This is a genomic window from Aequorivita sp. 609, from assembly GCF_014212065.1.
Lineage (GTDB): Bacteria > Bacteroidota > Bacteroidia > Flavobacteriales > Flavobacteriaceae > Aequorivita > Aequorivita sinensis.
On the sequence record NZ_JACJVM010000002.1, the window covers coordinates 1 to 57,671 of the forward strand.

At 34.7% G+C, this 57,671-nt stretch carries 49 protein-coding genes (1 of these 49 running past the window's edge); 16 read left to right on the forward strand and 33 right to left on the reverse strand.

Features of this window, described 5'->3' with window-relative positions; translation table 11 throughout:
- The first annotated feature begins 122 nt into the window (after positions 1-122).
- The gene (locus H4O20_RS00070; RefSeq protein WP_282032577.1) at positions 123-1,103 is read left to right on the forward strand and encodes an AsmA-like C-terminal region-containing protein; all 981 of its coding nucleotides are present in this window, start codon (positions 123-125) and stop codon (positions 1,101-1,103) included.
- Between the two features lie 39 nt (positions 1,104-1,142).
- On the opposite strand, the gene H4O20_RS00075 is transcribed toward H4O20_RS00070, so the two are convergent.
- Positions 1,143-1,937: a DUF2797 domain-containing protein gene (locus tag H4O20_RS00075; protein WP_139855519.1), complete on the reverse strand. Its 795-nt coding sequence runs from the start codon at positions 1,935-1,937 to the stop codon at positions 1,143-1,145.
- A gap of 122 nt (positions 1,938-2,059) precedes the next feature.
- On the opposite strand from H4O20_RS00075, the gene H4O20_RS00080 reads away from it, so the two are divergent.
- On the forward strand, positions 2,060-3,574 hold the full coding sequence (locus H4O20_RS00080; protein WP_185097890.1) for a GH3 auxin-responsive promoter family protein: 1,515 nt from the start codon (positions 2,060-2,062) through the stop codon (positions 3,572-3,574).
- A 73-nt stretch (positions 3,575-3,647) separates the two neighbouring features.
- Here H4O20_RS00080 and clpX read toward each other — a convergent pair whose 3' ends face one another.
- The 8 genes from clpX to H4O20_RS00120 all read right to left on the reverse strand — a co-directional run bounded on the left by clpX (position 3,648) and on the right by H4O20_RS00120 (position 12,033).
- Positions 3,648-4,880 carry an ATP-dependent Clp protease ATP-binding subunit ClpX gene (clpX, locus tag H4O20_RS00085; protein ID WP_139855521.1) on the reverse strand — a complete coding sequence of 411 codons (1,233 nt, stop codon included), beginning with the start codon at positions 4,878-4,880 and terminating at the stop codon, positions 3,648-3,650.
- A gap of 25 nt (positions 4,881-4,905) precedes the next feature.
- The gene (gene clpP, locus H4O20_RS00090; protein ID WP_185097891.1) at positions 4,906-5,580 is read right to left on the reverse strand and encodes an ATP-dependent Clp endopeptidase proteolytic subunit ClpP; all 675 of its coding nucleotides are present in this window, start codon (positions 5,578-5,580) and stop codon (positions 4,906-4,908) included.
- A 130-nt stretch (positions 5,581-5,710) separates the two neighbouring features.
- Entirely contained in the window at positions 5,711-7,030 is a 1,320-nt protein-coding gene (tig, locus tag H4O20_RS00095; RefSeq protein WP_139855523.1) for a trigger factor, read from the reverse strand.
- A gap of 180 nt (positions 7,031-7,210) precedes the next feature.
- Positions 7,211-7,552 carry a phage holin family protein gene (locus H4O20_RS00100; protein WP_185097892.1) on the reverse strand — a complete coding sequence of 114 codons (342 nt, stop codon included), beginning with the start codon at positions 7,550-7,552 and terminating at the stop codon, positions 7,211-7,213.
- Between the two features lie 97 nt (positions 7,553-7,649).
- Positions 7,650-9,182, reverse strand: coding sequence for a G-D-S-L family lipolytic protein (locus tag H4O20_RS00105; RefSeq protein WP_185097893.1), 1,533 nt, complete (start codon positions 9,180-9,182; stop codon positions 7,650-7,652).
- A gap of 18 nt (positions 9,183-9,200) precedes the next feature.
- Positions 9,201-10,451: an OmpP1/FadL family transporter gene (locus H4O20_RS00110; protein WP_139855526.1), complete on the reverse strand. Its 1,251-nt coding sequence runs from the start codon at positions 10,449-10,451 to the stop codon at positions 9,201-9,203.
- Between the two features lie 91 nt (positions 10,452-10,542).
- Positions 10,543-11,304 carry an alpha/beta fold hydrolase gene (locus H4O20_RS00115; RefSeq protein WP_185097894.1) on the reverse strand — a complete coding sequence of 254 codons (762 nt, stop codon included), beginning with the start codon at positions 11,302-11,304 and terminating at the stop codon, positions 10,543-10,545.
- Positions 11,305-11,319: 15 nt separating this feature from the next.
- Entirely contained in the window at positions 11,320-12,033 is a 714-nt protein-coding gene (locus tag H4O20_RS00120; protein ID WP_185097895.1) for a pyridoxine 5'-phosphate synthase, read from the reverse strand.
- Positions 12,034-12,188: 155 nt separating this feature from the next.
- On the opposite strand from H4O20_RS00120, the gene H4O20_RS00125 reads away from it, so the two are divergent.
- The 8 genes from H4O20_RS00125 (at position 12,189) to murI (ending at position 20,326) form a co-directional block, all read left to right on the forward strand.
- Complete coding sequence (locus H4O20_RS00125; RefSeq protein ID WP_139855529.1) at positions 12,189-12,845, forward strand: CBS domain-containing protein; 657 nt, start codon at positions 12,189-12,191, stop codon at positions 12,843-12,845.
- 65 nt (positions 12,846-12,910) lie between these two features.
- A complete protein-coding gene (locus tag H4O20_RS00130) occupies positions 12,911-13,795 on the forward strand; it encodes an NAD kinase (RefSeq protein ID WP_139855530.1) in 885 nt (294 codons plus the stop codon).
- Positions 13,796-13,894: 99 nt separating this feature from the next.
- Positions 13,895-14,599, forward strand: coding sequence for a DUF6089 family protein (locus H4O20_RS00135; protein WP_139855531.1), 705 nt, complete (start codon positions 13,895-13,897; stop codon positions 14,597-14,599).
- A gap of 7 nt (positions 14,600-14,606) precedes the next feature.
- Positions 14,607-15,347 (forward strand): isoprenyl transferase, encoded by a 741-nt coding sequence (locus H4O20_RS00140; protein WP_139855532.1) that lies wholly within the window; start codon positions 14,607-14,609, stop codon positions 15,345-15,347.
- Between the two features lie 10 nt (positions 15,348-15,357).
- Entirely contained in the window at positions 15,358-17,931 is a 2,574-nt protein-coding gene (gene bamA / locus H4O20_RS00145) for an outer membrane protein assembly factor BamA (RefSeq protein ID WP_260402619.1), read from the forward strand.
- A 42-nt stretch (positions 17,932-17,973) separates the two neighbouring features.
- On the forward strand, positions 17,974-18,810 hold the full coding sequence (locus H4O20_RS00150; RefSeq protein ID WP_139855534.1) for an OmpH family outer membrane protein: 837 nt from the start codon (positions 17,974-17,976) through the stop codon (positions 18,808-18,810).
- A gap of 122 nt (positions 18,811-18,932) precedes the next feature.
- The gene (locus tag H4O20_RS00155; RefSeq protein WP_139855535.1) at positions 18,933-19,442 is read left to right on the forward strand and encodes an OmpH family outer membrane protein; all 510 of its coding nucleotides are present in this window, start codon (positions 18,933-18,935) and stop codon (positions 19,440-19,442) included.
- Positions 19,443-19,534: 92 nt separating this feature from the next.
- Positions 19,535-20,326 (forward strand): glutamate racemase, encoded by a 792-nt coding sequence (gene murI, locus H4O20_RS00160; RefSeq protein ID WP_185097896.1) that lies wholly within the window; start codon positions 19,535-19,537, stop codon positions 20,324-20,326.
- A gap of 4 nt (positions 20,327-20,330) precedes the next feature.
- Here murI and H4O20_RS00165 read toward each other — a convergent pair whose 3' ends face one another.
- From H4O20_RS00165 to H4O20_RS00175, 3 genes are all read right to left on the reverse strand, one after another.
- Positions 20,331-20,840, reverse strand: coding sequence for a gamma carbonic anhydrase family protein (locus H4O20_RS00165; protein ID WP_185097897.1), 510 nt, complete (start codon positions 20,838-20,840; stop codon positions 20,331-20,333).
- A 101-nt stretch (positions 20,841-20,941) separates the two neighbouring features.
- A complete protein-coding gene (locus H4O20_RS00170; protein WP_139855538.1) occupies positions 20,942-21,943 on the reverse strand; it encodes a type IX secretion system membrane protein PorP/SprF in 1,002 nt (333 codons plus the stop codon).
- 91 nt (positions 21,944-22,034) lie between these two features.
- Positions 22,035-28,538: a T9SS type B sorting domain-containing protein gene (locus H4O20_RS00175; protein WP_185097898.1), complete on the reverse strand. Its 6,504-nt coding sequence runs from the start codon at positions 28,536-28,538 to the stop codon at positions 22,035-22,037.
- A 90-nt stretch (positions 28,539-28,628) separates the two neighbouring features.
- Between H4O20_RS00175 and H4O20_RS00180 the strand changes: the two genes are divergently transcribed.
- From H4O20_RS00180 to H4O20_RS00200, 5 genes are all read left to right on the forward strand, one after another.
- On the forward strand, positions 28,629-29,540 hold the full coding sequence (locus H4O20_RS00180) for a NifU family protein (RefSeq protein WP_185097899.1): 912 nt from the start codon (positions 28,629-28,631) through the stop codon (positions 29,538-29,540).
- A 177-nt stretch (positions 29,541-29,717) separates the two neighbouring features.
- Positions 29,718-29,918, forward strand: coding sequence for a dodecin family protein (locus H4O20_RS00185; RefSeq protein ID WP_139855541.1), 201 nt, complete (start codon positions 29,718-29,720; stop codon positions 29,916-29,918).
- 71 nt (positions 29,919-29,989) lie between these two features.
- On the forward strand, positions 29,990-32,095 hold the full coding sequence (locus H4O20_RS00190; RefSeq protein ID WP_185097900.1) for a thioredoxin domain-containing protein: 2,106 nt from the start codon (positions 29,990-29,992) through the stop codon (positions 32,093-32,095).
- A gap of 24 nt (positions 32,096-32,119) precedes the next feature.
- Positions 32,120-32,974, forward strand: a complete 855-nt coding sequence (locus H4O20_RS00195) for a mechanosensitive ion channel family protein (protein ID WP_139855543.1) — start codon at positions 32,120-32,122, stop codon at positions 32,972-32,974.
- A gap of 11 nt (positions 32,975-32,985) precedes the next feature.
- On the forward strand, positions 32,986-33,687 hold the full coding sequence (locus H4O20_RS00200; protein WP_139855544.1) for a hypothetical protein: 702 nt from the start codon (positions 32,986-32,988) through the stop codon (positions 33,685-33,687).
- Between the two features lie 7 nt (positions 33,688-33,694).
- On the opposite strand, the gene tsaB is transcribed toward H4O20_RS00200, so the two are convergent.
- The 15 genes from tsaB to cyoE all read right to left on the reverse strand — a co-directional run bounded on the left by tsaB (position 33,695) and on the right by cyoE (position 47,010).
- Positions 33,695-34,354, reverse strand: coding sequence for a tRNA (adenosine(37)-N6)-threonylcarbamoyltransferase complex dimerization subunit type 1 TsaB (gene tsaB, locus H4O20_RS00205; protein ID WP_139855545.1), 660 nt, complete (start codon positions 34,352-34,354; stop codon positions 33,695-33,697).
- 3 nt (positions 34,355-34,357) lie between these two features.
- Complete coding sequence (locus tag H4O20_RS00210; protein ID WP_185097901.1) at positions 34,358-35,626, reverse strand: efflux RND transporter periplasmic adaptor subunit; 1,269 nt, start codon at positions 35,624-35,626, stop codon at positions 34,358-34,360.
- 2 nt (positions 35,627-35,628) lie between these two features.
- A complete protein-coding gene (locus tag H4O20_RS00215; protein WP_139855547.1) occupies positions 35,629-36,960 on the reverse strand; it encodes a TolC family protein in 1,332 nt (443 codons plus the stop codon).
- A gap of 144 nt (positions 36,961-37,104) precedes the next feature.
- Positions 37,105-38,259: an efflux RND transporter periplasmic adaptor subunit gene (locus H4O20_RS00220; RefSeq protein WP_139855548.1), complete on the reverse strand. Its 1,155-nt coding sequence runs from the start codon at positions 38,257-38,259 to the stop codon at positions 37,105-37,107.
- A 161-nt stretch (positions 38,260-38,420) separates the two neighbouring features.
- Entirely contained in the window at positions 38,421-39,683 is a 1,263-nt protein-coding gene (locus H4O20_RS00225) for an ABC transporter permease (protein ID WP_185098001.1), read from the reverse strand.
- A gap of 1 nt (position 39,684) precedes the next feature.
- Positions 39,685-40,929 carry an ABC transporter permease gene (locus H4O20_RS00230; RefSeq protein ID WP_185097902.1) on the reverse strand — a complete coding sequence of 415 codons (1,245 nt, stop codon included), beginning with the start codon at positions 40,927-40,929 and terminating at the stop codon, positions 39,685-39,687.
- Positions 40,922-41,629, reverse strand: coding sequence for an ABC transporter ATP-binding protein (locus H4O20_RS00235; protein ID WP_139855550.1), 708 nt, complete (start codon positions 41,627-41,629; stop codon positions 40,922-40,924). The genes H4O20_RS00230 and H4O20_RS00235 overlap by 8 nt, the downstream gene beginning before the upstream one ends.
- Before the next feature lie 140 nt (positions 41,630-41,769).
- Positions 41,770-42,003, reverse strand: a complete 234-nt coding sequence (locus H4O20_RS00240) for a hypothetical protein (protein ID WP_139855551.1) — start codon at positions 42,001-42,003, stop codon at positions 41,770-41,772.
- 27 nt (positions 42,004-42,030) lie between these two features.
- Complete coding sequence (locus H4O20_RS00245) at positions 42,031-42,555, reverse strand: DUF420 domain-containing protein (protein ID WP_139855552.1); 525 nt, start codon at positions 42,553-42,555, stop codon at positions 42,031-42,033.
- A 3-nt stretch (positions 42,556-42,558) separates the two neighbouring features.
- Positions 42,559-43,182 (reverse strand): SCO family protein, encoded by a 624-nt coding sequence (locus H4O20_RS00250; RefSeq protein WP_139855553.1) that lies wholly within the window; start codon positions 43,180-43,182, stop codon positions 42,559-42,561.
- A gap of 49 nt (positions 43,183-43,231) precedes the next feature.
- Positions 43,232-43,876, reverse strand: a complete 645-nt coding sequence (locus H4O20_RS00255) for a hypothetical protein (RefSeq protein WP_139855554.1) — start codon at positions 43,874-43,876, stop codon at positions 43,232-43,234.
- 149 nt (positions 43,877-44,025) lie between these two features.
- Entirely contained in the window at positions 44,026-44,409 is a 384-nt protein-coding gene (locus H4O20_RS00260) for a cytochrome C oxidase subunit IV family protein (RefSeq protein WP_139855555.1), read from the reverse strand.
- A gap of 18 nt (positions 44,410-44,427) precedes the next feature.
- Positions 44,428-45,411 carry a cytochrome c oxidase subunit 3 gene (locus tag H4O20_RS00265; RefSeq protein WP_139855556.1) on the reverse strand — a complete coding sequence of 328 codons (984 nt, stop codon included), beginning with the start codon at positions 45,409-45,411 and terminating at the stop codon, positions 44,428-44,430.
- Between the two features lie 46 nt (positions 45,412-45,457).
- Complete coding sequence (locus H4O20_RS00270; RefSeq protein ID WP_139855614.1) at positions 45,458-46,039, reverse strand: cytochrome c oxidase subunit 3; 582 nt, start codon at positions 46,037-46,039, stop codon at positions 45,458-45,460.
- 71 nt (positions 46,040-46,110) lie between these two features.
- Complete coding sequence (gene cyoE / locus H4O20_RS00275) at positions 46,111-47,010, reverse strand: heme o synthase (RefSeq protein WP_139855615.1); 900 nt, start codon at positions 47,008-47,010, stop codon at positions 46,111-46,113.
- A gap of 118 nt (positions 47,011-47,128) precedes the next feature.
- Here cyoE and H4O20_RS00280 point away from each other — a divergent pair, with 118 nt between their 5' ends.
- On the forward strand, positions 47,129-48,112 hold the full coding sequence (locus H4O20_RS00280; RefSeq protein ID WP_139855557.1) for an MBL fold metallo-hydrolase: 984 nt from the start codon (positions 47,129-47,131) through the stop codon (positions 48,110-48,112).
- Between the two features lie 28 nt (positions 48,113-48,140).
- On the opposite strand, the gene H4O20_RS00285 is transcribed toward H4O20_RS00280, so the two are convergent.
- The 6 genes from H4O20_RS00285 to sprA all read right to left on the reverse strand — a co-directional run.
- Entirely contained in the window at positions 48,141-50,231 is a 2,091-nt protein-coding gene (locus H4O20_RS00285) for a gliding motility protein RemB (protein ID WP_185097903.1), read from the reverse strand.
- Between the two features lie 106 nt (positions 50,232-50,337).
- Complete coding sequence (locus tag H4O20_RS00290; RefSeq protein ID WP_139855559.1) at positions 50,338-51,117, reverse strand: energy transducer TonB; 780 nt, start codon at positions 51,115-51,117, stop codon at positions 50,338-50,340.
- Positions 51,118-51,228: 111 nt separating this feature from the next.
- A complete protein-coding gene (locus tag H4O20_RS00295) occupies positions 51,229-51,951 on the reverse strand; it encodes an energy transducer TonB (RefSeq protein ID WP_139855560.1) in 723 nt (240 codons plus the stop codon).
- A 66-nt stretch (positions 51,952-52,017) separates the two neighbouring features.
- Positions 52,018-52,410 (reverse strand): VanZ family protein, encoded by a 393-nt coding sequence (locus H4O20_RS00300; RefSeq protein ID WP_165146208.1) that lies wholly within the window; start codon positions 52,408-52,410, stop codon positions 52,018-52,020.
- A complete protein-coding gene (gcvH, locus tag H4O20_RS00305; RefSeq protein WP_139855562.1) occupies positions 52,400-52,780 on the reverse strand; it encodes a glycine cleavage system protein GcvH in 381 nt (126 codons plus the stop codon). The genes H4O20_RS00300 and gcvH overlap by 11 nt, the downstream gene beginning before the upstream one ends.
- A gap of 18 nt (positions 52,781-52,798) precedes the next feature.
- On the reverse strand, positions 52,799-57,671 hold the 3' portion of the coding sequence (sprA, locus tag H4O20_RS00310; protein WP_139855563.1) for a cell surface protein SprA. The gene runs 2,390 nt beyond the window's last position; only the last 4,873 of its 7,263 coding nucleotides appear in the window; its start codon lies off the right edge, out of view — the gene reads right to left on this strand; its stop codon occupies positions 52,799-52,801.

Below are 57,671 nucleotides of genomic sequence, written 5' to 3' on the forward strand. Positions count from 1 at the left end.
GGATTATCAATGTTGTCGAAGTCTAAAGCTTCACCGTATATAGTAACCTTACTCCGCTCTTTTGTTCTTTCTGATTAATACTTAAAATTAACTTATTTAGTAAAAATCAAACTTAAGAAGTTATATACGATAACTTAGAACTTAAAAACGCTAAAGGTGTAGCCTCCATTAAGAATGAAGCAATTACAATTAGCAATTTCACTTCTGATATTTTTGGTGGAAATATTGCTCTTGATGGTAATGTTTCTACCAAAACTGACGTTCCAACCTTCGCTATGAAACTGGATCTAAGTAAAATTGATATAGAGGAATCATTTGAAAAACTCGAAATGTTTCAATATCTAATGCCAATAGCAAAAGCATTACAAGGAACCCTAAACACCAAATTTGAATTTAATGGTAAGTTAACCTCTGATCTTTCTCCTATACTTTCTAGTCTCGGCGGAACTGCATTAGCTCAAGTATTAACGGCAGAAGTTAATTCCGAAAACACGCCGCTTTTATCAGCGCTTAGTGATAAAATAGCTTTTTTAAACCTTGATAAATTAAATCTACAGAATCTAACAACCAATTTAGTTTTTAAAGATGGAGATATTGTAATTAAGCCGTTTAACTTCGACATTAAAGGAATTGATGTGGCTGTTTCAGGAACCCACGGCTTAGATAAATCGATAGACTACAATGTAACGATGGATGTTCCTGCTAAATATTTAGGTGGTGAAATCACCAAACTCCTTCAAAAACTAGATCCAAAAGAAGCAAACCAAATGAGTGTTGCGCTTCCTATAGGTTTAAAAGGAACATTTAATAAACCCCAAGTTTCATTAAATGCTGAAAACGCTATCAATAAGCTTACTCAAGAACTTATAGCGAAGCAAAAGGATAAACTTATCAACCAAGGAACAGATATTCTTAGTGGTATTCTTGGTGGAGGAACCAAAACTGATTCTACTTCAACAAATAACCAAAAACAAGATACCATTCAACAGAATACGCAGCAGCAAAATACCCAACAACAAAACACCAAGGTTATTAAAGATATTTTGGGTGGGATTTTAGGTGGCAAGAAAAAGAAACAAGACACTATTAAAGCTGGAAATTAATATAAAATCGCAGCTAATAGCATTTCTTTGTTTGGTCAACTAATTTACAGTTATTGAAACCACATATCCTTCGTTACTACGAACATTAAAAACGGTATTATCTTCAAATATGAGGTATTGTCCTTTTATGCCTTTTAAGGTTCCTTCGTAGAATGGAGTTTTGTCAAGGTTAAGCGATTTTGGTTTTTCTGGATATTTAATAACTGGAAACTGTAAATTGGTTTCAGAATTGTTTTCAAGGTAATAATCCATTGCTTGGGCAGGAATATATTGTTTTAACTTCTCACGCCATTCTACTAAATCTTCATCTTTAATATCGTTTTTCAGCATATTACGCCAATTGGTTTTATCGCTTACATGATCTTTTAAAGCAATCTCGGTAATCCCTGCTAAATATCTGTTTGGCACTTCTACAATTTCAATAGCTTCGTGTGCTCCTTGATCTATCCAACGTGTTGGCACTTGTGTTTTACGGGTAACTCCTACTTTAACGCTACTACTGTTTGCCAAATAAACAATATGAGGTTGAAGTTGCACTTTTTTCTCATAATCAAGGTCGCGATCTTCAATTCCTAAATGCGCTGTACTTTTCTCTGGATTAATGATCCAATCTGCAGCTTGGGGTATTTCAAAAAAGCAATCATAACAAAATCCTTGACGGTAAATTTTCTTTTGAAGTTCACAATTTAAACATTGATGGTAGAGGAAATTGATCGAAATCTTCTTGTCCAATAATTGATTCACATTTATAAAGTCGTTTTTAAAAATGAGGTAATACTGAATTGGCGTTCCGATTTCAGTTTGCATTTTTGTAAGTACTCCTTCGTAATTCATTTATTTTATAGTATTTAGGTTGAAAATTTTCCTTGCAAAAGACTTAAAAAACATCTCTTCTAAAAAAGGAAACTCATAATTATAAAATCATTATTTTTATAGCATAAAGATAGCAGAAAATTATGCCAATCCCGATTGTAAACTCCATTGCTTCTTGGTTTCTTAAAAAGAGGTTTCATCAGATAGATCTATTTCTAAAATATCCTATTGAGGTTCAAGAAGAATTGCTTTTCAATTTACTTTACAAAGCGAAAAATACTGAAATTGGACAAGAATATGGTTTTGCTTCTATTAAAACCTATCGAGAATTTGCAGATAGAATTCCCATAACTACCTACGAAGAAAATGAAGTGAGAATTGAGCGTGCTCGAAAAGGCGAAAGCAATATATTTTGGCCTACTCCAATTAAATGGTTCGCAAAATCTAGTGGTACTACCAATGCAAAAAGTAAATTTATTCCCGTTACCCACGATTCGCTTGAAGACTGCCATTATGCAGCCAGCAAAGATTTGTTGTGTATGTACCTCAACAATAATCCAAACGCACAGTTATTCTTAGGGAAAAGTTTACGCCTTGGTGGAAGTAAACAGCTTTATGAAGAAAACGGAACTGTATTTGGTGATTTATCTGCGATACTTATAGATAATATGCCATTTTGGGCAGAGTTCAGCAGTACTCCGAGTAATGAGGTTTCGCTTATGGGCGATTGGGAAACTAAAATGCAGGCCATTGTAAATGAAACTATAAAAGAAAATGTCACAAGCCTCGCAGGAGTACCCTCTTGGATGTTGGTATTATTAAATAACGTAATAGAAACAACAGGCAAAGGAAACTTATTCGAGGTTTGGCCTAATTTAGAAGTGTATTTTCACGGTGGAGTAAACTTCGATCCTTACGTAGATCAATACAATAAATTACTACCTAAAAGTGATTTTAGATATTACGAAATCTATAACGCTTCAGAAGGTTTTTTCGCCATTCAAGATAGAAACGACAGCAAAGAGTTATTGCTAATGCTCGATTACGGAATTTTCTATGAGTTCATTCCTATGGATAATTATGGGACTAGTGATGAAAAAGTTATTCCATTAAGTGAAGTTGAAGAAGGGAAAAATTATGCTGTAATAATCACAACCAATTCTGGACTTTGGCGATATAAAATAGGTGATACTGTTCGCTTTACTTCAACAGAACCTTATAGAATAAAAGTAACAGGCCGCACCAAACACCACATTAACGCCTTTGGGGAAGAGTTGATTATCGAAAACGCCGAAACTGCATTACGCAAGGCTTCTCAACTTACAAACGCTGAAATTGTTGATTATACCGCAGCGCCAGTTTTTATGGATGGTAAAGAAAAGGGTGCTCACGAATGGATTATTGAGTTTAAATCACCGCCTCACGACTTAGAAGTTTTTACAAAACTTCTAGACACAGCTTTACAAGAAGTAAATAGTGATTATGAGGCAAAACGCTATAACAATACCACCTTAAACCCTCCAAAGATTCATTACGGAAGGGAAAATTTATTTTATGATTGGCTGAAAGACAAAAACAAACTTGGAGGGCAGCATAAAGTCCCTCGACTATCCAATACTAGAAATATGCTAGAAGAATTATTAGCACTCAATGAGTAAAAACCTCTTCATTTTTAGCTAACAAAAAAAGCCTCAGGATATCCTGAGGCTTTTTAAAGTAGATTATATTTCTCTATGAAACTGCCTTCAACTTCTTAAGGGTTGACTTATTAAGTTTTTCATCGGCATAATCTCTAGTTACTTTCACTAATTTTTCATCAGTACCTGGCATTTCATACATTGCATCGGTAAGAACTGCTTCACAAAGCGAACGTAGTCCTCTAGCTCCAAGCTTATATTCAATTGCTTGTTCCACGATAAAGTCTAGTGCTTCTTCAGTCACTTCGAAATCTATTCCGTCCATTTCAAACAGTTTTTTGTACTGCTTAATAATAGCGTTTTTAGGTTCCGTAAGAATTGCACGAAGCGTTTCTTTATCCAATGGATTCATATATGTTAAAACAGGAAGACGACCAATAATTTCTGGAATCAACCCAAAGTCTTTCAAATCTTTAGGGATAATATAGCGAAGCATATTATCCTTTTCAATTTCAGTTTCCTTTAGGGTAGCAGTAAAACCAACGGCCTGCATATTCAATCTTTTAGAAATATGACGTTCAATTCCATCAAAAGCTCCTCCGGCTATAAAGAGAATATTTTCGGTGTTTACTTCAATAAACTTTTGATCTGGGTGCTTTCTACCACCTTTAGGCGGAACATTAACTGTAGTACCTTCTAAGAGCTTTAGTAGAGCTTGTTGAACACCTTCACCACTTACATCACGTGTAATCGAAGGGTTATCGCTCTTACGTGCAATTTTATCGATTTCATCAATAAAAACGATACCTTTTTCAGCTTTCTCTAGGTTATAATCTGCAGCTTGAAGCAAACGAGTTAAAATACCTTCAACATCTTCACCTACATATCCAGCTTCAGTTAAAACCGTAGCATCCACAATAGCTAGTGGAACGTTCAACATTTTTGCAATTGTTTTTGCAATTAGAGTTTTCCCTGTTCCTGTTTGCCCAACAATAACGATATTACTTTTCTGAATTTCGATATCGTCATCGCTCTTTGGCTGAAGTAAACGTTTGTAGTGGTTATACACCGCTACAGACATAACTTTCTTTGTGAAATCTTGTCCAATCACATACTCATCTAAGAATGCTTTAATGAGCTTTGGCTTTTTCAGCATAAGGTCTTTAGACAATTCTGAGTTATCAGAATGCAAAGCCTCCTCAACAACAATCCCGTGCGCTTGCTCTATACAACGGTCGCAAATGTGGGCATCCAATCCTGCAATTAGCAGTTTGGTTTCCGACTTTTTACGGCCGCAAAAAGAACATTCTAAATCTTCTTTCGACATAATATTTTTTTTCAAAAATCTTTACTTATTCTCTTGTCAATATTTCATCAATCATACCGTATTCAACAGCTTTATCTGCTTTCATCCAGTAATCACGATCACTATCTTCGTAAACTTTCTCATAAGTTTGACCAGAGTGTTTTGCTATAATTTTATAAAGTTCCTCTTTAAGAGTCACAATTTCGCGAGCAGTAATTTCGATATCACTTGCTTGACCTTGAGCACCACCTAAAGGTTGGTGAATCATAACACGTGAATGCGTTAAACCACTACGCTTTCCTTTTTCACCAGCACATAAAAGTACTGCTGCCATAGAAGCTGCCATTCCTGTGCAAATAGTAGCTACATCTGGTTTAATAAATTGCATAGTATCATAAATTCCAAGTCCCGCATAAACACTTCCTCCTGGAGAGTTTATATAAATTTGAATATCGCGAGAAGCATCTGCACTAGCAAGAAACAATAACTGAGCCTGTACAATATTTGCAACTTGGTCGTTAATTCCGGTACCTAGAAAAATAATACGGTCCATCATTAAACGTGAAAAAACGTCCATTGCCACTGCATTCATTTGGCGTTCTTCAATAATATTTGGTGTCAAGTTTGTTGGATACATACTACTTATAATCTTGTCGTAGTACATATTACTAATACCCTGATCTTTTATAGCAAACTTTCTAAATTCGTCACTGTAATTCATAAATGTTAATTCTTTATTTAGGTAAGAAATTCAACTTAAAGAGCATATTTGGATTCCCGTCTTAATAGGAATTAAAAAGGCGTTAAATTAAAATAATTCAACGCCTAAAGATAACTATTTCTTCGCTAAATTAAGCGTAGGCTTCCTTAATGAATTCGTCGAAGGTAATCTCTTTGACTTTTAATTTTGCATTCTCCTTAAAGAAGTCTAATAATTTAGCTGTGTTTAATTGTTCACTTAAACGCTCAACCTCTTCTCTATTAGAAAGAATACGTGCAGTAATAGATTCAACTTCTTCGTCAGTTGGGTTAGTTTGTCCGAACTGAGCCATTTGAGCTTTAATCATATTTTTTGAATGGTCTTTCAACTCATCAAAAGTTACTTGCAAATTGTTTTCAGCACGAAGTTTACCTTCAATTAACTGATAACGAAGTCCTTTTTCACTTCTTTCGTATTCAGCTTTTGCTTCTTCTTCAGAAAGTCTTTTCTCACCAGTCATTGCGATCCAGCGCTGTAAAAATTCTTTTGGAAGATCAAATTTTGTGTTTTCAATTAAAGATTCTACTACATCATTTAAAAGCTTTTGATCGCTTTGTTGTGCAAACTGCCCTTCAGCATCTTCTTTAATTTTCGCTTTTAATTCATCTTCTGAAGTAACCTTACCTTCACCAAAAAGCTTGTCGAAAAGCTCTTGGTTCAATTCAGCCATTTCACGCTCATTTACTTCTTCAATTTTTAAAGAAACTTCGATATCTAAACCGTGAGCGTCATCGTGATCAACACCCAAATGCTTTTGGTTATCGTGGTCATCAGCAAACATACCTTTAGTTTTTAATGTAACGGTATCGCCAACTTTTGCACCAATAAGAGCATCTAATTGTTTTTTTCCTTTAATATCTTCTGTTGAAAAAGTAGATTTTTTCTCAATTTCTTTTTCAGTTGAAATAAATGTTCCAGTGATTTCATCACCTTTTTCTACTTCATTTTTAGATATTAGTTTTCCGTATTGTTTGCGGATAGTTTTTACTTGATTGTCAAGCATCTTATCGTCTGCAACAATTTTGTAATGAACTATTTCTTTCCCTTTTACATCAACATCAAATTGTGGAGCAAGACCTAATTCAAACTCAAACTTATAGTCTTCAGCATCCCAATCGATTTCTGATTCATTCTTAGGAAGTGGATTACCTAATACATCCAATTTTTCCTCTGTAAGGTATTTTTGAAGTGCATCTTGTAAAACTTTATTCACTTCTTCAACCAAGACAGCTTTACCATATTGCTTTTTAACCATTCCCATTGGGATATGACCTTTTCTAAAGCCAGGTATGTTAGCGGTTTTTCTATAGTTTTTTAAAACCTTTTCTACGTTGTCTGAATAGTCTTCTTTCGAAACCTCTACTGTAAGAACAGCATTCAGCTTATCAATGTCTTTTTTTGTAATGTTCATCTTTTCTCTTCTGAAATTCGGGATGCAAAAGTACGGCTTTTTACAAAACTCAACAAACATTTACAAATTGTTGTTGATTTAAAGTGAAATAACCCACCTTTTCTTGTTTAAGGTTAAGAAAAACAAGGTATCCTAATCAGATCTGAAAAGAGTAAAAAAAATATATTTATAGAGTAGTTATTAATCTTCGGGTAGTAGTGAAAATAAAATTGACTGAAAAACGGAAAGCAATAAACTAAAGAGTAAAGCCCACCAAATAGTAGTTACATCGAAACTATCGACAAAATAACCTGCAAGTAAAATAATAATAGCATTGATTATTAATAGGAATAGGCCAAAAGTGACAATTGTTATAGGAAGAGTTAAGACCACTAAAATTGGCTTTACAATTAATCTTAACAATGCGATAACAATAGCAACAATTACGGCTGAACCATAACCTTCTACAGCTACACCAGGAAGGATTTTTGCCAAAACCACCACGGCTAAAGCAGTAAGCAACAATTTTACAATTAATTTCATAAAAGGTGTTTTTAGTTAATTTAAGCTTTAGTAAATATAATAAAAAAAACCGCTCTCATTTGAGAGCGGTTTTAACCAATTAAATAAATTGATAAATTTAATTATTTGCAAGCGTAATCGTAGGGTAATACCCTATTTGTACCGTTGGTATCGTAGCGTCGTACGTATCGTTTATTGCCTGAATCATCATATTTGCTGTATAAGCATATCCTCTAGCAGTTGGGTGAACACCATCTAAAGAGAAAGCACCTCCAGTTACAAACTGAGAAGTTAATACACCTCCATCATAAGGAATTCCACCATCCGATAATCTTGCTAACGCAGTTTTTGCATCTACAAAAGCAAGTCCTTTTGCACTAGCTAACCCTTGAATTGTAGCATTATATGAATTTGTTGCAGCTGTAATTCTATCTTGTTCAGACTTAGCTAATACAAATTGATCTGCCAATGGAATACTTACTCCTACAACACCTTGTGGGTTGTTTGGATCTGGAGTAGAACCTAATACAGAAGATGCTGTTAAAACAACAAGGTCGTCTGAGTTTACTTGACGTAATTGGCCTAACAAAGCAGCTGTTGGAGCTGGTAAGTTAAATGGAGGCCCTTGTAAAATAGCTGTAATATCTGTTAAATCTTTATCTGTGGTAATTGGAAAGTTTTGTCCTGCAGAGAAGTTTATCATACGCATTGCAGCTTCTTCAGCCGAGATAATCCCCATACCAGCTAAGCCAGGTAATATTTGAGTATTATATCCTGCGAAATTAGCATTTACAGCAGCAGCTGTAGCTGCATCTAATGGAATAGCGTTGGTAGGAACTGTTGTAAAGTAAGGTATAGAAGTTACTTCTGGAATATTTACCAATACTCCTTTTGCTCCACCAGCTGTTAATGCCTCTACTTGTGCGTTGTAAACTGAAGCGAAAACGTTTGGATCTGTTATATCGTTACTACCATATGTAGAAGGATCAATATTTCCTGTTTGATCGACTCCTGAACCTCCAGAAGTTGCGTAGCTTAGAATATCATTATTTCCAATCCAAAGACTAAAAAAAGTAGGGCTTTGAGCAGCCGCATCCTCAATAACTTTCACATTTTCACTACTTGCGAAACGTGCAAAATATGGATTAGCAGTTCCACCTGGCACTCCTGCAACATTTCCATACCCTGGCGTTACCAAGTGAAAACTTTTTGCTCCAGGTACTCCCATATTATTGAAAGGCCCACTTAATTTGTTTGTAATATCTGTAGTTGGAGTTCCATCTAAACGAACTGGAGATGGATTACCATCTGCACCAACAGCTAAAACAAGTCTGTTTTCAGCAATTTGGTTTCCACCTAATAACAATCCACCAATATTATCATTCATTAATGGTTGAGTAAAATCTCCACCGCCAACAAATTCGAATTGCTGTGCCATTATATTTGGGTAACTATTGTTTTGACCAGTAATATATAATGCGCCATCTGCATAACCAGCTGTCAAAGAGTTTCCAACTGCTACAAACTTTGATAAGTTAGCAGAACCACTACTATAAAACCCACCATCGGTTACAGGGCTGTCAAATTCTGGCTCACAGCTTACAAGACCTATTGTCAACGCTGCGAATGTATATTTTAATAAGTTTTTCATCTTTCTGAATTTTTCAAATTATAGTTTATAAGTAACTCCTAGACCAGGAACAAAAGCATTGGTTTTATATGCTCCAGCAAAAGGAACAGCTACACCATTTTCTAAGTAATGATCGTATGAAGCATCAATTTCTTTAAAGTGTGAGAAAAGGAAAGATGCATCAATTTGTAGGTTCTCACCAATATTCACTGTTAACCCTGCAGTAAAGTTGTTACTATCACCACGAGGTGTTTCTGGCGCGAAGTAACCTGGCTGAACCGGAGTTTCATCAAAGTAGTATCCTGCTCTTAGCGTAAACATTTTTGTTGCTTCGTATTGTAATCCAAAACGATAAGCAGAAGAGTTCTTGTAGTTACGTGGGTTATAAGAATCTGGAATTGCTGGATTAGCAAAATCAATATCTAAAGACTCGTATACATTCCAATATGTACGATTGTAATCGAAAGCGAATAACCAGTTTTCTGCAAATTTATAAGACATACCAACCATCAATTCTGCTGGTAGAGGCATTGCAGCATCAATCTTAGTATCTTCAAAAGGAGTTAATGGAGAATTTGGAATATTTTCAAAAGTTGCATCTCCACCTTCTGCTTCTAGAATCATTTCAGAACGGTAAGTTGCACCTATTCTTAAATTATCAGTAAAATTAAAAGTTGTACTCGCTACCCATCCCCAAGCAGTTACACCACTTGCGTCAATTGTTACATTCGAACGATTTCCATCAAGATCGGTAAGTGTACGGTTTAAGTTTCTGTTAAAATTTACAGATCCATTTACATATATTGGTCCACCACCAACACTTAATTTTTCATTTATTTTGAACGAAACTGTTGGCTGAACATATATTGCTTGTAGATCTATATTGTTTACAAGATGAGAACCAACCCAGTCTTTATCATATTCTACAGAACTTCCATAAGGTGTATATACCCCAAGACCAAATGCCAACCAATCTGTTGCTTGATATGATGCATAAAAATAAAACGGCGTTCCTAATAAACTTTTAGTTTGGTCACTCGCTCCTGTAGTTTCATTTTGATAGGATATGTTTGCTAATACCCCGTGTGCACCAGCAGAAATGCTAAGTTTATTTTCTAAATACACTAATGCAGAAGGGTTAAAAAACACAGATTCACTGCTATTTATAACTGCAACACCCGTGTGGCCCATTGCAAGGGACTTATTACCCTGTAGACTTACACGGTACCCGCCCGCATAAGTTACCGCAGTTGCGAGTGCAAATACAGCAAGTACTAATACTTTTTTCATAATTTTTTAATTCTTTAGAGTTAATTTGTGAGGTTATTGGTAAGTTCAAAATGGTTTTTATTATGCATGCATAACAACCGTACTTACAATATTATAAAAAATTCATAACATTATCATAAAATTCTTCAGGATTTTCTGCATGAAGCCAATGACCTGCATTTGAAATAGTCTGAATTCTGGCTTTTGGAAAGTGTTTTTTAATCAAAACTTCATCCATAGGCTCAATGTAACCGCTCTTTTCGCCACTTAAAAACAAGGTTTCACCTTGGTAAATGGAATCTTCAGCAAGTGCAACACCAATAGCTTCAACTTTATCTGTTAATACTGGAAGATTTATACGAAGACCATATTCTTTTTTATCTTTTCGATACAGGTTCTTAAGAAGAAACAGTCTTGTGCCTTCATCTTTAATGTATGTTGCCAATATATCTTCCGCATCACTACGAGATTTAATTTTTGAAAAATCTAATTCTGAAAGAGCTTTTAAAATATCTTGATGATGAGAAGGATAAAATTTTGGACCTATATCTGCAACAATTAGTTTTAAAACCATTTCGGGATAACTTACTGCAAATTGCATAGCAACTTTTCCACCCATTGAATGACCTAATAATATGATTTGCTTCAAATTGTGTTCATCGCAGTATTTCTTTAAATCATCCGCCATTATTTCATAGGAAAATTCATTGTGATGAAAACTTCTACCGTGATTTCGTTGATCAACCAAGTGAACTTCATATCCATCTTCTGCCCATCTAGAACCAAGTGTTTTCCAATTATCGCTCATACCGAGAAAGCCGTGGAGTATCACGAAAGCTTGTCCGGAACCGAGAATTTGAGAATGTAAAATCATGTGAAATTTTATTTATTATTTAAGTCTTTGTAAATATCCGGCAATAACTTTTTCTATCCCATCGTATAGCGCCTCACTTATTAGAGCGTGGCCTATACTCACCTCTAAAAGGTTAGGAATGTTTTCTTTAAAGAATTGAATGTTATCTAATGAAAGATCGTGCCCCGCATTAATTCCCAAGCCTAATTGGCTTGCAAGAACTGCACATTCGGTATACGGCTTTATAGCATCTTTGTTTCCTAGTGCATACTGATCTGCAAATTCTTCAGTGTACAATTCAATTCTGTCTGTTCCCGTTTCGGCTGCCCCTTCAATCATTTTTAATGTGGGATCAACAAAGATTGAGGTGCGAATTCCATTATTCTTAAATTCTGAAATAATTTCTTTTAAATAATCTTTATGTTTAACCGTATCCCATCCAGCATTAGAAGTTATAGCGTCTACCGCATCTGGTACAAGGGTAACTTGGGTAGGTTTAATTTCTAATACCATTTTTGTGAAGTTATCCATAGGATTTCCTTCAATATTATATTCTGTAGTAACTATAGATTTTAAATCGTAAGCATCTTGATACCGAATATGACGTTCATCCGGCCGTGGATGAATAGTGATTCCTTGAGCTCCAAACTTCTGAATATCCTTTGCCATCTTTAATAAGTTTGGCACATTACCACCTCGTGCATTACGAAGAGTAGCTATTTTATTTATATTAACGCTTAACTTTGTCATTGAATAAATTGTTGTTTTGTAATAATAATTAAAACCTATTAAACCCGAAAATAAACTCAATCAGATTCAACAAATGCATTTTTAACAAAAATACAAACCTTAAGGACGGAAAGGAACTTATATTTTAAGTAATTTGCATTTTAAATAAATATCTAATGGAGACCATAAATTATATTATCAACGATATTGAACCATTCGACATTTCAGCTAATATTAAAGACGTGCAAACCGTTTTTAACCAGCTAACTTATTCGCACGTACCTGTTGAAAAAGACGGGGAATTTATAGGTTGTGTATCCGAAAATGACGCATATTGTTTTGATAATACAAAACTCCTTAGCGACTATCAATACGCTTTAGAACCTTTCCACGTGCTGGAAGACACTAATTGGCTTGACGTTTTAGAGGCTTTTGCATTACACAATAGCAATGTAATGCCGGTTTTAGGCATAGACAATAAGTACCTTGGTTATTTCGAATTAGGTGATATAATGAGCCTTTTTAACAATACTCCTTTTTTAAATGAAACAGGGGGCATCATTGTAGTTGAAAAAGGCATTCAAGATTATTCTTTTAGCGAGGCTTGTCAGATAGTAGAATCTAATGGCACTAGAATTTTTGGGATATTTATTTCAAAAATCACAGAAAACACTGTTCAGCTTACAGTAAAAGTTGGTCATACCGCAATGAATAGCATCGTTCAAACTTTTAGACGATACAAATACAACATCATAAGTCAACACGAAGAAGATAAATTTGTGGAAGACTTGAAAGAACGTTCCAAGTATCTAGACAAGTATTTAAACATCTAAAATAATAACCATACCTGAACAAATTTAATTTTTAATACAGCACTCCAATCTTCTAAACCAATTAAATGAAAATAGGAATTTACGGACAGTTTTATCACAAAAATTCAGAAATATACATTCAGATGTTACTGGATGCACTTCAAAAAAAGGCTGCGAAAGTTCTGATAGAGGAAAATTTCCTTGAAATTATTAACCAAAATCAAGAAATCACTAAAAACTTTTCAGAGTGTTCAACCTTTACAAAACTTGATTCTAGTTTCGATCTATTTTTCAGTATTGGAGGTGACGGCACCATTTTGAAAGCGGTGACATTTGTTGGGGATTTAGGTATTCCAATTGTTGGAATCAACACTGGGCGACTAGGTTTTTTGGCGACTATCCAAAAGGAAACCATTACTGAAAGTCTCAATCAAATATTAGAAGGAGAATATATTATTTCTGAACGCAGCCTTCTAACGGTAGAAACTAAACCCGAGAGCGAAGAAGTACCCACACTTAATTTTGCACTAAATGAAGTTGCGGTAAATAGACGCAACACAACTTCAATGATAAAAGTTGAGACCTTGGTAAACGATAAATACCTTACCTCCTATTGGTCTGACGGATTGATTGTTGCTACACCAACCGGATCTACCGGTTACTCCTTAAGTTGTGGAGGTCCCGTTATAGACCCTGATTCAAAAAATATGATTCTAACTCCCATTGCCCCACACAATTTAAATGCAAGGCCTTTAGTAATTGCAGATTCCAACACAGTTACTCTAAAAGTTTATGGACGTGAAGAAACTTTTTTAATGTCTATGGATTCCAGGATTGCTACTTTAAAAAATGAAACGAAGATTATTATAAAAAAAGCTGATTTCACTATTAAACTAGTTCAATTAAACGATGACAGCTTTATTAAAACCCTTCGAAAAAAATTGTTATGGGGCGAAGACAAGAGAAATTAAACAATAAATCAAACTAAAACTTGTTAATCATTTAAGACAATTTGGCTTCAGTCTATTTCAAGCCAAGTTTATTGTTATATTTGCAAACTTTTAAACTATATGAAGCATTTTGCAACTGCATTTTTACTACTCTTAGCTGTGTATAGCGCACAGTCTCAAACCTATGAAGTAGGTGTTATGTTGGGCGGCGCCAACTATATTGGCGATGTTGGTAAAACAAATTATATAAATCCAAATGCAATTGCAGCAGGTGGGATATTTAAATGGAATAGAGGTCCAAGACACTCATTTAGGGGCTCTCTTCTTTATGCTAAAATTAAAGGAGACGATATTGATAGCGGCTATAGCAACAGAGAACAGCGCGGATATTCATTTGAAAATTCAATCAAAGAATTATCGATAGGGTTAGAATTTAACTTTTGGGACTTTGATGTTCACAGTGGTAAAAAAGTTCACACCCCCTATTTATACACTGGTTTTACTTCGTTTTTATATGATTCATCAGGAGCTTTAGATAGGAGAGATGGCAATACAAAAGAGGAAAAAGTACAAACAGGGATAGATTTTGCAATCCCTATGGTAATAGGATACAAAGCAAAGCTATCTCACAGCACAATGATAGGCTTTGAAATTGGAGCTCGTTATACCCTCACAGACAACTTAGACGGAAGTAGTGATTGGAAGAAAGGAGAACCTCGAAGAGCAGGTGATTTTGGAAACATCAATAATGATGATTGGTATGTGTTCAGTGGCATAACGTTTACATTTGCTTTTGGAAGACTACCCTGCTATTGCAATTTTTAAAACAACAATGGATTCTAAAAACAGCATAGACAAAAACAGATTACCAAAACACCTTGCCATTATCATGGACGGGAATGGTCGTTGGGCTAAACAAAAAGGTCTTTTACGTTCCATTGGGCATGAAAACGGATCGAAAGCTGTTCGCGAAATTGTAGAAGGATGTGCAGAAATCGGAATTGACTACTTAACTCTTTACGCCTTTTCTACCGAAAATTGGAAAAGACCTAAAATTGAGGTAGAATTATTGATGAAACTCTTAGTTTCATCCTTAAGAAAAGAAATTAAAACACTTAATGATAACGACATTAAGTTAAATGCTATCGGCAATTTAAATGCATTACCTAAAAAAGCTCATAAAGAACTTTTGGATGTAATTGAAAAAACAAAAGATAATAAAAGGATGACACTTACTCTTGCATTAAGCTATGGTTCAAGAGAAGAAATAACAAAAACAATTAAAGAGATTAGTCTTAAAGTTAAAAATAACCTAATTTCGCCGGACGATATTGACGAAACGGTAATTAATAATCATCTTTACACCCAAAATTTACCAGATGTAGACTTGTTGATCCGCACCAGTGGAGAACAGCGTATCAGTAATTTTCTGCTTTGGCAAATAGCTTATGCCGAATTATATTTTACTGAAACGCTTTGGCCGGATTATACTAAAAACCATCTTTTTGAAGCAATATTAAATTATCAAAACAGAGAAAGAAGATTTGGAAAAACCAGTGAACAACTTAAATAAAAGTTCCCTATTGCATACATACAGAAAATCTTATTGTATTTTTTTATTTACAATACTTTCCGTTTTTACACTACAGGCACAGCAAAAAGAACTTGACAGCGGCATAAAATACACTATTAATGAAATAGTAGTAACAGGCGCTCAAAACTTTAACGAACAAACCGTTATAGCTTTTACAGGCTTAAAAAAAGGGGATCGCATTTATATCCCTGGTGAAAAACTTAGCCAAGTTACTAAGAAACTTTGGGAACAAAACCTTTTTAGCGACATTGCTTTCTATGTGACTAATATCAATGGAGATGAAGTAGATTTAGAGCTATACATTGTAGAGCTACCTAAACTTAACGAAGTTACTATTGAAGGTGACGGAATTCGCAAAGCCAAGAAGAAAGAAATAATTAAGGATAACAACCTTGGCGCTGGCGCTAAAATTACTGAAAACCTTATTTCTACAACCACCAACTACATTACCAATAAGTATAAAAAAGATGGCTTTTTAAATACTGATGTAACTATCACCACCACTCCTGTTAAGGATTCAAGTGGGGTGGAGATTTCTAAAAACATGAAAATCGCGGTAGACAAAGGAAACCGTGTAAAAGTAACCAAAATAAACTTTGAGGGTAATGAGCAGTTTTCAAATGGAAAATTGCGCAGAGCGATGAAAAAAACAAAGCGTAAAAACTTTTTGCGTTTTTGGAAAAGATCTAAATACACCGAAGAAGGTATTGAAGAAGATAAAGAGTCTATCTTAAAGAAATACAAGTCTAATGGTTATCGTGATGCACGTATCGTTAAAGATTCGTTGCGCATCCTAAATGATAAAAATGTTGCATTAGACATCAAACTTGAAGAAGGAGACAAATACTATTTTGGTGATATTGATTTTATAGGAAATAGCGTTTTTACAGATTCTCAATTACGTCAAGTTTTAGGTATTAAGAAAGGAGATGTTTACAATGGCATCCTACTTCAAGAACGTATTGCAGACGACAGCTCTCCTGATGCTGAAGATATGACTAACCTATATCAAAACAACGGTTATCTTGCTGCAAGAATTAACCCTGTAGAAGTTGCTGTAAGAAATGACACCATCGATTTTGAAATAAGAATCATGGAGCGTAACTTATTCTATTTCGACCACGTTACAGTGGTAGGAAACGACCGTACCAATGACCATGTTATCTACAGAGAGCTTAGAACCCGTCCAGGTCAAAAATATAGCAAACGAGATGTAGTACGTACTATTCGCGAACTTGGACAATTAGGATTCTTTGATCCAGAACAACTTTCACCTAATTTCAAAAAAGTAGATGAAAGCAACGGTTTAGTAGACCTTGAATACTCTGTGGTTGAAAAAGGAAGTAGCCAAGTTGAGCTACAAGGTGGTTATGGTGGTGGAGGTTTTGTTGGAACCTTAGGGCTTTCTTTCAACAACTTCTCACTTAGAAACATTTTTAATCTAGACAGCTACAAACCACTTCCAATGGGAGACGGTCAAAAGCTTTCATTAAGAGCACAAGCAAGTAGCTATTACCAAACCTATAGCGTTTCACTTACAGAACCATGGCTTGGTGGTAAAAAACCAGTTCAGTTCTCTGCTTCGTTCTCACATACAATTCAAAACTTCTACGACTATAGAAATAGAAGAGCCGATACAGACAGAAGCTTTACAATTACTGGTGGTTCTCTTGGATTAGCTAAGAAGGTTAAATGGCCAGATGATTATTTTGTGTGGTCTAATGCTCTTAGTTTTCAACATTACAACTTAAATAATTACAATACTGGATTGTTTACATTCGGTGATGGGTACTCAAATAACTTAGCCTATACTATAGGGATAAGCAGAAACAATACCGCTACAAACCCGATATATCCAACTTCTGGATCGGACTTTAGCATTACTGCTAAACTTACCCCTCCATATTCAGCATTTAACAGTGTAGATTACGGTGCTTTAAAAGATGAAAGAGCTAGATTATTGGAAACATTACCAGACGATCCTAACTTTGTAAATGCAAATCAGAGAATTTCTGAAATTGATCAAGAACGTTTTAAGTGGTTAGAATACTATAAAGTTAAATTTAAAGGAACTTGGTACACACGTTTATACGATAAGCTTGTGCTTCGTACAAACACTGAATTAGGATTCTTAGGCGCATACAATCAAAACCGTGGTGTTCCTCCTTTCGAAAGATTCTTTGTTGGTGGTGATGGACTAGGAGCTTATAGCTTGGATGGACGTGAAGTAATTCAAATGAGAGGATATCCAAACCAAGGACTTTCTGACCCTGATGGAAATACGATTTACAATAAATTTTCGTTAGAGGTAAGATATCCTGTAACTTTGGCACAAATGGCGTCGATTTACGTATTAGCTTTTGCTGAAGGTGGAGCTTCATACGATGGCTTTAGAAATTACAATCCATTCGAACTCAAGCGTTCAGCTGGAGCAGGATTACGTATATTTATGCCAGCATTCGGACTCTTAGGTATCGATTTCGGATATGGATTTGATCCAGCGTTAGGAGGCACCGAAAAAAATGGATGGGAGACACATTTTATCATCGGACAACAATTTTAAAAAAACTGGCACGATATTTTCTTAACCTACAACCAAACAACTATGAAGACAAAAAAAATACTCTTTTTTACTATTGCCCTTTTTTGCTTTACCTTCATGGCAGAAGCACAACGAGGTGTTCGTATAGGATATATTGACATGGAATACATTCTAGAGAGTGTTCCAGAATATAAAGAAGCGTCAATTCAATTAGAAGGAAAAGTTCAACGTTGGAAGCAAGACATCGAAAAAAGGCAAAAAGATATCGATCAGATGAAATTGAATCTTGCCAATGAAAGAGTGTTACTAACACAAGAATTAATTGAAGAACGAGAAGAAGAAATAAAAATTAAGGAAGATGAAATGCTTCAGTACCAGCAAGACCGATTTGGCCCTAATGGTGACTTAATGATTCAGCGCAGACAATTAGTTCAGCCAATTCAAGATCAAGTATTCAATATTGTTCAAGAAATTGCAGAAGGTAAGAAATACGACTTTATTTTTGACAAGTCTGCAGATGTAGTAATGTTGTTTGCAGCAAAAAGAAATGACATTAGCGACTTAGTAATCAGAAGCATCGAACGTGCTGGTAGAAGAACGCAAGCTTTAGATAAAAAAGAAAAGCGTGAAATAGAACGCAAAGAAAAACTTTCTTTAGAAGAGGAAGGAGCACTTTCAGAAAGAGAAGAAGAAATTCAAAAGAAACAGGAAGAGCGCGAGGCTATTATCGAGGCTAAGAAAACAGAGCGTGAGCAAATGATGGAAGATCGCAAAAGAGAACGCGATTCTATTAGAGATGCAAAAAGAGCTGAAATGGAAGCTCGCAGACAAAAAATGATTGAAGAAAGAGAACGCAGAAGAGATTCTATATTAAATGCTCGAAAAAATAGAAACAACTAAAACCCTGGAAACAGTGGTGAGGAATAGGAAGTAAATAAATGAGTTGTTAAATCTCACTAAACCTTTAACAGAATAACCAAATCAATTTAATTAAAATAACACTTAAATTTAATACACTTACGATGAAAAAAATGAAAACCTTATTAATGGCAGTTGCACTAATGATAGGAGCTACTAGTTTCGTAAACGCTCAAGTAAAAATTGCTCATATTAATGCACAAGAACTTATTGAGTCAATGCCAGACTATAAAGCTGCTCAAAATCAGTTAGACAAAGTTCAAAAGACTTACGATACTGAAATTAAAGCAATGGTGAAAGAATGGGAAACTAAAATGAAGCAATACGATGCTGAAGCTTCATCAAAAACCGACGAAGAAAACCAAAAGAGATTCCAAGAGGTTCAAGCAATGCAAGAAAACATTCAAGCATACAGACAACAAGCATTACAAGATTTAGATAAGAAAAGAGCTGATACATTTAAGCCAGTTCTTGAAAAAGCTCAATCTACAATCCAAAGAGTTGCTAAATCTCTAGGATACCAATATGTATTGGATTCTACAATGGGAGGTGGTGTAATTCTTGCCGATGGTAAAGACCTTATGGCTGATGTGAAAAAAGAATTAGGAATGTAATTCTTTTTTAGATTATACTTTTTAAAAAAACTGCCCCCAAAAGGGCAGTTTTTTTATGCAATATTTTTAATGGAATTGGCTACTTTTACGATATGGATAAAAACAGTCCAATAGGGATTTTTGATTCTGGAGTGGGTGGCACTTCTATATGGAAAGAAGTAGAAAAGCTACTTCCTTTCGAGCACACCATTTACCTTGCTGATAGCATAAACGCTCCTTATGGCGATAAGTCTGCTGACGACATTATCGCACTCAGTATTAAAAATGTAGATAAGCTACTTAGTTTAAAATGCAAGATTATAATTGTAGCCTGTAATACAGCAACTACAAATGCAATTTCAGTTCTTAGAAATAAATACGATATTCCAATTATCGGAATAGAACCTGCAATAAAACCTGCAGCATTACAAACCAACTCAAAGAGTATTGGCATTCTAGCTACAAAAGGGACGCTTAGCAGCGCACTTTTCAGCAAAACCACCAAAGAGTTCACTAAAGATATTAACGTTGTTGAAATCATAGGAGAAGGACTCGTTACGTTAATTGAAAAAGGAAATTTAGACGGTCCAGAAATGATGGCTCTTTTAAAGAAGCATATTCAACCTATGATTGATGCCAATGTAGATTATTTGGTTTTAGGATGTAGCCACTACCCTTATATTATCCCTCAATTAAAAATGATTTTACCAGACAACGTTAAAATTATTGATTCAGGGGAAGCAGTGGCCAAACAAACAAAAACGATACTACAGAGCTTGGATTTACTTCGTGAAGAAACTTCTGCTCCAACTCTTCAATTCTATACTAATGCCAAAACAAGAACTTTAGAATTTCTATTAGAAGAATATTCTAAAATCATTACTATAGAAAAAAAAGACTTTTAGAAAGTTATTTAAACCAAGAAGAATACATCACGTAATTTTCGGCAATACGTTCAACTTCGCCTTTTGTAAGTTCTGGACTAATATCCTTAATTTTTTTTGCTGGGATTCCAGCGTAAATACTGCCACTTTCAACTACAGTGTTTTTAGAAACAACAGCTCCCGCAGCTATGATGGTATTACTCTCAACAATACAATCGTCCATAACAATACTCCCCATCCCAATTAGCACGTTATCGTGTACCGTACAACCGTGCACGATAGCATTATGACCTATGGAAACATTATTACCAATGGTTGTAGGTGAGGTTTTGTAGGAAGCGTGAATTACTGCTCCATCCTGAACATTTACCCTATTTCCCATTTTAATATAATTCACATCTCCGCGAATAACTGCATTAAACCATACACTACACTCATCACCCATAACTACATCGCCAACTATAGTAGCATTTTCAGCTATAAAACAATTTTCAGGTATTTCAGGATGTTTTCCGTTTACTGATTTTATGATCATAAGAATATATTAAGAAAGTAAATTTCAAATCTATTAATAAAACAAAGCCTAATACAAATTTAAGTATTAGGCCTTATTGTAAAATATAAAAACTGTATCAATTAGTTAATCGCAGGGCAATTACATTCGTACGGCGCTGGTCTTCCACCTAAAAAGTCGAAACCTAAAGTAATTTGATGAAATCCTCCACTTTGATATTTAACATTCCCAGATTGATATGAATAAGTATAAGCAAACATAAAGTTGTTAAAGTCTATCCCTAAAACTGGAGTAAAATATTGAAGTTTTTGATTTTCAATTTTTGTACCATCTAAGTATTCTGCACCGTCTAAAGTTCTTCTGTACGATATCCCTCCCCAAAGTTTTCCAAAATCCATTTTGCGATAGGCTTTCATATTTACATCAACAGTTTTTTCACCTGTACGTTCAGCCCATTGGAATAGAAATGAAGGTTCGTAACTCCAATCGGAATCAAACTTTCCAATTGCGTAAGCCATAGAAGCTAAGTATTTACGCTGGTTGTTCGATTCAAATTCTTCACTGTAAATATTTCTATTTCTAAAAATGATGTTTTTAACAGTAAGGTGACTTGAGAAATTTAAAAAATTATAAGAAAACCCTGCGTCTACATTAAAGTAAGTACTACTCTGAATAATTCCACCAATAACAGGATCGAAGTCGGATAAATCAAAGCTTGTTTCATCCAATCTACCTTGAGTAATTCCCGCACTTAATCCAAAAGATAATTGATTTAAATCAACTTCAGTTCTGGAAAACATAATATGATGCGCATAAGTTACATACCCCCCGGTTTGCGAATGGTATCCATTTTTATCGTTATACAGAATTAATCCAAGACCAGATTGTTCGCCTACTCGAGCATTAACACTCAATGTTTGCAAATTTGGTGCTTCCTTTTGATCAAACCATTGCTTTCTAGCCGTTAGTCTAATCTTGTTATAATTTGCTGCACCCGCCATGGATGGATGAATAAGATATAGATTATCTGCAAAATAGTCTGAGTACACCGGAATTCCATCTTGTGAATAACCACAGAAAGAAACTATTAGTAGCAGTAAAATGGGGAATTGTTTAAATTTCATGTGCATAAAATATTTGATAATGCGTAAGATAAATTGCCTGTTCTAATCTTCGGTAATTTACTATTTTTTGTTAAACACTTTATATTTTCTATTAACGTTTTAAAGTAAAATGTCCTTTAAATTCTTTTAATTGATCGTCTTCTTTATATTCAACTCTAAACCAATAGTCACTAGATGGTAATGGTGTTCCATTATATGTTCCATCCCAACCTTGTTCTGTAGGGCTTAATTGCTTCAATAATTTTCCGAAGCGATCAAAGATATATATTTTTGCCGTTGGGTCACTTGCACCAATGCCATAAATATTCCAAGTATCGTGATAACCATCTTCATTTGGAGTAAAATACTGAGGATAATCTATTACACTTACTTCAAAAGTAACAGATCCGCAACCATTCACATCCTTAATAGTTATTAAGTGAACTCCAGGACTTACATTTTCAAATATATTGCTAGTTTGAAATGGTCCATTATCGAGTTGATATTGATACTCTCCAATACCAGTAGCGAGCACTTCTATTATATGATTTCCTGCAAAAGCTCCATTACTTAAAACAGCCTCATAAGTAAGCGGTGGAGATGATAAAGTAACCGTTGTACTTGCTGTGGTTTCACAGCCTGTAGCAATTTCAATAATTGTAACTGTATACACCCCTTCTTCCAAAGCAGTTATAGAAGGTCCGGTTTCTCCAGGCACTAGTACTCCATTTAAATCCCACATAAATGAATACAGGTTAGGGTCTAAACCAGTATCAATTACAGGAGGCGACACACTTCCCTCTTCCTCAGGAATCGGATTGCCATTTTCATCAACACATAATCTATATTCATCATCAAAAACAATAGTTGGCAAATAATTCACTTTCAAAATCATTTCAACTACTGCATAACATTTCGGAATAAAAGTATTGCTTTCATTAGTAACCCTTACATAAATACGTTGTGGATTTATGATGTTTACATAAGGGAATTCAATTGCACCTTCTCCACTTTCGGCACCTTCAATTGTTTCATAGAAGGTTAATTGGAAATTAGCAGGATCTTGACCATCTAAAATTTCATTGTGAAGATCTTGCACTTGTGGATCTGTTAAATCGTATAAATCAAATTCTGTAAAACCATCACTTGGAGGAAGGTTGTCACAAACTACAAATGGTTGAGCTGGTGTATTTGCAAGTGCCTCTCGATTCACCTGAAGTTCGAAAGATTGATTGCCACCTACATAACATCCTGTTTCTGTGTTGAGAATACCTGTGTAAATAATCTGTGGGTTTATAGCATTGTTATTCGCATCTCTATTTTGATAAGTAGTAGTGTTTACAATTGCATTTGTTTGATTTTCTGCATCTACTATATCTGTATAAAAACTTACTTCAAAAATAGATAAAGACTGACCATTTAATATTTCATCAACCTTAGAATTTAAATTGAAAATACCAATTCCGCTATCATTCGAGATACAAACTACATAGGGAGAAACCTCAGCCGTATCATCAGGAATTGGGTTTACGATTAGTTCCAATTCTACTATTTCAAAACATAGTGAAGTAGGATTGGTTGTACGAACGTAAATTGTTTGTGGATTACTTATGTTTTGATAAGCTGTTGTTTCCGCCTCTGGAATAGCATCGGTTTCTGAAACCGCATTTTCATAACTTAAATAATAATCTAACGTCCAAGTGGTGTTTCCATTCAGAATTTGATTATTGCGAGAAGTAAGGTCGAAAAGTTCTGTTTCATCATATGGTCCCGGAGGAATAATCAAGTTGTTATCGCAAAGCACTATAGGGTCTGGTGTAACAGGTTCTGGATTGCTTTTAACTCTTATGGTTAATGTTGTAAAAGACAAACATCCGCTATCACTATCTTCTACTCTTACATAAAGCACTTGAGGATTAATAGCATTACCTGAAGTGTCAACATTTACATAAGCTGTATCTGGATTTATAGGGTTAATATTATCCTGAGCATCTTCTTCTGTAATAAAGTAAGAAACTCCATGTGTAAGTACTCCCCCTGTAATTTCACTATTTTTAACTGTAAGGTCAAAAGTTGTTATTCCGTCGTTTGCCTCACCTAAGTCATCACATAAAGACAATGGTGTTGGGTCTATTATTTGCACTCCATCTTGAACTACAAGATCAAATTCGCCTAGCTTATAGCATTCCGTGACATTATCACTTAACCGAACCCATATTGTCTGTGGGTTGCTTGTGTTTGTATAAGATTCTGGTTGAGCTATAACATCTGTTCCTAAGGCTGCTGAAGCTTCCGATTCATGATACGTCAAAGTAAAATCACTGGTCGACTGACTGCCAAAAATTAGATCTTCCTGAACAGTAAGATCAAAAACAGCAAAATTATCATCGCCACAAAGTATTAAATCTGGTAAATCTTGAGGAACAATTGGCGTTGGATTAACGATAAGCTCTAAGGTAGTAACATCAAAACATCCTGTCCCGTCTGGTTCATCTTCAAAGGCTACTCTTACAAATATCGTTTGATTGTAAGCTATAATATTTTCATAAGGACTTTGTAATGGAAAATTACCTGTATTTGCATCCTGTAGTGTTTCGTGATAGCTAACATTAAGAAGTGTATTACCTCCGCTAATTTCATCACTCTTACTTTCTAAATCAAAATCGGAAACTATTCCATCGTTATCCATATCGCAAACAACTAATGGTGTTGGCTCTACAGGAACAGGAAGTGGGTTTACTATTAGATTAAACGAAAGCTCTGCCATACAATCCTGCTGATTTGAAATAGAAACAAATATTTCGTGGGGATTGCTTGTGTTTTGAAACGCTGTAGGGTTATCAATAGGAATATTATTCGCTAAATCGTTTGCATCTTTATAGTACGTTACTGTTAATGTTGCATCATTATTAGTTATCAAAGGCGTATTCAATGTTAAGTCGAATGTAGATACCTCATCATTTGATGTACTTCCATTAACTTCATCATCGCAAAGTTCAAGATCTTCTGCCGTTCCCGAACCAGGGAATTCTCCAACTTCTAAATCAAAAGAAGAAACTCTGTAGCAACCAGTATTTAAATTTTCTAAGCGCACATATATAGTTTGTCCCATGCTAGAAAACTCATTTGCTTGCGTAATTTGATTAATACCGGTTATGGCATCTGATTCAACTTCATAATAAGAAATTGGCGCAAAATCGGTAGGATTTTGAATTCCATAAACTGAAGAATTTTGAATTGTTAAATCAAAAATTCCAAATCCATCACCGTTTAAATCACAAACGATATATGGATCTAAAAAGTTAGCATCTGGCGCATCTGGCAATGGAATAACAATAAGTTGCAGTTGCACAATGGCATAGCATTCAGATTCATTCTTCTCAACTCTTGCCCATACAGAATCATTAAAGGCAACAACGTTTGTATATAGGAAAGGAGCTACAATTTCACCTGCACCCCCTACTTCAGCTTCTGCTTCGGTTGGGTAATATTTTACCGTTACGTCCAACTCTCCATTCATTATTTGGTTTGTACGCAAACTAAGGTCGAATTCTGCAAATCCATCACCTTCATCACAAAGTTCAAGTGGATCAGGAACAGCTGGAGTTGGCAACGGGTCTACCACTAATGTTAAAGTAACAAGGCTTTTACATTCAAAAGTATTTGCAACTCTTGCTACAATAGTCTGTGCATTTGTAATATTTTGATAAGCGGTTGGGTTAGCTATTGGATTATCGGCAGCTTCATCTGCAAAAGTTTCAAACCAGGTAACAACTAAATTAGGAATGCCTCCTGTTATCTCGTTATTTTTTGAAGTTAAATCGAAAGTACTTATTTGGTCAGTAGTTGTACTTCCATTTACAGTATCATCACATAAATGATAATCGACTGGTTCATTTCCTACGGGACTTGGCTCTACAATTAACTCCAACTCAACAATTGTATAACATCCCTGTCCTCCATTATTTGGAGTAGTGTTAGCTGCTGAACCAACTCCAAGAAAATAGATAATCTGGGTATTTGGAACTATATTTTGATAAGCAGTGGGGTTTGCAATTGCTTGAGAGAAATCTGGATTTTCTAATGCTGAAATTCCAGCATCTATAGCATCTTGTTCTGATGCATAGTAGTAAATGTCGTATTGCAACGGATCAAGTCCGTTAAGTATTTCGTCTTGTTTAGTTGTTAAATTAAAAATTTCAAAACCATCGTTATTATCATCGCATATACGATACACTGAAGGTTCGTTTAGCATAGGGCTGTCACGTACTTCAAGCTTTAACAAAACAGTTGTGTAACAAGTTGAATTCGGACTCTCTATTCTTGCATATACCTCGTCGTTATATGGAATAATATTCTCGAACGGTTCTGGTAAAACCCCTTCGTTGGTTTGTGCATCTGATAAGGTATAATGATATGTAACTGTTAAAGTAGGATCTCCCCCTGTAATATCTTCATCTGCATTATGGAGAAAAAAGTCTGTAAAACCATTGCTATCACTATCACAAGCAACTAATGGATCAGGGTTTTCATTTACTACCTGAAGTGAATCGACAGTGATTTCAACAGAAGTAGTTAAAAAACAGTCTGGATTTATAACTGTCTCAATCCTAGCAAAAATCGTTTCGCCTGGAACAGAAACTGGATAAATAATTGGCAGTGGATTAGCTCTTGTTTGAGCTTCATTTAAAGTGTTGTGATATGTAATATTAAATTCTGAAGCATTTTGACCGTCCAAAACAAATGCATCAAACTCTAATGGCAAGTTTACATCCTCACTACCATTTTCATCTTGATCGCATAATGCCATTGATGGAAGTACTCCAACACTAATTGGAGTATAATAAATCTCAAATTGTTCTAGGTCGTAACACATTTCCTGTGCTCTGTCATGAATACGTACGTAGATTGTTTGTGGTGATGGCCCCACCATAGGGTAAGCCCCTGGTGTAGTAATTGCACTTATGTTATTTTCACTATCTGCATATGTTTCAAAGTACTTAACCTCAAAAACAGTTGAGTTTTGCCCACCTAAAACATTTACATCATTCTGAGTAAGGTCGAAAAAATTTGTTTGGGTTCCATTATCGCATCTAAAAAGATCTAATGGTTCATGGGCGACTGCTTGCGGATTGAATGTGACAATAAATGCAGGTGATTCTTCCACAAAACAAGCGGCTTTATTACCACTTACAGTGTAAACCCCAGACTGGGTTACATTTATTGTAGGCGTATTACCACCATATGGATTTCCATCAAGAAACCAGTTATAAGTGTCTAAGTCGTTAAAATTTGCTGTTAATGTTTCTGTTTGCCCTTCGCAACTTTCGTTATTTCCTGTTATAAATAAACCCTGTGCTGCTAGATCTATTGTTTGCTCAAATTCATTATTTTCTTCATTAGTTTCTAGAACAATTCCCACCCCTGTTCCATTATCATCAACAACCGCTTTTAGCGTAAATATTTGAGGTGTACCTACAGGAATATTAAGGTTTATCGTTCCGCTTTCACTGCCATCAATTGGAAGTTCAATATTTGTTTGTGTTTGCCCTAACAAAACTGCATCGGCATAAAATGCTATAGGAGTACCAGCTGGCAATGCTGCAGTACTGTTAATATTGTATACGGTATAGTCTACTTCTATAGTACTATCTGCACACAGCACCCCGAGATTATCAATAGTTATGGTAGCATCTGGAAGTTCTGAATTTACGCTAGTAATGATATTATTTACCATTATCCAGTCTTGGTCTGATGTAAGTTTAATTTCAATAGTACTATCACCAGGCTCAACGATTCCTACTAAATCGTAAAAATCCAGGTCCATATTATAATTTTGGGCATTTCCAGGAGCACCAATATAGGAGTTGGTTCCGTTAAAGGCATTATTTGAAGGGTTTAATGGCGGATCGGATATTAGTTGTCCATTGATGTATAAACTTTCTTGATTATCGATAAACCTATCACCTTCCCAAGCAAGAAATCCAATTTTTGATAATTCATCTGAAGCTACAGAAATATCAGTAAGTGTTATTTCAATTGGATTCTCAAATTCGTTAACACCTTCAAGTCCGTCAAAAAGACTAATCTGATTTAATAAAATATCTGGATCGGTTGGGTCTTCATAAATTATATAGATGGCCCACCCTCCAAAGTTAGTACCACTACCCGAACCATTGGGAGGCGAACAGTAGTCAGACAGAATATTCATTACATCCAATCCAGAGAATGTATAAACTCCATTCCCATTAGCTAACAATAAATTTGTAACATCTGCATAAGCTGCAAAATATGGTAGGTTTCTAAAAGTATGTGAAAAAGTTCTTTCAGCAGTTATTGCTGTTCCATTGATATCAACTTGGAAATCTCCCGGGCCAATTGAAGACCAGTATAGATGAGCGGAAACTAGGCTTTGGGTTGCAGATAAATTTAATGTTGCGCTACTTTCTGAAAGCATATCACAATAAGAACCACCGTTTTCAGCAGCATTTAAAGTATTACCTATAGCTGTAAAATCGTAACGCCCATTAAACTGTTGAAATAATCCTATTGGATTCTGTTGAGAAAATACTAATAGAGGTATTAGAAAAAGTAAAGAGAGTATTAATTTTTTCATAATTCGGTGTTAAGATACCAAATATATTGAATGTTCTGATTTCCTTTTTATAATTTCGCAAATTATTCCTAAAACTCTCCCCTTTTTATTATGGAAATCGCCAAAACATCTAATCCTAGTATAGTAAAATTTGTGTCTGATTCTTTTCTTACTAAAGCATCAAGTTATGAATTCAAAAATATTGATGAAGCTAAAAACAGCGTTTTGGCACAACAACTTTTTTACCTTCCCTTTGTGAAAACAGTTTATATTTCTCAAAACTTTGTTGCCATTGAAAAATACAATATTGTAGAGTGGGAAGATGTTCAAGAAGAGGTAGCAGAATCTATTTCAGAATATATCAAGTCTGGGAAATCTGTTGTTACAGAAGCTGAAGTTGTGGCTCCAAAAAAACTTCCTGTTAGTATTTATGCAGAAAGCACACCAAACCCAACGGTTATGAAGTTTGTTGCCAATAAAACATTAGCGGAAGGTACTTTTGAATTTAAAAGTATTGAAGATGCTATTCTTTCACCACTGGCACAAGCGTTATTTAACTTTCCATTTGTAAAAGAAGTTTTTATTAGCAACAATTATGTTTCAGTTACGAAACACAATATGATTGATTGGGAAGAAATTTCTATGGAAATTAGAGAGTTTCTTCGTCAATATGTTCAAGACGACAAACCTATTGTGAAAGATGAAATTACCAAGGCTTCAAATATTTCGAACAATATTGGTTCGGCAGATTCTTCTCTAGAAAAAGAAGACAAAAATTATTCGGATATAGAAAAAGAAATCATATCTATCTTAGACGAATATGTTAAACCTGCTGTAGCCAGAGACGGTGGAAATATTATGTTCGACTCCTTTAACGAGAGTTCTAAAACCGTTAAGGTAGTACTTCAAGGAGCTTGTAGCGGATGTCCTTCATCAACCATCACTTTAAAAAATGGAATTGAAACCATGCTTAAAGAATTAATGAAAGGACAGGTGGAAAGTGTAGTTGCAATTAACGGATAATCTTTACTTTCTGAATTACTTGATAGCAATTTTATAATTTATTTAGTTCATTTTCAACTTTTAAGATCAAGGTTTAACTTAATTTTCAGACTAATAATTCTTAATAACTGTATCTTAGTGTTTTATTAATTATCCCACCTTGTTATTCAACGAGATGAGAACAAAAACTAAGTAATTATGGCAGTATTAAAAGTAATTGAAATTCTTGCTAGCTCTAAAGAAAGCTGGGAAGATGCTACAAGAAATGCAGTAAAAGAAGCTTCAAAAAGTGTAAAAAACATCCGTTCTGTTTATGTTCAAGAAAACAGTTGCGTTGTAGAAAATGGGGATGTAACTCAATTCCGTGTTAACGTAAAGATTACTTTCGAAGTTAAATAAATACTTCAGATAATATTAAAAATACGCTTTTGAGCTTTCAAAAGCGTATTTTTGTTTTATAAACTTCTGTAATGAAGCTATTTTCTTCTATTTTAATTCTAGGTATTCTACTTGCCTGTAATACTTCTAAAAAAGACACTTTGGACACACATCTCTTTACAAACGATTTAATTCACGAAACTAGCCCTTACCTGCTTCAGCATGCTCATAACCCTGTAAATTGGAAACCGTATAATGATGCAGCATTGCAACAGGCCAAAAAAGAAAAAAAACTCATCATAATTAGTATTGGATATGCCGCCTGCCATTGGTGTCACGTTATGGAACATGAAAGTTTTGAAGATATTGAGGTTGCAGAGGTTATGAACAAAAATTATATCTCGATTAAAGTAGATCGAGAGGAACGACCAGATGTAGATCAAACATATATAAATGCAGTTCAACTTATGACTGGAAGTGCGGGTTGGCCATTAAATGTTATTACGCTTCCAGATGGTCGACCTGTTTGGGGCGGAACTTATTTTCGTAAAAGTGATTGGATAAATGCTCTAGAGCAAATTCAGGAGGTGTACAAAATAGAACCTGAAAAAATTATTGCTTATGCTAACAGGTTAGAACAGGGTATTAAAAGCATGGATCTAATTGAGTTAAATACTGAAGATGTAGATTTAACTCAGTTTCCAACAGCAGACATTATTAAAAATTTTTCAGAGAGATTTGATACTAAAAATGGTGGATTTCGAGGAGCTCCGAAATTTATGATGCCTAACAATTTTGAATTTTTATTACGACAAGCTGTTGAGAGTAACGATGAAACCTTATTGAACTACGTTACTTTATCATTAGATAAAATGGCATACGGTGGACTTTACGATCAATTAGGAGGTGGATTTTCACGTTATAGTACAGATGAAAAATGGCACGTACCTCACTTTGAAAAGATGCTGTACGACAATGCCCAGCTTGTAAGCCTATATAGCAATGCCTATCTAGTTACTAAAAAGCCACTTTACAAAGAAGTGGTTGAAGAAACGCTAGATTTTATCGCCTTAGACCTCACCAATAAAGAAGGAGGATTTTATTCATCCTTAGATGCAGACAGTAACAATAAAGACGGAAAATTAGAAGAAGGAGCTTTTTACGTTTTCACTCAAGAGGAATTAGAAGATTTGCTAGAAGACGATTTTAAAATTTTTAGAGAGTATTACAATGTAAATAGCTATGGGAAGTGGGAACACAATAATTATGTTTTAATAAGAAAGAAAACAAATTCAGAAATTGAAAAAGAGTTTAATATTTCTCATGAAACATTACAACAGAAAAAGAAAAGCTGGAAGCAAACCCTTTTAAACTATCGAAACAATAGACCAAAACCAAGACTGGATGACAAAACACTTACTTCTTGGAATGCTATGATGCTAAAGGGGTATATAGATGCTTACAAAACATTCAACAATCAAGAGTATTTAGATATCGCTCTTAGGAATGCTGAGTTTCTTGCTAAAAATCAACTTCAGAAAAACGGCACATTATTTCATAATTATAAAGATGGGAAAAGCACAATTAACGGCTTTCTGGAAGATTACGCTTTTACAATTGAAGCTTTTATAAGTTTATACCAAGTTACCTTGGATGAAAAGTGGCTTAACTTATCAAAAGAAATGACAGATTATTCAATCTTAAACTTTTTTGACGAGGAAAAACATATGTTTTATTTTACATCAAAAGAAGACCCAGTCATTGTTAGTAGAAATTTTGAATATCGAGACAATGTCATTCCTGCTTCAAATTCAGTTATGGCAAAGAATTTGTACAAACTTTCAAAGTATTTTGATGAGCCTCGTTTTAATGAAATTTCTAAGCAGATGCTAAAAAATGTATTAGCAGAAGTAGAAAATTACCCTAGCGGGTTTTCTAATTGGTTAGATTTGCTTTCTAATTTTCAAAATAACTTTTTTGAAATAGTTGTTGTTGGAGACAGTGCATCTGAAAAAATTCAGGAATTCTACAGTCACTATCTGCCCAACACAATTTTAGCTGCAAGCAATGTAGAAAACAATGCTCCTCTATTTAAAAATAGGTTCGTCAAGGATGAAACACTTATTTATATTTGCGAAAATAATACGTGCAAGATTCCAGTTAAGGATTCCGAAATTGCAATTAAATCATTAAACTAAAAATTAAAAAACAGTAAAACATTTATGGAAAAATTTAAGGACATTAATATTTATATCGAAGAATATGGTCAAAAATTAATTGACTTTCTACCGAGTTTAATCGGGGCTATTTTACTTCTGTTTATAGGAATGTGGGTTATAAGACTTATAAATAAGGTAGTTAGAAAGTTTTTTGACAAAAAAGATTATGATCCTACTTTAGAAAACTTTATCGCTAGTTTAATTAACTGGGCCCTTAAAATTGTTTTATTTGTTCTTGTAGTTACCCAGTTAGGAGTAGAATCTGCTTCGCTAGTCGCTATAATTGGTGCTGCTGGTCTTGCTGTTGGTTTAGCATTACAAGGATCATTAGCAAACTTTGCTGGGGGCATTCTAATTTTATTGATGAAACCCTTTAAGGTTGGAGACTTTATTAGCGCTCAAGGTATTGATGGTACTGTAAAAGACATTAATATATTTAACACTAAGCTTACCACTTTTGGAAACCAACTCGCTATAATTCCTAACGGAAAGTTAAGTAACGACAATATAGTTAATTATACTTCTGAAGGTATTAGAAGAGAAAACTTAACCTTTGGTATAGGTTATGACGATAATATTAAAGAGGCAAAAGATATTTTGCTTAACTTAGTAAACGAACAAGAGGCTGTATTACAACTTGAAGATAAAGCACCTATGATTGTAGTTGCCGAATTAGGTGATAGTTCAGTTAATTTAAGTCTACGTTATTGGGCTAAAAATGAAGATTTCTGGAATTTAAGATGGTTAATTTTAGAAGAAGGAAAGTCTAGATTAGAAGCAGCTGGAATTTCAATTCCATTCCCACAACGAGATGTTCACCATTTTAATTTGGAAACACTTAACACTAATAAATCTTAATATAATAAATCATGAAAAAAATATTGTTAATAGGACTAATTGCCCTTACTGCAAGTCCTTTATTTGCACAACGCGCAAGCACTAGTTTCGATATGTATGCTACTACTATAGATATAAATCAAAAAGCATTGGCTTTTGGATTAACTGAAGCCGAGTTTGAGTCTATAGTAGATGACGCTTATACAAATCCTAATTTCTTAGAGGGCTCTATTTTCCAAGGGGAAGATTTAATGAAGTCTAAAGTTCTTATGCGTTATAATGCTTTCGCCGATGAAATAGAAATTAAAAAACACGCTACCGACAAAAATTATGGAGCCTTAATTAAAGATCCAGAAGTATTTGTAAAAATTGGTAGAGACATTTATCTATTCGTGCCTTACCAGGGTAGTAATGAAAAAGGTGGTTATTTTAATGTGCTAAGCGACGGAAAAAACTATGATCTCTACAAAAAAGTGACATCAAAGTTTAACGAAGCAAAAAAAGCACGTAATAATTACCAAACAGACACTAAACCTTCATTTTCAAAAAATGTGAAGTATTATTTAGTAGAAGATGGAACCTTCCTAGAAATGCCGAGCAACAAGTCTAGGATTCTTAAAATGATGGATAAGAAAAAGACTGAAATGAAAGCTTTTATCAAGGAAAACAAATTAGACCTTGACAAAGAAGCTGATTTAATAAAAGCTGTTCAACATTTCGATTCTCTTTTATAAATCGAAATTAATTTAAAAGAAATTCTTTTAAATAATAAGGTTCAAAATAGGCGACGCTTTCAGTGTCGCCTATTTTATATTTAGCCTCTGCCAAACTAGCCATTTCAGCTGATGAAGGATGTGTTATTTTATGAAACTCTGCATTGTTATGATTACAAATTGCTTCAAATTTTGCTGAACCATCACCAATGAAAACTGTTTTTTTCTCATTTAGAAATTCAGCAAAAGAATTTTCATCGATAATTTCCGCTTTAGTATCTTTTATTTGCTTTTTCTCAGCGTTAAAAACAGCAGAGTAAACCTCCATTCTTCTAGCATCTAGCAAAGGAATAATAAAGCAGTCTTCGCACTTAACTTGCTGTGCCAACACTTCCAAGGTAAGTGTAGATATTAAAGGTATATCTAGCGCGAAGCACAGGCCTTTAGCTGCAGAAACACCAATTCGCAAGCCTGTGTAAGACCCAGGGCCTTTACTAACGGCAATTGCGTCTAAATTAGATTTTTCAATATTTGCCTCATTTATAACTTCATCAATAAAAACGTGAAGTTTTTCGGCATGCGAATATTTTAGATTGTTTTCTTCCCTTATAGCTTTTACTTCACCATCTATTGAAAGTGCAACAGAACAATTAGTTGTAGCCGTTTCTATGCAGAGAATTATTGCCATTTTTTAGTTATTCTTTGAATTTGAACTAACCTCAACTTTATCACCTTGCTTTAGTAATTTAGTTACAGTAGTATATGGACCAGTAATAACAGTTTCACCCTCTTTTAAACCAGAAAGAATCTCAATATTTGATTCATCCTGAATACCTGTTTTTACAACTCTTAACTTAGCCTGATCCCCTTCTTTCACATAAACCGCTTCAAACTTTTCGGTATTCGATTTTACTTCACTAGTCTTTGGTTTTCTAGTATCTGATGTATCAGTTTTAACAACAATTGAACTAATTGGAACTCCAATTACATTTCGTTTCTTATTTGTGATAATATCTACTGTAGCAGTCATTCCAGGACGGAACGGAGAATAGCTTTCTGGCTTTCCTTCAGTTAGATCCTTATATGATTCTGGAAGAATACTAACTTTAACTTTAAAATTAGTTACCTGATCGGCTGTTAAAGCATTTTCAGCACTATTTGCAATTGCAGTAACCACACCTTTAAACTCTCTTTTTAAATACGCATCAACTTCAACCATAGTTGAGTCACCAACCGATACTTTTACAATGTCGTTTTCGTTTACATCAACCTCAACTTCCATTTTCTGTAAGTTTGCAACACGAACAATTTCTGTACCTGCCATTTGAGCTGTACCCACTACTCTTTCCCCTAGTTCTACAGACAATTTTGAAATTGTTCCGCTCATTGGAGCATAAATTGTCGTTCTTGAAAGGTTATCTACCGATTGTTTAACGTTGGCAGCAGCACTTTGTACACTGTAATAAGCAGCTTTCACATTTGCTTTAGCCATATCGAAATCTGTAACAGATTTATCCCATTCAGACTTAGAAATCACGCCTTTTTCAAAAAGCGTCTTATTTCTTTCATAGGTTAATTGGGCATTCATTTTACTAGCTTCGGCTTGTGCTAATTGCGCTCTTACATTCTGAAGTCCAGCTTGGGATTGGCTTACCGCAGCTTGAATAAGGTCTGGGTTAATTTTAACCAAAAGATCTCCTTTTTCAACCGTTTGACCTTCTTTAATAGGAAGCTCAATAATTTCACCAGAAACCTCTGAAGAAAGTGCCACTTCCACTTCAGGTTGAATTTTCCCAGTTGCAGCAACAGTTTCAGTGATGTCTAATAATTCTATTTGAGTTATTTCAACCTCTTTGAAATCGCCTGATTTTCCAAACCAGCCAGCTTTTTTCCCGAAAATCAATAAAACTATAAGCAGGACAACCGCTACAACAATCCAAATAAGTGTTTTTTTCTTCATATTTAAAATTTTAATTCACTTGCTGGAACGCCAAAATACAATTCCAAAACTTTTAATTTAAAAATATACTCAAATTTAGTTCTGTTTTCTTCAATTTTAGCATTGTCATATCTCAGTTTCGACTGACTAAAATCGAAAGCATTGGTTAAACCAACATCATAGCGATCTTTTGCATATTGATATGCTAATTCTTGCGATTCCATTGCAACTGTAGCAGCTTCATAAGCTTTTAATGCACCATTCGCATCTACATAGGCTTGGTAAACATTAGACTCAAGATCAAGCTGTGCCTGCTCTAATTGATATTCAGTATTCTTTAAATTTACTTTACTTCTCATTACCCCACTACGTGCTGCAAATCCATTGAATATAGGGATATTTAGCTGTAAACCATAACCTATTCCATCGTTCAAATACAACTGCTCCACGAAATCGCGTTCAAGCGGGTCATTATCTGCATAACGTGTATTATAACCAAAAAAAGCTGAAAGCGTAGGGTAGTAACTTCCTCTAGAAATCTGTAAATCCTTTTCGGCAAGCTCTACATTTTTTTGAGCAATTTTTACTTCAGAGCGTGTTTCTTTCGCACTTTTAATAATTTCTGAAACATCTTTATCTGCAATTCCGCCATCGATAATATTGTATTCTTCTTCGGCTATATCAAAACTAGAGTAATCCTTAATCAATAATAATTGCGCTAAACTAATTAGTGAAATTTTTACGTTGTTTTCCGAAATAGCAATTCTTTGTTTTTCACCGGCATCAGTTGCTTTTATTTCTAAAAGATCTCCACGAGGAAGCACTCCCGCATCTACAAGGTCATTAGTCCTTTGTAACTGTTGAAGGGTAACCTCATTTTGCGATTTTATAACTTCTAAGTTTGCCTTATTTAATAATACCTGCAAATATGAGTTTGCTACAGCCAAAGCAATATCATCTTTCATTTTGTCTAAACGATACTGTGCTGCAAGTTCTGAAAGTTTCGCTCGTTGTAATTGACGTACGTTCCTTAAACCATCAAAAAGTGTATATCCTACATTAATAGCTCCAGAGGCAGAACCAAGAGTTGTATTTTCTAATTGATTAGTTGTTGGGTTTAAACTAAGTCCTGTGTTTTTTGATGCTGAAGCATTGGCATTTAAACTAGGTAAAAAATTACCAATAGCTTGTAATTTATCAGCTTCGGTAAACTCTAAGTCTAACTGACTTTGTTTTACTGAAATATTATTTTCTAAGGCGTGGTTTACACATTCCTGAAGTGTCCATTGTTTGGTTTGAGCATTTAAGGAAATGCTACAAATCAATAAAAGAAATGGGATTACTATCTTTTTCATAAATTTTTCTATTACTGAATAAGTCTTTTGTATTGCTATTGCGTTACAAAAATTATGAAATTTAAATTTTTATAAGTTTTTAGTACGTAATAATTTGAAGCAAAGGTATCCTATAGTTATACAATGCATTTACCCTTTACTATTTTATCTATCTGCAGGTTTTAATTGATTCCATACTTTAATAGCATCATCTTCGGAAACGCCACTTTTTACTTCTACATCTATACCATCACTTATACCTAACTCAACATCTTTTCTTTCAAACTTTTGGTCTCCAACCATAATTTCTACAAAAGGTTTTTGTGTTTTTGGATCGTATTGAACCAAAGCTTCTTTTATGGTCAGAACATTTTCAGCTTTAGCTAAGATTATTGAAGCGTTAGCACTTAATCCAGCACGAATAAATACTTTGGAGGTATCTAAGCTTTTCATTGTAGCTTTTATCTCAAACTGAATAGCTCCATTTTCATCTACACCTTTTGGTGCGATATAATCTAATTCCGCATTGAAAAGTTCATCTGGAAGTGCTCCAACTGTAATTTCAAGAGGTAGACCTTCTTTTATTTTTCCAACTTCACTTTCATCTACTTTACCTTCAAAAATCATTTTATCAACATCGGCTATGGTTGCAATAGTTGTCCCGTCGTTAAAGTTATTCGATTCAATTACTTGATTTCCGGTTTTTACAGGAACATCTAAAATCATCCCAGATACCGTAGCTCGAATTTCAGTATTAGCCAAGGCTCCCATTCCTGTAGTGGTTCCAGTTCTGATGATGTCGTAATTTTGATTTGCAGCCGTTAAGCCCACTTGTTCTTGCTTTAATCTCTGTTGAGCTTGATTGTATGCTAATTGAGCGTTATCAAATTCATTTGCAGAAATCACTCCTTTTTCAAACAGTTCCTTTTGACGATTGTAGATGTTTTTCTGATTTTCAAAAGCAAGGCGAGCCGTTTCTACTTGAGTACGAACATTGTTTATATTGCTTTTTGCACTATTAAGTGACGAAACATTCGGTACAACTTTGACCTTTGCAATTAAATCGCCAGATTTAACCACTTCACCGGCTTCAACAAATATTTGATCTATAATTCCCGAAATATTAGGTTTTATTAATACCTCCTCCTTGGGAACTATGCTTCCTGTTGCGACAGTCTTTTTTAAAATAGTGCCTATTGCGGGTTTTTCAGTTTCGTAAACCACCGGATCTTCAATATTTTTACTATACAGCCAATACATTGAAGCCAAAAACAATATCGCTATTGTGGCAAGGATGATTATGGTTTTTGATTTTTTCATTGGTATCGATGTTGATTTAATTTCATATTTTATTTTATACTCCTAATAATGGCAAGTGTTTTAATTTGTGATACATCATAGCCATTGAAATACATTGTTTCAATTAAGTCTCGGGAATTTCTTCAACTTTATTATTTGTTATTAATTTCATTTTTAAAGTTCTATTCCGTTCTTAAGGCTTCTACAGGTTTTATTTTTATTGCATTTTGAGCAGGGATTAAACCAGCTAAAAGCCCAGATACAATCAAAATCGTTAAAGCGATAAACACTACACCTATATTCACTGATGGGTTTATAAACATCATTTCTGAAGTATCCATACCATCGAGTTGATAATTCACAAACCAAAGTACTGCAGTTGCTAAAACAATGCCTGCCATTCCTGAAACAATGGTTAAAAATATCGACTCTAATAAAATTTGAGCACGTATACTCCAAGGAGTTGCCCCCAAAGCTCTACGGATACCTATTTCTTTTGTGCGTTCTTTTACTACAATTAGCATTATATTACTAATACCAATAATACCAGATAGCAACACTAATATACCCACAAAATAGGCTACAAAATTTAGAGCAGAAAACAAGCCTGTTAACTTAGTGTATTCTTGAAAAAGATCGAAATTTCCTACTGCGCGATCGTCTTTGGGGTTAATGGTGTGACGAGTTTTGATAACATCAAAAATTTGTTCTTTCAAGTTTGTAATTGAGTACCCATCTTTCGCGGTTATCGCCATCCAACCTACAATATCTCCCATATTAAACGCTTGTGAAAAAGCTGTAAATGGTACATAAATTTCCTTTTGCATCTCTTCTGGGTCGCCGTTACTTCCTTTCTTTTTATAGGTTCCTACAACCATAAAGTTCACTCCGTTAATCTTAATGTACGAACCGATAACTTCTTCACCTGAATCATATAAGGCACTTTTCACCCCACTTCCTATAATTGCGATTTTTCGTTTTTCCTGAATGTCTGAATAATTGATGAATCTACCTGATGTAATATCCATAGGTTGCTGTTGGATAATTTCAGGATAGTCTCCATAAACATTAAATGCTCCTGTTTGAAGACCTCTTACTACGTTATTACTTCCTCTAAAGCCACCTAATTGATTTCGAGGAGAAACAAATTGTAAACCTTCTACACTTTGCTTTATCGCTGGAACATCGTCGGTTTTAAAATTATAGCGTCGTCCTTTAGGCAAACCTTTATAGGGCTGAGAAGCAGTTTGGGTCCACATAAACATTGAGTTTGTAGCCATCCCATTAAATCCCTGCCTTATACCGTTTTCTAAGCCGTTTCCAGCCGCAAGAAGGATTACTAAGATGAAGATACCCCAAAGCACACCAAAAGCGGTCATAACCGCCCTAAACCAATTGCTACTTAAAGCCTCGATGATCTCTGTCCAACTATCTTTGCTTAATATCTTACTCATCTCGCAAAGCTTCTATGGGTTTAATATTTGCTGCTCGGTATGCTGGAAAAAAGCCTGCAATTGCACCCGCAATTACAAGAATTATCACAGTTGTTATCGCTACTGAAAAATCTACTGAAGGGTTTTTAATATAGTCCATCTCAATAAAGGGTCCGACTATCTGAAGGAGAAACAAACTAAATATAAGCCCTATGAAACCTGCGATTGCTGTTACAAATATGGACTCATGTAGAATCATTCCTATAATCGACCAAGGTTCTGCACCAATTGCTTTTCGGATGCCTATTTCTTTTGTACGCTCTTTTACGATAATTAGCATAATGTTACTCACTCCTACAACTCCAGCAATAATGGTACAAATTCCAACACCCCAGAAAAACCAGCGTATCATTTTATTCAAGTCGTAGAACTTTTTAGCGTTTTCTAAGGAATTGTTCACGTTTACAGCCCTATCATCAGTTGGAGCAATTGTATGCTTAGTTTTTAAATCGGCTTCTAATTGCGCAGAAAAAGCTTCCGAAGCCGCTAAAGCATCTTCATAGCTATCGTGTTTTTCTAAGGTAAAAGCTAAGGACCGAAGTTTATCTCCAGCGTTATATACACGTTGTGCCGTTGAAATGGGAATAAATATTCGGGTTTCTTCGCGTTCCCCTCCTGGGTCACTATAAACACCTACTACTTTAAATTTTATTCCAGCAACATCGATGTATTCACCCAAAGCATCTTTTCCTTTAAAAAGGTCGAGATACACTTGGTTTCCTATTACAGCATGTTTTTCGTAGTTATTTACATCTCCTTGATTTATATATCTACCAACAACAAGAGTTTCATTTTCTAAAAATTGATAATCCCCGTGAACTCCTTCTACTCGATAGCTCCCGCTTTCTTTTTTAAAGGTTGTTAATTGTCCCCATCTACTGTAAACACCGGATTTGTATTCAATTTTATCTTCATTTTTATTTACTGCTAGGTCATAGTCACGATTATCCATTTCTATTCTTCGACCTGGATTTAAACCTTTATATTCAACTGAAGTTACATTTGTCCATACACTAATCCTATTGGTAGCATCACTTTCAAATTGCTGCTGTACTCCATTTTGCATTCCTTGACCAATTCCGAGGAGAATAACCAAAATAAAAATACCCGAAGCTACAGATAAACCCGTAAGAAAGGTTCGCAATTTATTTTTTCGAATTGCCTCAAAGATCTCCTGCCAGCGTTCCAGATTAAACATAATTGTTGGTTTTTGCGCGTACCTGTGTAACAATGGAGTCGTCTATAATTAAGCCATCTTTTAGATTTACAATTCGCTTAGTCATATGCGCTATGTCATCTTCATGAGTGACTATCAGAATAGTTTTTCCTTCATCGTTGATACCTTGAATGAGCTCCATTACTTCGTAAGAAGTTTTAGTATCCAAAGCACCTGTTGGTTCATCTGCTAGTAGCACTTTTGGATCGCTTGCTAAAGCTCTAGCTATCGCCACACGTTGTTTTTGACCACCAGAAAGTTCATTTGGTAAATGTGTAGCCCAATCTGCCAACCCTACTTTCTCTAGGTAATGCATCGCTTTTTCAACTCGAATATTTCGTTTTACACCTTGGTAATAAAGAGGCATTGCTACATTGTCTAATGCAGATTTGTAATTGATAAGATTAAAAGATTGAAAAATAAAACCAAGAAATTTGTTTCGGTAACGAGCAGCTACCCTTTCATTTAGGTTTTTTATAAGAGTACCATCAAGTGTGTAAGTTCCTTCATCTGCTTCATCTAAGATACCCAGAATATTGAGCAATGTAGACTTCCCTGAACCGGAAGAGCCCATTATAGAAACCATTTCACCTTCAGAAACTGTAAAGTTGATGCCTTTTAAAACATGGAGTGAATTTTTCCCCATGTGATATGATTTGTGAAGGTTTTTAATTTCTATCATTTTGAAAATATATTGAATTACAAAACTTGAAAATCGTTATTAAAATAACGAATATCATGTTAAGACTTAAATCAATTAAGACTTTCGGTCTTTAATTAGACATTAAAAACCGCTCCTTGTTACAATAGAAATTAAAAAAACTAAGCTTTATCTTGAGTACGCGCTTTTTTACGACTTCTATAGATTACATAGCCCACCCCTCCAACTAATAGGTAAGGAAAGATCATTAGGTAAACAATACCATTGTTTATGCCTTTTGCAGCTCCCCCACCGTCTTCAGTTTCTAAAACTGCTCGACACATGGAGCATTGCGCTTCGGCAGGAAGAACAACTATAAAAACAAGTATTAATATTAATAGAACCTTTAGTTTCATTTTTTTATTCAATTAAATCCACAGTGTTTAATAATATGGAGATATCATTAGATAAACTATAACCCCACTAACAGCTACATAAAGCCATAATGGATAGGTAATACGCGCAATTTTTCGATGTTTATAAAACTCCCCAGAAAGTGCGCGAACAAATGTAATCAACACAAAAGGTATAACGATAATTGAGAGCAATATATGCGTTATAAGTATAAAATAATAAACATACTTAATCACTCCCTCGCCGCCATAAACTGTAGAGTCTGACGTCATGTGATAAGCCACATACATTAGCAAAAACAATACTGAGCAACCAATTGCTGTTTTCATTAAGCGTTCGTGAGCTTTTCTATTACCTTTTCTTACCTGATATACTGCGGCAACCAAAAGTATAGCTGTAAAAGCATTTATAGTTGCATAAATAGGAGGCAAAAAGCCTAATCTTTCAACACCCGGAATTTTAACTGTAAACAAAACAGCAACTGCTATAGGAATCGCAATAGATAAAATCCAAATCCAAACGTTATACTTATTTTTCTTCACTGTATTATTCATTATTTACAAAAGTGCTTTAATATCTTCTTTTAACATTTGTATTTGCTTATCCTCTAATCCATCGTAATAAATAATAGGATTGTCAAATTCATCTATACGAGAACGGATATTCCCATCTTGATCGATTAATGCAAAATATCCAGAGTGCTCAAAGCCGCCTTCTGCTTCTGAACCTTTACCTACATACAGATTAAACCCTTCGTTAGCAAGTTTAAAAATATCGTCTTTATCACCTGTTAGCAAATGCCACTGAAGCTTGGTAATACCAGTATTCTGGGCATAAGTTTTAAGTACTTCTGGAGTGTCGTGTTCAGGGTCGATTGTAAACGAGGCGATACCCACTTTAGGATTACCTAAAAATTCATTTTGAATTTTTATCATATTCTCATTCATTATTGGGCAAATACTTGGACAAGTTGTGAAGAAAAACTCTACAACATAAACCTTCCCTTCATAATCTTTGTTGGTAATGGTTTTTCCATTTTGATCTGTGAATTCAAAACTTGGAACAGGTCCTATGGTTGCAAGCTCTGGTTTGGACAAAGTCTCTACAATTTTTGGTACGGCCCAAATTCCAAAAATTAAAATAATAAAAGAAATACCTATGTATGAATAATTTTTTTTCACTTGTAAAATATTTAATGACTGGTTTTATTAAAACAGCTTTATTATTAAATTAAATCTCTCTATCTACATCGTATTTTTTTAAAGCTCTTCTGTATTCAGCTAAAAGAACTTTAACGTCGTCGCTCATTTTATTATTGATTTCTGCAATAATACTAGAATCGAAACCATACATAACTCCTACTTCCTCATCTTCCTTACGACCACGTAGACTACCTTCTTTATCAACTATAAATACAAATGGAGTAGACAAATTTGAATCTAATGATAAATTAGATTGTAACGAATTAAATACATTATGGATGCTCTCCTTAGTACCAAAGGCAAAAAACCATGAATCCAATGGTGCAATTTGTTCTAATTTTTCACTAACGTTTCGAGCTTGATCTTCTGTACCTTCCGGCAAAAGAATCACAAATTGAAATTCGTTGAAGCTGTGATTTTTGGTGTATATTTTATGAGCTAGGTTATAAGCGTAGGCTCTATGAACTTCTAAATCACTTCCAAAAAAGCCTAAAACTGTAATCCTTCCTTTTAGTTGGACAGGCTCACCATCAAGAGTTTTAAATCCATCTAGTTCTTGAACAGATTCGGTTAAAATTGGCAATGGCTTAAAGTAATTAGTACTCATTGCAAAAAAGATGTAAACCGTAATTGGCAATATAAACAGTATGCCGAGGACCAAATATTTTTTCATTCTGAACAATTTATCACTCCTACAAGTAACGCTGTAGATGAGACTACAAAAATACAGGGTAAAAGGAGGTAAAACAATGTTTTAGCTGTTAATTTTTAAGCATAAAAAAGCCCTCGAAAAGAGGGCTTTTTTATGCTTAAAAGGTTCAATTAGAAATTAAATTTAATAAAACCGTTTTTATATACTTCGTAGATATAATCTCCTTCAATTAAGATTAGGACGATTATATAAGCAATCAAAAATACTCCTGTCCAGACTACTGCTCGACGTAAGCCTACTGTTTCATCACGCATGTGCATAAAGTCCCATGTAATGTAGTAAGCTTTAACTATTGTAAGAATTATAAAGATCCAGTTAAGCAAGTTCATTGCTAAAAACTTATTCCCAACTAAAGCCTCAGGGCGTAAAATACCAAGTGCAACTTCAATTATTGTAACGATAGAAAGTAAGATAAATACTCCCCATATTTTGGATACATTAGATTTGAACTTTAATGCTCCTCTAAATATTTCTAATTTATGTTCGTGTGCCATTGTTAAACTTTAATAATTTTATACAAGATAAAAGAATGTAAATACAAATACCCATACTAAATCCACAAAGTGCCAGTATAGACCTACTTTTTCAACCATTTCATAATGTCCTCGACGTTCGTAAGTACCGATTACAACATTGAAGAAAACAATTAGATTTAATAATACTCCAATAGAAACGTGGAATCCGTGGAAACCTGTAATAAAGAAGAAGAAATCAGCAAATAATGGGTGCCCGTATTCGTTGTGACGAAGGTTCGCCCCTTCAACAACTAAGTTACCATCATTAACTAATTTAGTAATAGATTCTTCTCTAGACAAAACAATATGCTGTCCATTTTCATCTTTATTTGGTAGTCTTATAAGTAGATTTTCATTAGCTAAAAATCCTTCTTTAACTTGTTCAAATGAAACTGAAGTTTTGTATTCAGGTTCACTCTTGTACCATATACCGCTTTCATTTGTATGCTCTACTCTACTATCAGTTTGAGCAGCAGCAAAATCGGCTAGTGCTACACGCTTTCCATCTGTATCCAAGAATTGAAGAATCTGACGTCCATTAGTTTCAACAGCTCCATAATCACCTTTGATGAATGTTTTCCACTCCCAAGCTTGTGAGCCTAAGAACACAAAACCACCAATTAAGGTTAAGAACATGTACAAAATAACTTTTTTCTGTTGCATTTTCTGACCTGCATCTACAGCTAACACCATAGTTACAGAAGAAAAAATCAGAATAAAAGTCATAAACGCCACATAGTACATTGGCGCTTCTACTCCGTGTAGAAAAGGAAAGTGGGTAAATACCTCATCGGCGATTGGCCATGCATCAATAAATTTGAAACGGGACATTCCATAAGAGGCCAAGAAACCTGCAAATGTCAATGAATCTGATAGTATAAAAAACCACATCATCATTTTGCCATAACTGGCCTTTAGCGGGTTATTTCCGCCTCCCCAGGTTTTTCCTTCAGTACCTGTTTTTACAACAGTTGCTTCCATAAAAAGAATTTGGTTTTTAAATAGGGTTCAAAAATACGTTTAATTTTTATTTAACGAAATATAAAAACAAAAAGAGGTAAATCCACACAACATCTATAAAGTGCCAAAATGTTGCAGCTAGCTCAACACCAAGGGTTTTCCCGTTTTGATATTTTAGTTTATAATGATTATAAATTACAATTAAAAGACTTACTAAGCCTGCAAAAACGTGTGCTACGTGAAGCAATACCACTAAATAAATAAAAGAGGTAGTAATATTACTTGTTGGTCCTGTAAAATTATATCCACTATCGATTATTTCAGAAAAGCCTACAAATTGAAATACAATGAACAAAATCCCTAAAATTAGCGTTGAAACTAAAAGGATCATACCCATACTGTGTTTCTCTTTTTTAATCACTTTAAGCGCCAAGTGAATTGTAAAACTACTTACAAGAATCAAAGCAAGACTTATGTAAAATGCTGGTGGAATTTCAAAATTTGAAATCCAATCCGGTCTTTCTTTACTTACTACATAAGCACTGGTAAGACCAGCAAAACTCATTGTTAAACTAATGATACCAAACCAAAGCATATTCTTTTTTGCTCTGTTTACCTTAATCTCGTCACTAACCTCTGTTAAACTCATCATATTTTTTATTAATACTGAAATCAGTATATGGCAATCATTTATTATAAAATGAAATTATTTCTTTCTACTTACCTCAAAAACTTATCTGCAACAAATATTATCTGTAATAAAGTAATATAGCTAACACTTGCTAGCATAAGTTGTTTTGCAGCTTTTGATGTTTTTTCTTTATAAAGTCTTATTGCATAGTACAATAGACCAATTCCTAAAATCCCTATAATTACACCAGATACTGTAGTTAAATAAAGTTTTCCAGTGATTCCGAATGCAGGTATTAACGATGCAAAAACCGTCCATAAAGTATACAACACAACCTGAGTTGCTGTTCCTTTATCGCGTTTTCCGTTTGGAAGCATAAAGAAGCCTCCTTTTTTATAGTCGTCGAATAAAAACCATCCAATAGCCCAGAAATGTGGAAACTGCCAAAAGAATTGGATCATAAATAATGTCCCTGGTTCTATACCAAATTCTCCACTTGCTGCAACCCATCCCAACATAAAAGGTATTGCCCCTGGAAAAGCACCAACAAAAACCGACAATGGTGTTTTAGTTTTTAAAGGCGTGTACAAACTAACATACATAAATATAGACACGGCCCCAAACATGGCCGTAATCGGGTTTATAGAATACAGCAAACCTATACCTGCAATTGTAAGTACGATAGCCAATATAAATGCAGACTGCACACTCATCTGTCCAGCTGGAAGTGGCCTGTTTTTAGTGCGATCCATTAGCTTGTCTAAATCACGCTCGATAATCTGGTTGTAAACGTTAGAAGCACCAACCATACAATAACCACCTAAACACAAAAGAAATAACACAAAGAAGTCTATAGAATCTGCGCCTAAAAGATAACCCGCAACAGATGAAAAAACCACACTTACAGAAAGTCGCAGTTTCGTAATCTCAGTAAAATTCCTGATTACGGACTGAAAAGATGATTGGGAATGTGTAACAGACAAACTCATTTTTTTTAAGGCTGCGCAAAGATACGCTTCCTGTAATTTTTCCACAATTTATTCTTGATAAGAAATGCTTTATTTCAGCTTTTTTAGTAATTTGAACTAATTTTCAAACTAAAAAAATATGTTATCAAAAATAATTTTAAGCGCCACTTTTTTATTTTCGGTATTTACAGCCCACGCTCAAAGCGATACAGGTCAAGAAATAAACACTAAGATGCTGAAGGTCAGCAACAATATATATATGCTTGAAGGCAAAGGAGGGAATATTGGTTTAAGTTTTGGTGATGACGGGATATTTATGATAGACGACCAATATGCTGAAGGTGTTGAACAAATTCAAAACGACATTAAAAAAATAAGCGATAAACCTGTTCGTTTTTTAATCAACACACACTTTCACGGAGACCATACGGGTGGAAATGTTGCTATGGCGGAAACTGGAACAGTAATTTTCTCACACGAAAACGTCCGTTCTCGACTTCAGGACATCATGGAAGCAGAAAAAAAGAAAACTCCAAAAGAGTCGCTACCAGTAATTACATTTTCAGACGACCTTACTTTTTACTTCAACGGTGAAAAAATTTATGTTTTCCACGTTCACAATGCGCATACCGACGGCGATGCTATGGTATATTTCACCAAAAGCAATGTACTACATGCAGGCGATGTGTTTTTCAATGGGAAATATCCTTTTATCGATACCAATAACGGAGGAAGTATTAAGGGGTATATGTCTGCTATAAACAAAGCACTTCTTGTAATTAACGAAGACACTAAAATAATTCCAGGCCATGGCAATATAGCAAGCTATTCCGATTTTAAAGATTTTCAGGAGATGCTAAGCATATCCTATAGAAAAGTAGCTAAACAATATCTACTAAGTAAAACCGAAGTAGAAGTATTAGCTGATACCAGTTTAACTCAGATGTATGACGATAAAGGCTATGGCGATGGTTTTATCAATAGAGAGCGTTTTTTAAAAATGTTATATGCGGAATTTGCTAAAGAAAATGCTGGTTCTGAAAGCAACAATGAAAAAAATACTAAAGCTCGTGAAAAAATAGAGGAAATGAAGAAAAAGCACGCTGCGAAAGGCAAAAATTAATTTCTAATTTTCCTAAATTTATTTCTCCTTAAAAGTCGTAATACCAGTTAAATAAATCGGTACGGATTCCGAAGTTTATCCAACTTGTTTGATTTTCATAAACAGTTTCAGTATTAACCATCGGATTAAAATCTCTGTAAATAAAACTACCGTAAATCTTTAAGTTGGTTGCGGGATTTATAACATATCCTGCTTGTAATTCGGCGTGAAAGAAATCTGTTGTATTTCCTTGAGCCAAAGTGTTACCATTTTCTGAAACACGATCGTCTTCTGTACCATAGATATCACTTCCATAGAACTTAGAATCCTCGTCAGTGTTAAATTCAAATCCTCGTTTAGCGACTATAAATTTAGCATCACCATATAGTCTTCCTTTCTGATAACGAGCAATTGCAATAAACTCAGAGAAATTTGCTCCTAAAGTATGCGCCAAGGATTGGTTGTTGTGTCCGTAATTAAGTATAACTGAATTATGCGAATAGGTATAAGGACGAACTCTGTTAAATTCAGTTTGCAAGTAAAGGTTTTTCAAACCAAAAGCATCGTAATACTTCAGTCCTAATTGATAGCCAGTTTTGTTTTTATAACTTCCATTTCCACCAAACACATCACTACTCGAAAACTCATCTATGATAAACTGTCCATAAGCGTTTATACGATCGTTCACTTTGTATTTCGCACTTAAGCCTATAAGTGCATTTCCACCACGAGACCCAGTAGAGAACTCTATTGCTCGATAAAAAATTATTGGGTTTAAATAATTTACATCAAAACCTCTATCGTTATCATTTTGCCAAACTACTGATTCGAATAGACCTATGTTTAAACGTTTGGTAATATTATAGCTTAAATAGTGATTAGCGATATATTTTGTCCTAAACGAACCACTTTCAGTAACTTCTGGACGTACATCGCGAAGCGACATCCAAGTGTTGGTATATTTCAATTTCCAAAAAGTAGTATTAATCTTAAAGAACGGATACGGACTTGAATTATCACTTGTAAGCAATGAACGATAGCCATCTCCTAAAAAAGTTTTTCCATGTCCTAATTGAACATTAAAATACTTTGAAGGAGTATAAGAGATATGCCCAGTTGCAATAGGATAATCGTAAGAATCTGTTTTGAAACCTTTTGCTATTCCTCTACCGGGGATGATTGCAGGATTCCCTCCCGCAGGACGAATGGATTCCGCATATCTATTGAAGTAGTCTGCAAAACGACCTTGACTTTCATAAATTACTCCGAAGAAACCTAACTTTTTACCAATCGCTCCTTGAGTATAAACCAAACGAGTATTATTATACGTATCAATATCGGCGTCAAAATCTTTTCCTGCTTGTAAATCAACTCCAACATCTAATGTAATCCAATAATCTTTACCCTTAATTGTAACTAAGTGTTCATCCCAAAACTTCCGACCGAACCATGACTTTTTGTTTTTAGACAACAATTTATTGGCCGCTTCAAAATCGTAATACTTATTTACTTCACTGTATATATATGGCTTTTGTGCTGTGTGACTATTTAATCCAACTCGATTTATAGCAGCATCGAACAAGCTATAGTTATGATGAGAAAGCGGAATATTTATATTGCTTGTATACTCTTCATTATTATAAGGAAGGTTTTTTATATCGTCGTATTCATTTATTAATGCAACTCTAGAATCGTTTTCCTCAATAGCTTTAGAAGTAATTATATTTTCACCAGGTGCAATTAACGGAATAGCAATAGGAAGCGTAAATTGTACATAGGTTGGCGCCCCATTATAAGTTGCTGGACTTACTTGAGGAAGCATTTCAAAAACACGACGTGCTTCATCCTTTAACTCCTCGTAAATACCATCTACATACAAAACCTTAAACTTTCCCTCTTTGGTAACTTCAAATAGCACATTTACATTACCCTTATAATTTTCCTGTACCACTTTTTCAGGTACTTCAAAATTCTTAAAAATGAAGGATTGCAGCGTAGTCTTAAAGCAGCTTTCTAAAGCATTAACATCCACTTGTACACATTCTTCAAAAACCGGATATTTCTCATAATTTGCTAAGGTAACTTGAGCAAAAGACACTATTGAAAAACAAAATGTAATAAGAAAAATAACCTGCTTCATAGGAGTTTATATATTTTAAACCGAAAGATACATTTTTTTTAGAATGAGAAGAATAAAAAAAGGCTCCCATTAAAAATGAGAGCCTTATAAATCTAATAATAACTGATTAATTAATTTTAAACACTATAGGCACAGTGTACAAAACATCTACATATTTATCGCCCTGCTTACCAGGTTTCATCATTGGCAAATTAGCAATAACTCGCTGTGCTTCGTTTTTCAATTTTACATTATGAGAATTGGCTTTAACATCGGTAATGTACCCTTTTGAATCGATTTTGAAGTTCACATAAATTCTATGTGTTTCATTTTTATTCAAATCTTCTAAAAGCTCTTTTCTAAAATTTTTATTGATGAAAGAATTGATTTTAGAAGACATACAATCTACCTTTTCAGTATTTGTACTCAATACTTCGCAACCAGGAAAAACCGGCACAAACTCAACATTTAAAATATTCTTGGGACCTTCAGCTACCGGTTCTGAAGGGGTGCTTACTGAAGTTTTTGGCTCTTCAATAACTGGGAGATCAGTTTCAGCTATTGGAGTTTCAACTTCTGTTGAAGTATCCGGCTTAACCTCAAAAGATGTTGTTTTTACAACTTTTTTAATTGGAACTCGCTTTTCTTTAACTTTTTCAACTGGAGCTTCAGGCTTTGGAATATCTACATCAATTACATAATCAATAATAGGAGGTTCGTTTAAGCCATCAAAAGTATCAGGCTCAACCACAGATGCAGTAGCTTTAAAATTGGTTTGCATCACTATGAAAACGATTAGCAAACTCGCAATTACACCTATTTGGAAAAACAAACTTGAATTCCACTTGATGCTTATAGCGCGCTTATCATCTCTTTTGTTTTGAGTACTTTTTGCGGTTGTTTTCATAATAATGGTTTTTAAGGGTTACATTATTATGAAATACAACTGTTATGCCAAAAAGAAAAAGCCTCGTATTTGCTTGTGCAAACCGAGGCTTTTAATGTTATGTAATTTCAATTATTGAATATCGAAAACAATAGGTAGTGAGTATAATACCCCAACTGGTTTCCCACGTTGTTTACCCGGAGTCATATCAGGTAGAGATCTTACAACACTCACTGCTTCTTTTTCCAATCTTGGATGCGGAGCACGAGCACGTACATCAATTACCTTCCCACTTTTGTCAATTTTAAACTGAACTGCGATACGTTGTCTTCCTTCCAAACCTAAATCTGAAGCTAGATTAGTATCGAATTTCTTGTTGATAAAGGCGCTAATTTTAGAAGACATACACTTTTTCTTAGCGTCATTTCCTCTTTCGTTTTCACACCCAGGATAAACCGGTACATTTTCGATAACTGCGAAAGGTACATCAGCAATCTCTTCTTCTACTACCTCTTCTACAATCTCCTTAACCTCAACAATTTTTTCATCTTGTTTCACTTCAGTCGATTCGATTACAGTTTCTTCCTCTTCCACTTCGTCTTCCATAACCTCAATAACTTCTGGAGCAGGTGGCGGCGGTGGCGGCGGTGGCGGTGGTGTCAATTGTTGGGTAATTGGAATTTCTTCTTCCAATTCATCACCTACATCAAGAAGACCGTAGTCTAGATCTGATTTATCATAGGTTTTCCATTCTATTGCTTGCCACGCAAGAAATAACATCGCTATCATTCCAATTTGGAAAAAAAGTGTGCTTCTGCGGCCTACATCAACTTTTGGGTTTTTTTTTGTTTCCATTATAGTGGGTTTAACTTGGTGCTAAAATATATAAATTATCGTTCAATTTAAAACTTATTATAAATTTTAAGAATGAAACTTTTCTTTAAACATCTTAAACACTAAAATTCCTAATAAAGCACCTAGTAAATCTGCTAAAAAGTCGAAGACATCGCCAGATCGAGAAACAGGTGACAGTTCTTGAAATACTTCAATTATTATGCCATAAAACATTAAAATCACAAGCAAAACTGTGATAGTTACGGCACTTAGATTATGTTTCTTATGTTTATAAAAATACCATTGCCAAAGATAAATTAGGACAAAAAATATGATTCCGTGAACCCATTTATCAATATGTGGGATATTTATTTTTGATACTTTTTCATTAGGCACAAGCAAGTAAGTAGGTAGAAAAAAAAGTGCTGTTACTGCACAGCTATAAACTACAGCTACAAACAATAAAATCTTACGCTCCAATTACTTCTTTATAAGCATCAGCATCTAACAAATTTTCAATCTCTGAAGCATCACTAAACTTCATTTTAATCATCCAGCCTTCGCCATAAGGATCTGTATTTACCTTCTCTGGCTCGCTTTCAAGGCTTTCATTAAACTCAACAATCTCACCTGATAGCGGCAAGAACAAGTCTGATACTGTTTTAACCGCTTCTACAGATCCAAAGATTTCATCTTTATCAAGTGTATCACCTACGGTTTCGATGTCTACATAAACGATATCACCAAGCTCACTTTGAGCGAAATCTGTAACGCCTATTATTGCAACATCTCCTTCAATTTTAACCCATTCGTGGTCTTTAGTGTACTTTAATTCTGATGGTAAATTCATAGTAATTATTTTTTAAAATTAGTTTCCAAAGTTATATCGCAGGGTAAAGCCACTGCGGATTGTTGTTTGAGGAAATGCAGTTGAGATTGCATACTTCGAGAAAGTATGGTCGTAATAGAATAAAGCCGTTAAGTTTTTACTCAACGCATAATCCATAGTCAATTGAGCTCCGTACATAGTTTGTCCTGCTGTGGTTTGACTATTCTCAATATCTAGATATCTTATTATTGTAACATTATCTCTTCTTGTAAGGTCTATCTTAAAGTTAAGATCACTACTCATAACAGATTTCTTTCCTCCAAAATTGGTTGCAATTCGCAAATCTTTAATTCGGTAACCTAGGCCCACAGTATATTCATTTCCTCTAATTTCGGTAAGCAGGTTGTTGGCAAAACTTAATGCTAGGGCTCGGTCTTTTCGTACCTCTGCTAAAATTTTAACCGAATTCTTCATCTCAAAATCCATTCTAATTAACGGAGAAAACTGTTCGGTTAAGTTAACATTAGTTAATAATGTTTTCACTTTAAAATTACCCGATTGATCTACAGCTTCAGGATCTGCGTGGTTGTAATCTAAATTAGATTGGAATTGGTTTACAGTATACCCAGCTCTATATCCATGAGCTAATGAGAAACGCTTGAAGTTTTTCTTAAACCAAGGCAATCTCATTAATCCAGTATATTTAATATCCCAGTTTGGAAGTGGCACATCCCTAAAGATACCCGTACTTTCTTTACCTGCTTTATTTCCTTTATAAGCCGCAAGGAAGGCTGGCAACAATACGTCCTGACTATTTCTTCCGAAACCTACCGGAAAACCATCTTCCGTTCTAGGAATTGGGCCACCTTGATAATGTTCTTCCGCAAGTCTGTTTGCAATAATCAAACGGTTATTTCTGAAATCTTCAAACGCAGCAGAATTGGTTTCATCACTAGCAGAAAATGCTGTTTTAATCAACATAGTTGAAATGTTGAAGTTACCAAATGTATTAGGCGTTAAAGAGTTATAAAGCCCATTTTCAACAATATAGTTTTCAGAATAGTTTTCAGAATATACTCTACTACCATTTACATCAATCGTTAAATCAGTAAATGGTGTTAAGTTAGCCTGAATGTCTAACTGGCGGCTAGTAGTTTCGGTATACTGTTCATTAAATTCAGGGTACAGTGTTAACCAACCTTTACGAGCTGCCAATTCGCGAATTTCATTTTGACTTCCAAATACAAATCCTGTAGTTGGTTTTAAGGTTCCAATAAATCCAACTGAAGGCGTATATCCTGGTAAGTAAATACCATTGTTTTCTTTATAGCTAAGTTGAATTTTCTTTAATGAAGTTGCAAGTCCGATTAAGGTGTTTACAGCTTTATCTCCAGTATTTAAACCTCCTTCACCAGCTCCTGCTGTACCTCTACCCATTACATTAGGGTTTTCAGTTGCAGCTAAACCTAGTCTGCCAGACTTTTCATCTTTACTGTTCTTACCATCTAACCCAGTTCTGCCACCTCTTTCACCAGCTCTTCCTGTTTTAATATCTCCCTCGCCAGTTTCAGTTCTTCGCTGTTTACTTTTCTTTATTTTGGTTAAACCAATATATCTGTAAAAGCCAGTCATATCAACACTCGAGTTGATTTGATGTGTGCTTGCATTCTGAATTGAATTCCCTAAATCATAGTTATTAGTTGAACCATCAGTTAGCGTTACCGGTATATTATTGAATAAGTTACTACTAGCTTGCCACTGATAATCTCCAGTATATGAATAAGTCGCTCTTATAAATTTCAAAAATGGAAACTTATTAAACGGCAAGTCGTAATTCACTTGAAGTGACTGGAAGTGTTGATTAGGATTTCCTACATCGAAGAAACCATCCCACACTCCTACATTATTATTAACGTTACCATCATCATCAAGATAATTGTTTACAATCATGTTGTTGGTTGATGTGAAGTTGAATCGTAATGACTTAGTCAAATTATGATTAATAGTGTACTGCCAATCAAATAAGAAGTTACGCTGGTACAATGTAGGCAATCCAATATTCCCTTCGATAAAGTTAATATCTCTAAATTTTTGCTCGTTATACTGACGCGTAATATTTGAACCAACTGAAATATTAGTCGGCAAGTAATTAAAGTTTAAGTCTTTTAAGAACTGCCAGTATTTACCTCTAAAAATTGAGTCGTTCTTTTTAAATGGCTCTATTGGTTTAGCTTCAAAATTGTAATTGTAAGTTGCACCAACTCTTACATTTTGTTCAACAGCATCTTCAACTTCAAAATCGTGGTGATCTGTTTGATTGTATGAGAATGATCCTGTAAAGTTTTCTATGTCGTAAACTTTAGGCTTAGCCTCACCAGTACGTTCTTTACGAACACCTATAAAGTTAACACTTTGACGTTTTGTATAGTCTACAGCTTGCTCCTTAATTCTATCGTGTTCAGCATCACTTACTGCATTATCCAGTCTTGTTTGAAGTTCGATATCTTGGAATTCAGGGTCGTATTGTGGAGTGATAAGCTCTTCAGATCTTCCATAGTTAAATGGCAATTGCACACCCCATTTTTTAGGCAACAACTGTCCTAAGTTAACATTGGTAACAACGTCGTATTGTTGTACGTCTTCTTTACTACGTTGGTTTGGACCTTGCTCTAATGAACCAAATCCAACGGTACTTCTTCTACCTGAAGCACTTACTGTTGCGAAGTCGGCAATATTAGCGTCAAGCGCTACTACCGCAGCCCAACCTCCTTGGTTTTCTAATTCTGAAAGGCGTAATTCATTAAACCACACTTCTCCACTAATATCATTAGTAGTACTATTTTTAACACCCAACATTATAGTTCGAACATTTCCGAAACTTGGATTTCCTTTAATTCCAATGGTCAATTCATTTTCACCACCAGATAAATCTCCACCTAATTCAGACTCGGTGTAATAAACTACTTCAGTAGAGTTTGCTGGTGTAAGGGTTTTTACTTGTTGCAGCAATTCCAATGGTAAATTCAATCGGTTTGCCAATGGCCAAATATCTTCGGGATTTCTCGCGCCAAAACTTGTTGGATTCAACGGAATTTGAACCTCGTAATAGTTGTCGGTTAAATCGTTACCCAATCTAATGAACGCCAATAAATCGCCATTAGTAAGTTCGGTTTCATTTTGAAGCGACTCCGCGTGAATAAACATTTCAAGATTTTTATATTGACGCATATCCACATCAAAATTCTTGTAAACTGCGCGACCGTCATTCGGTTCTAATCCACTAACACGAAGTGAAAGCGATTGTTCGTTTTGACGAATAATATCGTTGTTATTGTTTAACTGCTCACGTTCAAGTCCCGGAGGTAATCGATAAGGAATTGGCTCGCGGTTTTCGTTTTCTTCAATACTTACTGTTGTTACTTCAAAAAGTGTATTGTCCAAAATTGGATCTTCCATAGTAACATCATCCAATGTTTTATCGAAACGCTTATAATCTCCGCGCACTAATTCTAAAGTACCAAATCTTAAAACTGTGTTTTCTGCGAATTGAGACATAAACATTCTCATAAAGCGGATAGAACGGAAATCTGTAATTCCGTTAATAGCTTGGTCAGGCTCACTGATTGGAATTTTAAATTGAACCCAACGCACTGGAATCACACTATTGTTTTCAGTAGTAACTTCTAATTCTTTTACATCAGATACATAGTTATTGTTATCTCTATTCATTCCTGGAAACATAGGAACGTTATATTCGAAATAACTATTTACTGTGTTCATTGTATTATCTCTGTTGATGTCTTCAACATCAGGCTGCGCAGTACTACCTCTATTAGTATCAGTTACTTCTACTGGAGAGTTACCCTGAGTACCATTGTATCTCAAATATCTATCTAAGATATTTCCTTCTGCTTGAAGGAAGTATTGATAATCATCGTTTGCTGGATCTGCTAAGCCGGCAAATTGTGGAAATTCTGCAGCTTCTTCGGCATTGTTTAATCCATCTAATCCTATATCTTGATTAATCCGCTCCTGTCCCTCGGTATTGAAGGTGTAAACTAAAGATTGATTTGAAGGTACTTTACCCCAAGCTGTTGAAGTAGTATTTCCGGTTGAACCATCCTTAGGAAGTCCATTTTCATACTGCTTTCTTCCATCTTTAAGAATATCTTCCGAAATATTCCCAAGGTTAAAGTTTAGCATTCCACCAGGGTTGGTATTGTTTTCCTCATAAATAAACGGGTCCATCACCCAGAATTGAATATACTCTACATTTGAGCGCTCAAAATCTGTGGTTGTAAGTGGTCTCATTATACCTCCAAAATTATCTTCTGGATTAGGAAGTTCATTTGTTCCGTTTGCTGCTGGGTTGTAATTATACTCTCCACGGCGTGAAGGGTAGTAAGCTAAATCTAAGGTGAAAAGTGCTTGTGTTTGTCCTTGTATAATATCTTGATTGGGGAATATTTCATCTCTAAATACTCTTCTTGAGAATGGCGAAGAAAGGTCTTCATCATTAATTCCGTTTGGACGTTGTGTACTATAAAAAATAGGATCAATGGTATACCACGCTAACTTAGCACGCTTGAAGTTATAAGACAAATCATTATTTATAACTTCTCCTCCAAATCCTACCGGAGTACTTGCTAAGAACCAACTTGAAGGACTACTAATATCATTTGCTGTTTGTGAAGACTCAAAATCATCTACATAAACAGTTGTTTTCCCACCAAAGTCAGAAACTTTTGGAGCTCCAGGGCTTAAGTAAGCAAATTCACCTCGTAACGAAACGTTTGACTCAACATCAGTATCGATGTTTGGTAGGTGATTAACCATTCTTGTTAAGAAAGGTACTTCGGTAGAATAAGTTGCATTTATACCATATACAGTGTTGTTGATAGGTTCTACACCA

Coding starts and splice junctions, on each gene's coding strand:
- H4O20_RS00075 (WP_139855519.1), bottom strand. CDS start 1,937: ATGAATTACGAAGGAGTACTTACAAAAATGCAAACTGAAATCGGAACG.
- H4O20_RS00080 (WP_185097890.1), top strand. CDS start 2,060: ATGCCAATCCCGATTGTAAACTCCATTGCTTCTTGGTTTCTTAAAAAG.
- clpX (WP_139855521.1), bottom strand. CDS start 4,880: ATGTCGAAAGAAGATTTAGAATGTTCTTTTTGCGGCCGTAAAAAGTCG.
- clpP (WP_185097891.1), bottom strand. CDS start 5,580: ATGAATTACAGTGACGAATTTAGAAAGTTTGCTATAAAAGATCAGGGT.
- tig (WP_139855523.1), bottom strand. CDS start 7,030: ATGAACATTACAAAAAAAGACATTGATAAGCTGAATGCTGTTCTTACA.
- H4O20_RS00100 (WP_185097892.1), bottom strand. CDS start 7,552: ATGAAATTAATTGTAAAATTGTTGCTTACTGCTTTAGCCGTGGTGGTT.
- H4O20_RS00105 (WP_185097893.1), bottom strand. CDS start 9,182: ATGAAAAACTTATTAAAATATACATTCGCAGCGTTGACAATAGGTCTT.
- H4O20_RS00110 (WP_139855526.1), bottom strand. CDS start 10,451: ATGAAAAAAGTATTAGTACTTGCTGTATTTGCACTCGCAACTGCGGTA.
- H4O20_RS00115 (WP_185097894.1), bottom strand. CDS start 11,304: ATGATTTTACATTCTCAAATTCTCGGTTCCGGACAAGCTTTCGTGATA.
- H4O20_RS00120 (WP_185097895.1), bottom strand. CDS start 12,033: ATGACAAAGTTAAGCGTTAATATAAATAAAATAGCTACTCTTCGTAAT.
- H4O20_RS00125 (WP_139855529.1), top strand. CDS start 12,189: ATGGAGACCATAAATTATATTATCAACGATATTGAACCATTCGACATT.
- H4O20_RS00130 (WP_139855530.1), top strand. CDS start 12,911: ATGAAAATAGGAATTTACGGACAGTTTTATCACAAAAATTCAGAAATA.
- H4O20_RS00135 (WP_139855531.1), top strand. CDS start 13,895: ATGAAGCATTTTGCAACTGCATTTTTACTACTCTTAGCTGTGTATAGC.
- H4O20_RS00140 (WP_139855532.1), top strand. CDS start 14,607: ATGGATTCTAAAAACAGCATAGACAAAAACAGATTACCAAAACACCTT.
- H4O20_RS00150 (WP_139855534.1), top strand. CDS start 17,974: ATGAAGACAAAAAAAATACTCTTTTTTACTATTGCCCTTTTTTGCTTT.
- H4O20_RS00155 (WP_139855535.1), top strand. CDS start 18,933: ATGAAAAAAATGAAAACCTTATTAATGGCAGTTGCACTAATGATAGGA.
- murI (WP_185097896.1), top strand. CDS start 19,535: ATGGATAAAAACAGTCCAATAGGGATTTTTGATTCTGGAGTGGGTGGC.
- H4O20_RS00165 (WP_185097897.1), bottom strand. CDS start 20,840: ATGATCATAAAATCAGTAAACGGAAAACATCCTGAAATACCTGAAAAT.
- H4O20_RS00170 (WP_139855538.1), bottom strand. CDS start 21,943: ATGAAATTTAAACAATTCCCCATTTTACTGCTACTAATAGTTTCTTTC.
- H4O20_RS00175 (WP_185097898.1), bottom strand. CDS start 28,538: ATGAAAAAATTAATACTCTCTTTACTTTTTCTAATACCTCTATTAGTA.
- H4O20_RS00180 (WP_185097899.1), top strand. CDS start 28,629: ATGGAAATCGCCAAAACATCTAATCCTAGTATAGTAAAATTTGTGTCT.
- H4O20_RS00185 (WP_139855541.1), top strand. CDS start 29,718: ATGGCAGTATTAAAAGTAATTGAAATTCTTGCTAGCTCTAAAGAAAGC.
- H4O20_RS00190 (WP_185097900.1), top strand. CDS start 29,990: ATGAAGCTATTTTCTTCTATTTTAATTCTAGGTATTCTACTTGCCTGT.
- H4O20_RS00195 (WP_139855543.1), top strand. CDS start 32,120: ATGGAAAAATTTAAGGACATTAATATTTATATCGAAGAATATGGTCAA.
- H4O20_RS00200 (WP_139855544.1), top strand. CDS start 32,986: ATGAAAAAAATATTGTTAATAGGACTAATTGCCCTTACTGCAAGTCCT.
- tsaB (WP_139855545.1), bottom strand. CDS start 34,354: ATGGCAATAATTCTCTGCATAGAAACGGCTACAACTAATTGTTCTGTT.
- H4O20_RS00210 (WP_185097901.1), bottom strand. CDS start 35,626: ATGAAGAAAAAAACACTTATTTGGATTGTTGTAGCGGTTGTCCTGCTT.
- H4O20_RS00215 (WP_139855547.1), bottom strand. CDS start 36,960: ATGAAAAAGATAGTAATCCCATTTCTTTTATTGATTTGTAGCATTTCC.
- H4O20_RS00220 (WP_139855548.1), bottom strand. CDS start 38,259: ATGAAAAAATCAAAAACCATAATCATCCTTGCCACAATAGCGATATTG.
- H4O20_RS00230 (WP_185097902.1), bottom strand. CDS start 40,929: ATGTTTAATCTGGAACGCTGGCAGGAGATCTTTGAGGCAATTCGAAAA.
- H4O20_RS00235 (WP_139855550.1), bottom strand. CDS start 41,629: ATGATAGAAATTAAAAACCTTCACAAATCATATCACATGGGGAAAAAT.
- H4O20_RS00240 (WP_139855551.1), bottom strand. CDS start 42,003: ATGAAACTAAAGGTTCTATTAATATTAATACTTGTTTTTATAGTTGTT.
- H4O20_RS00245 (WP_139855552.1), bottom strand. CDS start 42,555: ATGAATAATACAGTGAAGAAAAATAAGTATAACGTTTGGATTTGGATT.
- H4O20_RS00255 (WP_139855554.1), bottom strand. CDS start 43,876: ATGAAAAAATATTTGGTCCTCGGCATACTGTTTATATTGCCAATTACG.
- H4O20_RS00260 (WP_139855555.1), bottom strand. CDS start 44,409: ATGGCACACGAACATAAATTAGAAATATTTAGAGGAGCATTAAAGTTC.
- H4O20_RS00265 (WP_139855556.1), bottom strand. CDS start 45,411: ATGGAAGCAACTGTTGTAAAAACAGGTACTGAAGGAAAAACCTGGGGA.
- H4O20_RS00270 (WP_139855614.1), bottom strand. CDS start 46,039: ATGAGTTTAACAGAGGTTAGTGACGAGATTAAGGTAAACAGAGCAAAA.
- cyoE (WP_139855615.1), bottom strand. CDS start 47,010: ATGAGTTTGTCTGTTACACATTCCCAATCATCTTTTCAGTCCGTAATC.
- H4O20_RS00280 (WP_139855557.1), top strand. CDS start 47,129: ATGTTATCAAAAATAATTTTAAGCGCCACTTTTTTATTTTCGGTATTT.
- H4O20_RS00285 (WP_185097903.1), bottom strand. CDS start 50,231: ATGAAGCAGGTTATTTTTCTTATTACATTTTGTTTTTCAATAGTGTCT.
- H4O20_RS00290 (WP_139855559.1), bottom strand. CDS start 51,117: ATGAAAACAACCGCAAAAAGTACTCAAAACAAAAGAGATGATAAGCGC.
- H4O20_RS00295 (WP_139855560.1), bottom strand. CDS start 51,951: ATGGAAACAAAAAAAAACCCAAAAGTTGATGTAGGCCGCAGAAGCACA.
- gcvH (WP_139855562.1), bottom strand. CDS start 52,780: ATGAATTTACCATCAGAATTAAAGTACACTAAAGACCACGAATGGGTT.